General features: G+C 59.1%; 47 protein-coding genes and 1 pseudogene. 30 read left to right on the top strand and 18 right to left on the bottom strand.

The genetic code is table 11. From position 1 onward, the window contains the following. Nucleotides 1-202 precede the first annotated feature (202 nt). The 5 genes from hisB to hisF are packed head-to-tail and all read left to right on the top strand — an operon-like array spanning nt 203 to nt 3255. Nucleotides 203-796 (top strand): imidazoleglycerol-phosphate dehydratase HisB, encoded by a 594-nt coding sequence (hisB, locus tag QZR14_RS25355; protein ID WP_007909204.1) that lies wholly within the window; start codon nt 203-205, stop codon nt 794-796. Then, complete coding sequence (gene hisH, locus QZR14_RS25350; protein ID WP_007909206.1) at nt 796-1434, top strand: imidazole glycerol phosphate synthase subunit HisH; 639 nt, start codon at nt 796-798, stop codon at nt 1432-1434. Before hisB ends, hisH begins: the two co-directional genes overlap by 1 nt. Beyond that, complete coding sequence (locus QZR14_RS25345) at nt 1435-1695, top strand: DUF2164 domain-containing protein (RefSeq protein WP_250602787.1); 261 nt, start codon at nt 1435-1437, stop codon at nt 1693-1695. A 42-nt stretch (nt 1696-1737) separates the two neighbouring features. Then, nucleotides 1738-2475, top strand: a complete 738-nt coding sequence (gene hisA, locus QZR14_RS25340) for a 1-(5-phosphoribosyl)-5-[(5-phosphoribosylamino)methylideneamino]imidazole-4-carboxamide isomerase (RefSeq protein ID WP_007909210.1) — start codon at nt 1738-1740, stop codon at nt 2473-2475. A 9-nt stretch (nt 2476-2484) separates the two neighbouring features. Then, the gene (gene hisF / locus QZR14_RS25335) at nt 2485-3255 is read left to right on the top strand and encodes an imidazole glycerol phosphate synthase subunit HisF (RefSeq protein ID WP_311998039.1); all 771 of its coding nucleotides are present in this window, start codon (nt 2485-2487) and stop codon (nt 3253-3255) included. Between the two features lie 53 nt (nt 3256-3308). Here hisF and QZR14_RS25330 read toward each other — a convergent pair whose 3' ends face one another. Beyond that, nucleotides 3309-4826 (bottom strand): trypsin-like serine peptidase, encoded by a 1518-nt coding sequence (locus tag QZR14_RS25330; RefSeq protein WP_311998038.1) that lies wholly within the window; start codon nt 4824-4826, stop codon nt 3309-3311. 315 nt (nt 4827-5141) lie between these two features. Between QZR14_RS25330 and QZR14_RS25325 the strand changes: the two genes are divergently transcribed. Next, complete coding sequence (locus tag QZR14_RS25325; protein ID WP_093430032.1) at nt 5142-5897, top strand: substrate-binding periplasmic protein; 756 nt, start codon at nt 5142-5144, stop codon at nt 5895-5897. Here QZR14_RS25325 and QZR14_RS25320 read toward each other — a convergent pair. The 5 genes from QZR14_RS25320 to gpmI form a co-directional block, all read right to left on the bottom strand. Continuing rightward, nucleotides 5878-7284, bottom strand: coding sequence for a Vps62-related protein (locus QZR14_RS25320; RefSeq protein WP_311998037.1), 1407 nt, complete (start codon nt 7282-7284; stop codon nt 5878-5880). The genes QZR14_RS25325 and QZR14_RS25320 overlap by 20 nt on opposite strands. Nucleotides 7285-7402: 118 nt before the next feature. Further along, nucleotides 7403-8179, bottom strand: coding sequence for a divergent polysaccharide deacetylase family protein (locus QZR14_RS25315; RefSeq protein ID WP_311998036.1), 777 nt, complete (start codon nt 8177-8179; stop codon nt 7403-7405). 2 nt (nt 8180-8181) lie between these two features. Next, nucleotides 8182-9501, bottom strand: coding sequence for a S41 family peptidase (locus QZR14_RS25310; protein WP_007909222.1), 1320 nt, complete (start codon nt 9499-9501; stop codon nt 8182-8184). A 31-nt stretch (nt 9502-9532) separates the two neighbouring features. Beyond that, nucleotides 9533-10819, bottom strand: a complete 1287-nt coding sequence (locus QZR14_RS25305) for a murein hydrolase activator EnvC family protein (protein WP_311998035.1) — start codon at nt 10817-10819, stop codon at nt 9533-9535. Nucleotides 10820-11071: 252 nt separating this feature from the next. Continuing rightward, nucleotides 11072-12601: a 2,3-bisphosphoglycerate-independent phosphoglycerate mutase gene (gene gpmI, locus QZR14_RS25300; RefSeq protein WP_250602792.1), complete on the bottom strand. Its 1530-nt coding sequence runs from the start codon at nt 12599-12601 to the stop codon at nt 11072-11074. A 153-nt stretch (nt 12602-12754) separates the two neighbouring features. Between gpmI and QZR14_RS25295 the strand changes: the two genes are divergently transcribed. Genes QZR14_RS25295 through secB form a run of 3 tightly spaced genes read left to right on the top strand, consistent with a single transcriptional unit; the run spans nt 12755 to nt 13967 of the window. Next, the gene (locus tag QZR14_RS25295; RefSeq protein WP_016986346.1) at nt 12755-13168 is read left to right on the top strand and encodes a rhodanese-like domain-containing protein; all 414 of its coding nucleotides are present in this window, start codon (nt 12755-12757) and stop codon (nt 13166-13168) included. 1 nt (nt 13169) lies between these two features. Next, nucleotides 13170-13424, top strand: a complete 255-nt coding sequence (gene grxC, locus QZR14_RS25290) for a glutaredoxin 3 (RefSeq protein WP_038359971.1) — start codon at nt 13170-13172, stop codon at nt 13422-13424. Between the two features lie 57 nt (nt 13425-13481). Further along, nucleotides 13482-13967, top strand: a complete 486-nt coding sequence (secB, locus tag QZR14_RS25285; protein ID WP_016772114.1) for a protein-export chaperone SecB — start codon at nt 13482-13484, stop codon at nt 13965-13967. 93 nt (nt 13968-14060) lie between these two features. Here secB and QZR14_RS25280 read toward each other — a convergent pair whose 3' ends face one another. Continuing rightward, entirely contained in the window at nt 14061-14516 is a 456-nt protein-coding gene (locus QZR14_RS25280) for a tRNA (cytidine(34)-2'-O)-methyltransferase (RefSeq protein ID WP_257356843.1), read from the bottom strand. Between QZR14_RS25280 and QZR14_RS25275 the strand changes: the two genes are divergently transcribed. The 3 genes from QZR14_RS25275 (at nt 14515) to QZR14_RS25265 (ending at nt 20538) form a co-directional block, all read left to right on the top strand. Then, nucleotides 14515-14955, top strand: a complete 441-nt coding sequence (locus QZR14_RS25275; RefSeq protein WP_311998034.1) for a hypothetical protein — start codon at nt 14515-14517, stop codon at nt 14953-14955. The two genes, QZR14_RS25280 and QZR14_RS25275, sit on opposite strands and share 2 nt — an antisense overlap. 190 nt (nt 14956-15145) lie before the next feature. Continuing rightward, nucleotides 15146-18430, top strand: coding sequence for a leucine-rich repeat domain-containing protein (locus tag QZR14_RS25270; RefSeq protein WP_311998033.1), 3285 nt, complete (start codon nt 15146-15148; stop codon nt 18428-18430). 110 nt (nt 18431-18540) lie between these two features. Next, nucleotides 18541-20538: a leucine-rich repeat domain-containing protein gene (locus QZR14_RS25265; RefSeq protein ID WP_311998032.1), complete on the top strand. Its 1998-nt coding sequence runs from the start codon at nt 18541-18543 to the stop codon at nt 20536-20538. Between the two features lie 642 nt (nt 20539-21180). Here the strand turns inward: QZR14_RS25265 and ntrC are convergent. The 5 genes from ntrC to glnA form a co-directional block, all read right to left on the bottom strand. Further along, a complete protein-coding gene (gene ntrC / locus QZR14_RS25260; RefSeq protein ID WP_007909238.1) occupies nt 21181-22617 on the bottom strand; it encodes a nitrogen regulation protein NR(I) in 1437 nt (478 codons plus the stop codon). Next, nucleotides 22614-23699 (bottom strand): nitrogen regulation protein NR(II), encoded by a 1086-nt coding sequence (gene glnL, locus QZR14_RS25255; RefSeq protein WP_250602796.1) that lies wholly within the window; start codon nt 23697-23699, stop codon nt 22614-22616. Before glnL ends, ntrC begins: the two co-directional genes overlap by 4 nt. A gap of 231 nt (nt 23700-23930) precedes the next feature. After that, nucleotides 23931-24554, bottom strand: coding sequence for a DUF4124 domain-containing protein (locus QZR14_RS25250; RefSeq protein WP_311998031.1), 624 nt, complete (start codon nt 24552-24554; stop codon nt 23931-23933). Beyond that, nucleotides 24551-25063, bottom strand: coding sequence for a DUF4124 domain-containing protein (locus tag QZR14_RS25245; RefSeq protein ID WP_311998030.1), 513 nt, complete (start codon nt 25061-25063; stop codon nt 24551-24553). Before QZR14_RS25245 ends, QZR14_RS25250 begins: the two co-directional genes overlap by 4 nt. Before the next feature lie 169 nt (nt 25064-25232). Next, nucleotides 25233-26639, bottom strand: coding sequence for a type I glutamate--ammonia ligase (glnA, locus tag QZR14_RS25240; protein WP_186552128.1), 1407 nt, complete (start codon nt 26637-26639; stop codon nt 25233-25235). A gap of 328 nt (nt 26640-26967) precedes the next feature. Here glnA and thiI point away from each other — a divergent pair, with 328 nt between their 5' ends. Together thiI and typA are read left to right on the top strand one after the other, a co-directional pair. Further along, on the top strand, nt 26968-28422 hold the full coding sequence (gene thiI, locus QZR14_RS25235) for a tRNA uracil 4-sulfurtransferase ThiI (RefSeq protein WP_095047172.1): 1455 nt from the start codon (nt 26968-26970) through the stop codon (nt 28420-28422). A 139-nt stretch (nt 28423-28561) separates the two neighbouring features. Next, a complete protein-coding gene (typA, locus tag QZR14_RS25230; RefSeq protein ID WP_003220792.1) occupies nt 28562-30382 on the top strand; it encodes a translational GTPase TypA in 1821 nt (606 codons plus the stop codon). A gap of 298 nt (nt 30383-30680) precedes the next feature. Here typA and QZR14_RS25225 read toward each other — a convergent pair whose 3' ends face one another. After that, nucleotides 30681-31118 (bottom strand): YkgJ family cysteine cluster protein, encoded by a 438-nt coding sequence (locus QZR14_RS25225; protein ID WP_025110918.1) that lies wholly within the window; start codon nt 31116-31118, stop codon nt 30681-30683. Nucleotides 31119-31377: 259 nt separating this feature from the next. Here QZR14_RS25225 and QZR14_RS25220 point away from each other — a divergent pair, with 259 nt between their 5' ends. From QZR14_RS25220 to QZR14_RS25200, 5 genes are all read left to right on the top strand, one after another. Beyond that, nucleotides 31378-33828 carry a glycogen/starch/alpha-glucan phosphorylase gene (locus QZR14_RS25220; protein WP_250602799.1) on the top strand — a complete coding sequence of 817 codons (2451 nt, stop codon included), beginning with the start codon at nt 31378-31380 and terminating at the stop codon, nt 33826-33828. Between the two features lie 167 nt (nt 33829-33995). Then, nucleotides 33996-37580 carry a DUF2339 domain-containing protein gene (locus tag QZR14_RS25215; RefSeq protein WP_311998029.1) on the top strand — a complete coding sequence of 1195 codons (3585 nt, stop codon included), beginning with the start codon at nt 33996-33998 and terminating at the stop codon, nt 37578-37580. Further along, nucleotides 37577-38941, top strand: a complete 1365-nt coding sequence (locus QZR14_RS25210) for a DUF3999 domain-containing protein (protein WP_311998028.1) — start codon at nt 37577-37579, stop codon at nt 38939-38941. Before QZR14_RS25215 ends, QZR14_RS25210 begins: the two co-directional genes overlap by 4 nt. Nucleotides 38942-39280: 339 nt before the next feature. Continuing rightward, on the top strand, nt 39281-40291 hold the full coding sequence (locus QZR14_RS25205) for a class 1 fructose-bisphosphatase (RefSeq protein WP_311998027.1): 1011 nt from the start codon (nt 39281-39283) through the stop codon (nt 40289-40291). A 3-nt stretch (nt 40292-40294) separates the two neighbouring features. Then, nucleotides 40295-40897 carry a DUF924 family protein gene (locus QZR14_RS25200; RefSeq protein ID WP_250602803.1) on the top strand — a complete coding sequence of 201 codons (603 nt, stop codon included), beginning with the start codon at nt 40295-40297 and terminating at the stop codon, nt 40895-40897. A 1-nt stretch (nt 40898) separates the two neighbouring features. Here the strand turns inward: QZR14_RS25200 and QZR14_RS25195 are convergent, their stop codons facing one another. The 4 genes and pseudogenes from QZR14_RS25195 to QZR14_RS28165 form a co-directional block, all read right to left on the bottom strand. Beyond that, nucleotides 40899-41231, bottom strand: coding sequence for a type II toxin-antitoxin system RelE/ParE family toxin (locus QZR14_RS25195; RefSeq protein WP_250602804.1), 333 nt, complete (start codon nt 41229-41231; stop codon nt 40899-40901). Next, on the bottom strand, nt 41228-41500 hold the full coding sequence (locus tag QZR14_RS25190; protein WP_158832480.1) for a type II toxin-antitoxin system Phd/YefM family antitoxin: 273 nt from the start codon (nt 41498-41500) through the stop codon (nt 41228-41230). Before QZR14_RS25190 ends, QZR14_RS25195 begins: the two co-directional genes overlap by 4 nt. A 207-nt stretch (nt 41501-41707) precedes the next feature. Next, nucleotides 41708-42472 carry a methyl-accepting chemotaxis protein gene (locus QZR14_RS28170; protein WP_371260421.1) on the bottom strand — a complete coding sequence of 255 codons (765 nt, stop codon included), beginning with the start codon at nt 42470-42472 and terminating at the stop codon, nt 41708-41710. Between the two features lie 93 nt (nt 42473-42565). Beyond that, a pseudogene (locus QZR14_RS28165) lies at nt 42566-43588 on the bottom strand (HAMP domain-containing protein); the annotation flags it as partial. Between the two features lie 293 nt (nt 43589-43881). Here QZR14_RS28165 and QZR14_RS25180 point away from each other — a divergent pair. Together QZR14_RS25180 and QZR14_RS25175 are read left to right on the top strand one after the other, a co-directional pair. Further along, complete coding sequence (locus tag QZR14_RS25180) at nt 43882-44136, top strand: hypothetical protein (protein ID WP_003220802.1); 255 nt, start codon at nt 43882-43884, stop codon at nt 44134-44136. A gap of 30 nt (nt 44137-44166) precedes the next feature. Then, a complete protein-coding gene (locus QZR14_RS25175) occupies nt 44167-44736 on the top strand; it encodes a lipocalin family protein (RefSeq protein WP_093430049.1) in 570 nt (189 codons plus the stop codon). Between the two features lie 120 nt (nt 44737-44856). Here QZR14_RS25175 and QZR14_RS25170 read toward each other — a convergent pair whose 3' ends face one another. Continuing rightward, entirely contained in the window at nt 44857-46221 is a 1365-nt protein-coding gene (locus QZR14_RS25170; protein ID WP_311998025.1) for a formimidoylglutamate deiminase, read from the bottom strand. 145 nt (nt 46222-46366) lie between these two features. On the opposite strand from QZR14_RS25170, the gene hutC reads away from it, so the two are divergent. The 9 genes from hutC to hutH all read left to right on the top strand — a co-directional run bounded on the left by hutC (nt 46367) and on the right by hutH (nt 57552). Next, nucleotides 46367-47077: a histidine utilization repressor gene (gene hutC / locus QZR14_RS25165; RefSeq protein WP_163013658.1), complete on the top strand. Its 711-nt coding sequence runs from the start codon at nt 46367-46369 to the stop codon at nt 47075-47077. A 9-nt stretch (nt 47078-47086) separates the two neighbouring features. Then, nucleotides 47087-47656 carry a HutD/Ves family protein gene (locus QZR14_RS25160; RefSeq protein WP_311998024.1) on the top strand — a complete coding sequence of 190 codons (570 nt, stop codon included), beginning with the start codon at nt 47087-47089 and terminating at the stop codon, nt 47654-47656. A 464-nt stretch (nt 47657-48120) separates the two neighbouring features. After that, a complete protein-coding gene (gene hutU / locus QZR14_RS25155) occupies nt 48121-49788 on the top strand; it encodes a urocanate hydratase (protein WP_311998050.1) in 1668 nt (555 codons plus the stop codon). Between the two features lie 143 nt (nt 49789-49931). Then, on the top strand, nt 49932-51404 hold the full coding sequence (locus QZR14_RS25150; RefSeq protein WP_311998023.1) for a purine-cytosine permease family protein: 1473 nt from the start codon (nt 49932-49934) through the stop codon (nt 51402-51404). 69 nt (nt 51405-51473) lie between these two features. Next, nucleotides 51474-52442 carry an ABC transporter substrate-binding protein gene (locus QZR14_RS25145; RefSeq protein ID WP_311998022.1) on the top strand — a complete coding sequence of 323 codons (969 nt, stop codon included), beginning with the start codon at nt 51474-51476 and terminating at the stop codon, nt 52440-52442. A gap of 70 nt (nt 52443-52512) precedes the next feature. Further along, nucleotides 52513-53364: an ABC transporter permease gene (locus QZR14_RS25140; protein WP_007949591.1), complete on the top strand. Its 852-nt coding sequence runs from the start codon at nt 52513-52515 to the stop codon at nt 53362-53364. After that, nucleotides 53361-54191: a quaternary amine ABC transporter ATP-binding protein gene (locus QZR14_RS25135; protein ID WP_123449374.1), complete on the top strand. Its 831-nt coding sequence runs from the start codon at nt 53361-53363 to the stop codon at nt 54189-54191. The genes QZR14_RS25140 and QZR14_RS25135 overlap by 4 nt, the downstream gene beginning before the upstream one ends. A gap of 188 nt (nt 54192-54379) precedes the next feature. Continuing rightward, the gene (locus tag QZR14_RS25130; protein WP_311998021.1) at nt 54380-55903 is read left to right on the top strand and encodes an HAL/PAL/TAL family ammonia-lyase; all 1524 of its coding nucleotides are present in this window, start codon (nt 54380-54382) and stop codon (nt 55901-55903) included. 116 nt (nt 55904-56019) lie between these two features. Continuing rightward, nucleotides 56020-57552, top strand: a complete 1533-nt coding sequence (gene hutH, locus QZR14_RS25125; RefSeq protein WP_134178407.1) for a histidine ammonia-lyase — start codon at nt 56020-56022, stop codon at nt 57550-57552. Nucleotides 57553-57671 lie beyond the last annotated feature (119 nt).

Genomic DNA, 57671 nt, shown 5'->3' with positions numbered 1-57671 from the left:
GAAGCGGACGCAGAGCGTCCGGGGGCTGCACTCCCACGCAGAGCGTGGGAGCGATCATCGCCCTTTATGGCTTGTATGGACATGTCTACCCGCGACAGCCGGGCGTTCTATCCGTCAGCCATCTCACCTCTCGTGTTTCTGTTTGCTTCCTGCGTGCCTATAATGGCTGCCTTTTTCGCCCAATGATTTTGCGGAGCTGGTGATGGCCGAACGTAAGGCGTCTGTCGAGCGCGACACTCTGGAAACCCAGATCAAAGCCTCGATCAACCTTGATGGCACCGGAAAGGCCCGATTTGATATCGGTGTTCCTTTTCTTGAGCACATGCTGGATCAGATTGCCCGTCACGGGTTGATCGACCTGGATATCGAATGCAAGGGCGATCTGCATATCGACGACCACCATACGGTGGAAGACGTCGGTATCACCCTCGGCCAGGCGTTTGCCAAAGCCATTGGCGACAAAAAAGGCATCCGTCGCTACGGCCATGCCTACGTGCCGCTCGATGAAGCGCTGTCGCGCGTGGTGATCGACTTCTCCGGTCGCCCGGGCCTGCAGATGCACGTGCCGTACACCCGCGCCACCGTGGGCGGCTTCGACGTTGACCTGTTCCAGGAATTCTTCCAGGGCTTCGTCAACCACGCACTGGTCAGCCTGCACATCGATAACCTCCGTGGCACCAACACCCACCACCAGATCGAAACCGTGTTCAAGGCTTTCGGCCGCGCCCTGCGCATGGCCGTCGAGCTGGACGAGCGCATGGCCGGGCAAATGCCATCGACCAAAGGCGTTCTGTAATGCAGACGGTTGCAGTTATCGATTACGGCATGGGCAATTTGCACTCGGTGGCCAAGGCCCTTGAGCACGTCGGCGCCGGTAAAGTGCTGATCACCAGCGATGCGGCGGTGATCCGCGAAGCTGACCGCGTGGTGTTCCCAGGTGTTGGCGCGATCCGCGACTGCATGGCGGAGATCCGTCGCCTAGGTTTCGATTCGCTGGTGCGTGAAGTCAGTCAGGATCGTCCGTTTCTCGGCATCTGTGTCGGCATGCAGGCCTTGCTCGACACCAGCGAAGAGAACGATGGCGTCGACTGCATCGGCCTGTTTCCGGGCGCGGTGAAGTTCTTCGGCAAAGACCTGCATGAAGACGGCGAGCACCTGAAAGTCCCGCACATGGGCTGGAACGAAGTGAAGCAGAAGGTCAGCCACCCGCTGTGGCATGACATTCCGGACATGGCGCGTTTCTACTTCGTGCACAGCTACTACATTGCCGCCGCCAATGCGCGACAGGTGGTCGGTGGCGGTCATTACGGTGTCGATTTCGCTGCAGCGCTGGCCGACGGCTCGCGTTTCGCCGTGCAGTTCCACCCGGAGAAAAGCCATACCCATGGCCTGCAATTGCTGCAGAACTTCGCCGCGTGGGACGGTCGCTGGTAAATGGCTGCCAAGAAGTCCAGACCGCCGATTCTGACCCTCACTCCCGAACAGGAGAACGAGGCCAATCGCAAGATTCAGCGGTTCATGGAGGACCGTTTCGAGCTGGACCTGGGTTCGTTCGAAGCGGGGGAAATTCTTGAGCTGTTTACCCGCGAAATTGCTCCGCACTATTACAACAGGGCGATTTTCGATGTGCAGACCCACCTCAAAGAGCGGTTTGAAAGCATCGAAAGCGACCTGTGGGCGCTCGAGAAAAACTGATTTCCGAGCCAAGCTGAACATTCAAATTTGAAGGTTTGCCAGATGCTGATTATTCCCGCTATCGATCTTAAAGACGGTGCCTGCGTACGTCTGCGCCAGGGCCGCATGGAAGATTCCACAGTGTTCTCCGATGACCCGGTGAGCATGGCTGCCAAGTGGGTGGAGGGCGGTTGCCGCCGTCTGCATCTGGTCGATCTGAACGGCGCGTTCGAAGGCCAGCCAGTCAACGGCGAAGTGGTCACCGCAATTGCCAAGCGCTATCCGACTTTGCCGATCCAGATCGGCGGCGGCATCCGTTCGCTGGAAACCATCGAGCACTACGTCAAGGCTGGTGTGAGCTACGTAATCATCGGCACCAAAGCCGTTAAAGATCCGGCGTTCGTCGCTGAAGCGTGCCGTGCGTTCCCGGGCAAGATCATCGTCGGTCTGGATGCCAAAGACGGTTTCGTCGCCACCGATGGCTGGGCTGAAATCAGCACCGTGCAGGTCATTGATCTGGCCAAGCAGTTTGAAGCGGACGGCGTGTCCTCGATCGTTTATACCGACATCGCCAAAGACGGCATGATGCAGGGTTGCAACGTACCGTTTACCGCTGCGCTGGCTGCCGCCACCAAGATTCCGGTGATCGCATCCGGCGGCATCCACAATCTGGGTGACATCAAGTCGCTGCTCGACGCCAAGGCGCCGGGCATCATCGGCGCCATCACGGGCCGCGCGATTTACGAAGGCACCCTCGACGTCGCGGAAGCGCAAGCTTTCTGCGATTCGTACAAAGGCTGAGGACTGACCATGGCGCTGGCCAAACGCATCATCCCTTGCCTGGACGTGGACAACGGCCGGGTCGTCAAAGGTGTGAAGTTCGAAAACATCCGCGACGCCGGTGACCCGGTGGAAATCGCCCGTCGCTACGACGAGCAGGGTGCCGACGAGATTACTTTTCTCGATATCACCGCCAGCGTCGATGGCCGCGACACCACGCTCCATACCGTTGAGCGCATGGCCAGCCAGGTGTTCATTCCGCTGACCGTTGGCGGTGGCGTGCGTACCGTGCAGGACATTCGCAACCTGCTCAATGCCGGTGCGGACAAGGTGTCGATCAACACCGCTGCCGTGTTCAACCCGGAGTTCGTCGGTGAAGCGGCGCAGCATTTCGGCTCGCAGTGCATCGTTGTCGCCATCGACGCGAAGAAAGTCTCCGGCCCGGGCGAAACCCCGCGCTGGGAAATTTTCACCCACGGCGGGCGCAAGTCAACCGGCCTCGACGCGGTCGAGTGGGCAAAGAAGATGGAAGGCCTCGGTGCCGGTGAGATCCTGCTGACCAGCATGGATCAAGACGGCATGAAGAACGGTTTCGACCTCGGCGTGACCCGCGCGATCAGCGATGCGCTGGGCATTCCGGTGATCGCTTCCGGCGGTGTTGGCAACCTGCAGCACTTGGCTGACGGCATTCTCGAAGGCCACGCCAGCGCAGTACTGGCAGCGAGTATTTTCCACTTCGGCGAATACACCGTGCAGGAAGCCAAGGCGTATATGGCCCATCGCGGGATCGTGATGCGCTAGATTGCCGTCGGCGCTGTGGCGGGTTTCGCGTCTAGCGAAACCCGCCATATGGCTCATTCTGTTATCCGGGATTGCGTAGGCCGCAACTGATCAGCCCTGACCTCTGAGACACTCAGGTTTCGATCCATCGTATAACTGCATAGCGTCAATGGCAGTGCCTGGATGGGGATGTAAAACCCGTCGTCGACTTTGCTGTAGCGCTCGGGATTGATTTGCGCGCAATGGGTTGTTTCTGCGGGCCCCGTGTAGATCCGGGTCCAGAGATTGCGATCCGCCTCTTCACGGTATTTGATAAAGAGGTAATCGCCGTCAGGCTCGACTGTGAGCGTCGGTGCTGGTAATTGCACCGGAACCGGCGTGACGACTCTGGCGGCGAGAATCTGGGCGTTTCCAAGCAGTCCGCTATCGGATTGTTGATCGGTTGAGTTCACACCTATCAAACATAAATAATACAGGCCGGCTTCCTGGCCAATCTCTGATTGCAGGTTCGCATCGACTGTACTGATTGGGTCGTTGTATTGGTCAGGCGAATAACAAGCCTGTGCATGACGAACAGTCTTGAACCGGTAGAACCCGGTACTCATCGAAAAAGAAATATCCCACTTCGGTATTTGTTGTGCGGCACTGGCCGGTGCTTTGTGCAGTCCGATATCTGTAATTGCTCTTGAATTCAGTCTGAGCTTGAAGTTTGAGTTTGGGCTGACTGCGCAGGTTTCTTTGTCGAGGCTGAAGTTGCCATTGGTGAAACAAGTGGTCAGATAGTCGACAGGAAAACTCTGGCTCGCTTGATGCGGCAGCAAGGATTTGTTTAGGTTATCGCTACACAGTCCATGCCAGAAACACAAGTCGTCCGAGGATATGCCATAAGTGGTGCCGGATAATATGCCGGTGACTTCTCCTGTTGTCATATCGATCACCGGAGCACCTGAGGAACCAGGTTCAATACCTTTGCAGTTTTGTTTCTGGTAGTCGGTGTGAACGTTAAGATACTTGATCAGGGTGGTATGGGTCGGTTCTTGCGTACAAGTCGAAAGCCTAAGGCCCGGCGCAGAGGCTGGCGCGCCTACCAGGTTTACCTGACTGACGTTGCGCGGCGCTGCTGCCGCGAGTTTGAGCGGGGTTATTCCGTCTTTTAGCAGGCTGTCCAGTGAGGTGCGTAACTGCAATATTGAGATATCCGTACTGGCGAAGCTGGCCCAGTTGACCTTGTCGATGTCATAGCGTCTGGCGCCTGCGAGCGTGTCATGGAAAAAGTTGAATTGCATCTGACCTTGGTAGGCAACATCAGCTGTTGTGCCGACTTTTATAGACGTGCAATGCGCGTTGGTCATTATGTAAGCAGGCCCGGTTGCTTCTTTGCCCCTTTCGCGAGTGTCGATCAGGAACGCACTGCAGTAAGCTCTGTCACCTTTGAAAATCTTGCCAATACCATTCCAGTGATTAAATTCGCCATTCGCGTTACTTAACAGGATTGCCTCCGGTGCTTCATTCGGGAAACGCGCGCAGGAAATCAGAGGAAGTGTCACTGCTATAGCTGAACACGCAAAAAGTATTCTGGCTTTGTTAATCATGATCAATCCTTGATCGTGTTAGAAAAGTTAATGGAGTGGTTTTGAGTTTAATGTGTTCTGTGGCTAGGTGTTCGTTGGCTTATACGACTTGTTGTTAGTGCTGTCGTCTTCCAGTTTGTTATTTCATGTTGGTGGCTTCTGCAGGATTGTTTGATTCGCCAAAAAACTGCTCTTTCGCATGCGCTCTTTCTTCTTTGGTTTTCCAGCGCGTGCGGGTGCTTTTTCAGGAGTCAGGGTCGAAAACCATACAGGCCAGTGGACACCATGGCGCACCCAAGGCACTCTTGGGCACGCCATGGATTCCGGTAGCCCGACATGATCAAACGCCTGCTTCTTGTTCTCGCCAGCGCCTCGATGTTGCTCATCAACACGGCCCGCGCCGAAAACAGTCCCGACACCGATCTGGTGCTTCTCACCGAAAACTTCCCGCCGTACAACATGGCGAAGAACGGCAAGAATTTCGCCCAAGGCGAGAACATCAATGGCATCGCCACCGACATCGTGCGTGAAGTGTTCCAGCGTGCCGGTATCACCTACAGCCTGACCCTGCGTTTCCCTTGGGAGCGCGTGTACAAACTGGCACTGGAGAATCCCGGATACGGCGCCTTTGTGATGGCGCGTTTGCCGGACCGCGAAAAACTCTTCAAATGGGTCGGCCCGATCGGTCCGGATGACTGGATCATGTTGGCCAAGGCCGACAGCAAGATCACCCTCGAAACCCTCAATGACGCACGCAAGTACAAGATCGGTGCCTACAAAGGCGATGCGATTGCCGAGACACTGACCAAACAAGGTCTGAAACCGATAGTGGTGCTGCGCGATCAGGACAACGCGAAGAAACTGGTCAATGGTCAGATCGACCTGTGGGCCACGGGTGATCCTGCCGGGCGTTATCTCGCGCGGCAGGATGGCGTCACCGGTCTCAAGACCGTACTGCGCTTCAACAGCGCAGAGTTGTATCTGGCGCTGAACAAGGATGTCTCCGACGAAGTCGTCGCCAAGCTTCAGGCCGCGCTGGATCAATTGCGCAAAGAAGGTGTGGTGGACGAGATCATGGGGCGGTATCTGTAGCGGCTGGCAGCTCTGGCAACTCTGGCACTACTGGCGCTGCGCTGACTTCGTCGTCTGCCAAAGGCGCCTGCGCAATCAGCTCCACAACTGGCTCCGGCGCAGCAACGACAACTGGCTCAGGCGCAGGAAGGATAACGGCCTCAGGCTCCGTCGGCGCGTGCTGGCTGATGTGCAAGCTGCTGCCATCGGTGTAGCTGAAAGTATTGGTCACGGATGTGCCATCTGCGCGCAGCAGTCGGTATTCGCTCTGCATCAGATAAGCTGCCACGGACCTGTTTTTGTCCACGACGGCGACCACTTCAATCGCCGCTGCGTTGAGCCATTCGTTCGAGTGTATTTCACATTGGGTGAAGTCATGGTCCAGCCGCGCCGAAAACAGCAGTGGGTCTTGCAGGTTGGTCTGCCATTGCGCTCCGAACTCGACAGAAGTGGTTTGGGTGAATGCCTGCAGGCTTCCCGCTTGCTGCGCGCGTGGCGCTGTCCATCTGCAAATCCGGCTCTGGTTCTCGGTGTTGTTGGCGTAGCCGACGAGCAAGTACTGATCCGTGCGTTCCAGAAGGTAGAAGGGCGAGCGGCTGAGTTGCTCGAGACGGGAGAAGCGCGGATCCCTGATCGTGAACCAGGGCAGGATGGCGATGTAAGAAGGATTGTCCGGCGAAACCACAGGTGCCGGCGTTTCTGCGCAAAGCAAGGGTGCCATCGGGCGCGGGTTGACCTGAAGCCCTATCTTCAGGCGCAAGCAGTAGACCGGGAAATTTGCCGGTTTGTTGTAGTCGCTCAATCCGACAAAGCTGCCGGATGCCAGGTGGATTTCACCCGGTGCGGCGACGGGAGGAACGGCACTCCAGGTACTGACGCGCCGGCGAGCGCCACTACCCTTGTCGTCCCAGGCCAAGTCGCTGGTATTGGAGGCGATGACCAAGTCCTCCCGGACGCACCTGACAGCATTGAACGAGGGTTTTTCGTGGTCGCTCGAACACACCGATCCCAAGGCTATATAGCCTTCGGGGGGAATCGGTCGCCAGATCGACAGGTCTCTTTTCGAGCCTGAGCCAGAATCCTTCCAGATCAACTCGTAATCGTCCGGGCGGCGCAGTGCCTTGCCTTTAGTGGGGTCAGAGCTTGCAGTATCAGCTTCGCAAACGACTGCTACCACTCTGTTGCCGTTGATATTGCCGTGGCCTCTTGCAACGACGTCGCCCAAGGGGAAATAGCCTGGCAGCGCATCGGGAGCAGGGGTGGGGTGCCAAAAGGACGCCGGTTTTGCCCGTAAGCCGTCGGTGTCCCAGATTCGGAGATATTCTGTTGTGAAGCTGATCAGCAGGTTGTCGATTCTGATCGGTTCGATTCGCCCGGCAGGCGGGCTGATCGGGGTATTGGTTGTCATGGTTACTCCTGATAGTGAGAAGACGACTCGAGGCAGTCGTGACCTGTTGCAGGTCTCACTATCCGGAAAGCGGGCAGGTGTCTGGCGGTAACTATGTATTGAGCAACGTTACCGGGTATTACCGATAAACCCCGTCTTTACCATGACCGACCATGGCGCGATTGCTGCGCACGCTGATCATTTGCTTGATATCGATCCACTCGATGCCCTGAGCCTTAAGCTTCGGCAGTTCGCGCTCAAGCACCGCCAGTGTTTGCGGATACGGATGGCCGATCATCACCGCCGAACCCTGCTTGCGCGCCAAATCGATCGCGGTCTGCAACTGCGTGTAGATCGCCGCTTCGGTGCGTTCGTCATCAAGGAACACGTCCCGCGAGACACTGGCCAGATCGATCTTCTGCGCCTGCTGTGCGGCCACGGTCTGGGCGCTGGTGCGGCTGTCGACGAAGAACTTGTGCCGGCGCTGCAACTCACCCATCAGCCACGCCATGGCCACAGGTTGCGCGGTCATGCGGCTGCCCATGTGGTTATTGATGCCGGCGGTGTACGGGACCATTTTGAATGCGGCATTGAGGCGTCTTTCCAGCTCTTCGATGGGCAGTTCGGGGTGCCATGCATAGGGTCCGGTGGCCGGGTCCATCGGCATGTGCAGGATGACGATCTTGCCGGCGCGATGGGCCTCGCGGGCAAATTCGGTGGCGTGCGGAGTATCCGGCATGATCGCCGTGGTCACTGGGCCGGGCAGGGCCAGCACACGGCGATCCCGGGGCAGGTTCTGCCCCAGGTCGTCGATGATCAGTGTCAGGTAGGCGTTGTGTGGCTTTGGGCTGGCGGGCTCTGCGTGAGCAGCACCCGCCAGACAGCACAACAGAACGAAGACGAAACGCAGCGACATCCTCAACGGCCGGACGTGATGCTCAGCCCTTTAAGCAGGCTCAGGGCCTGGGCCAATTGGTAATCGTCATCCTGCGGCATGGCCTTGGCCTTGCCGCCGGAACCGCTCGGCTTGTCTGCGCCGCCGTTGCCGTTGCCCAGGTGACCTTGCAGATCGGCTTCCTTGAAGTAATCGCCATCGGCCTCGCTGGTGATCTTGGCCTTGCGCACTTCGATGTCCGGAACGATGCCTTGCGCCTGAATGGAACGGCCATTCGGCGTGAAGTACAGCGCCGTGGTGATTTTCAGTGCGCGGTCGTTGTTCAGCGGCAGCACGGTTTGTACCGAGCCTTTGCCGAAACTGGTGGTGCCCATGACTACCGCACGTTTCTGATCCTGCAGAGCGCCGGCGACGATTTCCGACGCCGAGGCGCTGCCACCGTTGATCAGCACGACCATCGGCACCGCTTCGCTTTCGTCTTTGCCGGTGGCCGAGAAGCGCAGTTCGGAGTTGGCGATGCGGCCTTTGGTGTAGACGATCAGGCCTTTGGTGATGAAGTGGTCGACCACCTCCACCGCGGCCTGCAACACGCCGCCCGGGTTGTTGCGCAGGTCGAGAATGATGCCGTTGAGCTTCTTGCCGTTGTCCTTGCGCAGCTTGGCCAGGGCCTTGGAGACCTCTTCGCCGGTCTTGACCTGAAACTGGGTGATGCGGATATACGCATAGCCGGTTTCCAGCAATTGCGCCTTGACGCTCTTCACCTGAATCACTGCGCGCGCCAGGGTCACATCGAACGGCGTGCCGCCGTCGCGGACCAGGGTCAGAGTGATTTTCTGGCCGATCTTGCCGCGCATCTTGTCCACGGCTTCGGTCATGGTCTGGCCGCGCGTTGGCTGGCCGTTGATCTTGACGATGAAGTCACCGGCCTGAATGCCGGCCTTCGACGCTGGAGTGTCGTCGATAGGCGAGACAACTTTGATGAAGCCGTCTTCCGCGCCGACTTCGATGCCCAGGCCGCCGAACTCACCGCTGGTGCTTTCCTGCAGCTCGGTGAAATCTTCAGGGCCAAGATAAGCCGAGTGCGGATCAAGGTTGCTGAGCATGCCCTTGATCGCGTTTTCCAGCAGGGTCTTGTCATCCACCGGCTCGACGTAGGCGGCTTTGATCCGGTCCATGACCTCGGCAAAGGTGCGCAACTCTTCCAGCGGCAATGGCGCCTTGGAAGTCGCGGCAGTGCCTGCCGGAGCGACGGCCGGGGCCGGTTGAGCGGCGAACGCCAGAGGCGCGCCGATCACCAGGGCGATCGTCAGGGCCAGCGAGGTAAGGCGGGACAAATGCAGCATGTCGAACGAACTCCTTAATTAGGCGGTGCGCTTATCCTTGCGCACGACACCATTGCGCCGGATCACTCGGGTGACCCTGCTGACGAATTGCGAAATACAGCGCTGGTGTGTCCTGGCCGCCACTGTTTCCGACAGTGGAGATGGACTCACCGGCTTTAACCACGTCACCGGCCGACTTGAGCAGCGTCTGGTTGTGACCATAAAGACTCAGAAAACCGTTGCCGTGATCGAGGATCACCAGCAGCCCGGCACCGCGCAGCCAGTCGGCGAACACCACGCGACCACCGTGTACGGCGTGCACCTGGCTGCCGGCGGAGGCGCTGATCATCACGCCGTCCCACTTGGTGCGGGCGTCGTCGCCACGGCTTTCGCCGAAGCGTGCCAATAATCGACCATCAACCGGCCACGGAAGTTTTCCCCGGGTTGCAGCAAAAGGGCCACCGAAGGTCTCGCCGCTGCTGGAAACCAGTGCGCCGGGAGTGGATCTGGCGGGCTTTCGTGGGGCGTCGCTGTTTTCAGCCTGCGCCTCACGCAAACGCTTTTTTTCTGCTTCCTGCTGGGCGATCAGCGCTTTCTGCCGCGCTTCTTCTGCCTCACGGGCCTGGCGGGCCAGGGTTTCTTCAATGGTTTTAAGGACTTTAGACAGGTCTGCCTGATCCTGCTCGCGGGCGGCGAGTTTCTGGTCGCGGGCCTTCACGTCATCGTTGAGTCTGGCGAGCACCTGCTGGCGTTCCTTGCGGACTTTTTCCAGTTCGTCGCGCTGGGTATCGAGGCTGCTTTTCTGCACCAGCAATTGCGCCTGCTGGGCGGCAATGTCTTTTTCGACATTGGCCAGTTGGCGCAGGGTTTCGTTGAAGTTCTTCAGCTGTTCCAGGCGGGCCTGGCTCAGGTAATCGTAATAGGTGAGGGTGCGGGCGAATTTCTCGGGATTCTGCTGGTTGAGCAGCAGCTTGAGGTATTCCTGACGACCGTTCTGATAGGCCGCTCGGGCCTGAATGGCGATCAGTCGCTGTTGTTCAGTGCGCGCGCTCTGGAGTTTTTTTTTCTCTGCATCGAGTCGTTGCAGCTCGGATTCGCTTTTCTGCAGTTCTTTCTGCAGCGCGTCGACCTGCTTCTGCAGCTTGCCCAGCTCGGTTTCAGTGCCCTTGAGTTCTTTCTGCACGCCGGACTTTTCTTCCTGGACTTTGCTCAGCAGCTTTTTCAGCTCGGCAATGTCCTGACGCGTGGCGTCCAACTGTTGTTGGGTTTGCGTGCGCTCGTCAGCGAAAGCCGGTTGGAGCAGGCAGGTCAGAACAAGGGCGATCAGGACGCGAAGCATAGGGGCGGGCGGCACCAGGGTAAGGGACGGCCTAGTATGCCCGCCCGAGGCTGCAAAAAAAACGCCCAATTGGGGCTGTGTGATAACTGGCTGTAGATACAGCCAAAAATAATCTCTGAAACGACCAAAAACCATTGTGGGAGCTGGCTGGCCAGCGATAGCGTCTGCTCATTCAACATAGTCGTTGGCTGTCAGATTGCTATCGCTGGCAAGCCAGCTCCCACAGGTTTTTGCGGTGTTTGATCTAGCGAATTACACCAGAATCGAAGTGCCGGTCATTTCCGCCGGTTTTTCCAGACCCAGCAGCATCAGCATGGTCGGTGCCACGTCCGCCAGTACACCGCCTTCACGCACTTTCAGGTCACGCTTGCCGACATAAATGAACGGCACCGGCTCGGTGGTGTGCGCGGTGTGTGCCTGGCCAGTGGCTTCATCGGCCATTTGCTCGACGTTGCCGTGGTCTGCGGTGATCAGCGCTTCGCCACCTACCTTCTCCAGCGCTTCGACAATGCGACCGACGCAGGTGTCGAGGCATTCCACAGCCTTCACTGCGGCGTCGAACACGCCGCTGTGGCCGACCATGTCGCCGTTGGCGTAGTTGACCACGATCACGTCGTAACGCTGGTTTTCAATGGCGTCGACAATGCGGTCGGTGACCTCGGGTGCGCTCATTTCCGGCTGCAGGTCGTAGGTGGCAACTTTCGGCGATGGAATCAGGATGCGCTCTTCGCCGGGGAACGGTTCTTCGCGACCACCGGAGAAGAAGAAGGTCACGTGGGCGTATTTCTCGGTTTCAGCGATGCGCAGCTGAGTTTTGCCGTTCTTCGCCAGATAGTCGCCGAGAACGTTCTCCAGGCTGCCCGCCGCGAACGCCGAGGGTGCAGGAATGCTCGCTGCGTATTGGGTCAGCATGACGAAACCAGCCAGTTTTGGCTGGCGTGCGCGTTCGAAGTCCTTGAAATCGTCTTCGACGAACACGCGAGTCAGTTCGCGGGCACGGTCGGCGCGGAAGTTCATGAACACCACGGCGTCGCCGTCTTCGACTTTTACCGGCTCACCGATGGTCGTGGCTTTGACGAATTCGTCGCTCTCACCGCGCGCATAAGCCGCCTCCAGACCTTCCTGGGCCGTGGCGGCGTGGAATTCGCTGTTGCCGTCGACGATCAGGTTGTAGGCCTGGGCGACGCGGTCCCAGCGGTTGTCACGGTCCATGGCGAAGTAGCGGCCGATGATGCTGGCGATGCGGCCCTTGCCGAGTGCCTGGAACGTTGCGTCAAGCAACTCGATCGACGACGCAGCGCTTTTTGGCGGCGTGTCACGGCCATCGAGGAAGGCGTGCAGGTAGATTTTTTCGGCGCCGCGCTTGAAGGCCAGTTCGGCCATGGCGATCAGGTGGTCCTGGTGGCTGTGCACGCCGCCATCGGACAGCAGGCCCATGAAGTGCACGGCTTTGCCGGCGGCCACGGCTTTATCCACGGCGGCGCAGATGGTCGGGTTCTCGAAGAACTCGCCGTCGCGGATCGCTTTGGTCACGCGGGTGAAGTCCTGATACACCACGCGGCCGGCGCCAAGGTTCATGTGGCCGACCTCGGAGTTGCCCATCTGGCCGTCCGGCAGGCCGACGTCCATGCCGCTGCCCGAGATCAAGCCGTTCGGCACGGTGGCCCACAGGCGATCGAGAACAGGCTTCTTCGCCGCAAAAACGGCGTTGGATTCGGGGCTGTCGCTGTGACCGAAGCCGTCGAGAATCATCAGGACCAAAGGTTTAGGCGTGGTAGTCATGGAATCCACTCGTGGCTAATAAAGAAGAGGGCGATGGAAAAGGGAGTTGGAGTTTAAAGCTAAGTTCCGACCGCGTCACCGCCGGACGGGGTTTGGCCGACCATAGTGGCTGTGTATACTGGCCGACATTTTAACGCCCTGGAACCTCCTTCGATGGTTGCTCACCTGATTGAATTTGCCACTAACCACTACATTCTTGTCGGTATCTTCGTCGTACTGCTGGCTCTGTTGCTGGCGCACACGATGCAGGGCGGCGGTAAAAGCCTGAGCACCGGCGAGCTGACCGCACTGGTCAATAAAGATGCAGGCGTGGTGGTGGACATCCGTCCGGCCAAGGATTTTGCTGCTGGCCACATCGTTGGCGCGGTGAACATTCCCCAGGACAAACTGGCGGCACGCGTTGCCGAGCTGGAAAAACACAAGGCCAAGACCATCATTCTGGTCGACGCCCTGGGCCAGACCGCCGGTACCCACGCCCGCGAACTGATGAAATCCGGCTTCACCGCCGCCAAGCTGTCCGGCGGGATTTCCAGCTGGAAAGGCGACAACCTGCCGTTGGTGAAGTGATATGAGCGAAGTCATCGTCTACTCCAGCGATTACTGCCCTTATTGCTCGCGAGCCAAGTACCTGCTCGAGAACAAAGGCGTGGCCTTCAAAGAGATCAAGGTCGATGGCAAGCCGCAGGTGCGCGCTGAAATGACCCAGAAAGCCGGACGTACGTCCGTGCCGCAGATCTGGATCGGCAGCAAGCACATCGGCGGTTGTGACGATTTGTATGCTTTGGAGCGCGCCGGCAAGCTCGACGCGCTGCTCAAGGCCTGAACGGCTGCACCTACGTACAGCACTCCCTAAAAGACCCAAGATCGATAAGGATCTGAGATGACTGACCAACAGAACACTGCAGCCAGCGAAGAAGAAACCGCACCGCAATTCTCCTTGCAGCGCATCTACGTACGCGACCTGTCCTTCGAAGCCCCGAAAAGCCCGGCGATCTTCCGCCAGCAGTGGGACCCGGCGGTCGGCCTGGATCTGAACACTCGCCAGAAAGCGCTGGAAGGTGATTTCTACGAAGTCGTGCTGACCCTGTCCGTCACCGTGAAAAACGGTGAAGAAGTCGCCTTCATCGCTGAAGTGCAACAGGCCGGTATCTTCCTGATCAAGAACCTGGACGCGGCTTCGATGAGCCACACCTTGGGTGCGTTCTGCCCGAACATCCTGTTCCCGTACGCGCGCGAAACCCTGGACAGCCTGGTAACCCGTGGTTCGTTCCCGGCCCTGATGCTGGCCCCGGTGAACTTCGACGCTCTGTACGCGCAAGAACTGCAGCGCATGCAGGAAAGCGGCGAGACGCCAACCGTTCAATAAACGGTCTGAGCTACAACGAAAAAAGCGCCGCAACAGGCGCTTTTTTCTTGGCTGATCGTTCCCACGCACAGCGTGGAACGATCAGGTGTGTAGTTATTTGAAGTCGTTCTGGCGCCAGGCTTCATATACAGCGACGGCCACGGTGTTGGACAGGTTCAGGCTGCGGCAGCCTTCACGCATTGGCAGGCGCAGGCGCTGTTCCGGCGGCAGCGCGTCGAGCACTTCCGGCGGCAGGCCACGGCTTTCCGGGCCAAAGATGAATGCATCGCCAGGGACGAACGCGGCATCATGAAACGGCCGTGAGCCTTTGGTGGTGAATGCAAACAATCGCGGGTTGCCCAGGCTTTCCAGGCAACTGGCCAGGTTCGCGTGACGTTGCAGCGTGGCATATTCGTGGTAGTCGAGACCGGCGCGGCGCAAGCGCTTGTCGTCCATCTCGAAGCCCAGCGGTTCGATCAAATGCAGGTGGCAGCCGCTGTTGGCGCACAGCCTGATAACGTTGCCGGTATTCGGCGGAATTTCTGGTTGAAAAAGGATGACGTGAAACATGCACGGCTCCGAAGGTAAAGATGAGCGGCATTCTACGCCGCCTGTGGACAACCGTTCGAAACTATTCCCGCGAGTCATCGGTTCGCTGGCGATTGTCGGCCTGATGATCGGTTTGATGATCGGCCGCCTGACCACGCCGGATCCGACTGTGATGCAGCAGATCGAAGTCACGGACGCCGGGCTGGTGGTGTGGTTCAACAACGAGCCCAAGCTGCACGGCGAGATCATCGACGGTACGGTGGCGCTGCTGTTCCAGGCTGAGGGCCGAGCGCAGAAGGGCCAGCTCAAGCTCGATGGCAAGGACGTCAACTGGCGTACGCGAGCGAGTGATGGCGGGCTGTTGCTGACCGTGCTGGCAGCACGGCCGCTGCAGGGTAAGTGGGTCGGCAGTCAGGTCGATGACCGCTGGCGGCTGGAGATTAGCTTGCAAACGAACTGATCGTAATCCTGCCGTCCTTCTCGAGTACACCTACGCTTCTTGACGTCGTTTCCCACTACGCCTGTCTGCCTTTCCACTCTCCTTGCATGCTCGTGCACGCTATCGTGCGCTCTTCTTTTAAATCGGCAGGATGCCGACACCTTCGTCCCCTGCACGAATGCCAGGGGCGACTTTTTCAAGGATGAAAAACATGCCAATAAAACCACCTGCCGGTGGCAGCACTCACGTGAAAGTGGATGCTTCGACCAGCCCGACCCGACCGGCCGACGTGGACATTCCGCTCCCCGGCCCATTGAGCCGCAGCGGTTTCGATTCAGTGATCTCCCGCGATGATTCGCAGCCGCGAGCCGGATCGTCCAGGGCTGTCGAGGCAGATGCCACTCGTGCGACTCCGGCGATCATTATTCACGCGGCCCCCGTCGAAACGCGTTTGCTTGCACCTCAACCGACACTGGACGATTACGTCATCAATGCCCGGTCGTTACTTCCAGAAGCCGACGGCGAAGGCTTAAGGGTTTTTAACAATCGTACCTACGCGGAGGTGGCCGATGGCGCTTTCGTTCTTGTCGCCGTAGATCCGGCGACTGGATTGCATCGTGCCCGACGGCCAAGCGAACTGCTTCCAGGGCCGGTGATGCTGCGTAACGTCGAGAGCGGTTTTTGGTATCAGCGTACGCTCGTCAAGTCAGCCACTCGAGCGCAGGTCCGAAGTTACCTGCCGGAGACGACCGACCTGGACGCTGATGCCTTCATCGCCCGGTTTGGCGACAAGGATGTGGCAGAGGTGGAGCTGAGGCGGATCGAGCGTGCGCGCCCTGAACTGGAGCGTGAGCACGTGGGTATCAGCGAGGAAATGGTGAGCAGGATACGCAGGCTTTACACGTGGCAGGGCGAGCCCGGTGAGCGTGTCTATCGCGGAGACCGACTGCTGGGTTTCAAGCTGGATCTCGACTTCGGTTCTCGTTCACACGCTTTTACTTACTTGGAAAGAATCAACTCTGTTGTCGCGCTGACCCTCAGAGCGAGTGGAGATCTTTACTCGTACCGGTTATCTGAGCAATTTCCCAACATTGAAAGTCTGACGGTGATTGGCTCGCCATCCATTCTCCCTGACGTTAGCTCTGCATCAAAGCTCAAGATCGAGCCAGGGTTTGTTCACGAACTGGCAAAGCTTCCCCATTTGCGCGAGCTGAACCTGCAAAACTGCGATTTGCCTGCCAGGTTCCAGCTGACGGGCCTGACCGAACTGCGAGCTCTGGCACTTGGCAACATCCAGGGGGTGACGGATCTGAATGGCGTAGTGAATGGCCTGCCAGGGCGATTGAACTTGCAGGTGCTGGATCTGAACCATAATGCATTCTTGAAAGTGGCCCCCGACGTGACGGGGATGACCGAATTGCGTGTATTGGATCTGACGCAGACCGGTATACAACAGCTCCCACTCGGGCTTGATGCTGACAACGGGCCGTTACGGCTGGAGGTATTGAAGCTCGGCGACAATCCGCTTTCTGAAATGCCTTCCCTGAAAGTAAGGACTGTGCTGCAGGAGTTGGACCTTTCCAATACCGGTCTGGACAGGTTTCCGGAGGGCATCACGTCCGATATGCCCGGCAAAGTGCTGAATCTTTCGAATAACCGTATTACATCGATCCCTGAGTCCGTTGAAATCAGAGCGGGCTTCAATCTCATGGGCAATCCCATCACGGATCTGGCGACTCTCCGGCGGCTGAGGGATGCCCGTAAAAAAACAGGCACTGACATTTGGTTGGGCAAACAAAGTATTGATCACTCGCCAAATGCCTGGCTACGACACTCGCCGCTAGAGGCGCTGGCTGAAAATTTGAAACTTTGGGACAGTGTTGACGTTGACTCACATTGGTTCAGTGCGAAGAAAATCGTCTGGGATCTGGCTCGTACGCCCGAGTTTCACGTTGAGCGCCCGCTTTTGCAGCAACGGGTCTGGCGGTTTTTCGACAGCTACCGTAAGGCTGAACGTGGCGTTAAGTTCAGGCTCAAGGACATTATGGAGAACGAACCCAGTCCCCTGAAAACGCTGCAAAGGCTGGAGGCAGAAACCGGGCTGTCGAGCGAATCACTGCCGGCGGGTTCGGCACTGCGCAGTGATACCGGCAGCGACGTTGGGCACTTGCTCGACGCCGCTGAGCCAACTACCCGAGCGCAGGTCCGAAATTACTTCCCGGAAGCGACCGATCAGCAAGCCGATCACTTTCGCGTGCATTTCGGTGACAAGGATGCGGCAGAGGTGGAACTCAAACGACTCCAGGTTGGACTTGTTCAACTGGACCGGGAAATCAGCTCCGGGTTCTACGGAAACGATCTGGGTCCCACGTTGCGCCGTTTGTACACGTGGCAAGGGGAGCCTGACGAGCTGGTCTTTCACGATAAGCGGCCGGTGGGTTTCAAGCTGTCTTCGCGTTTTTCGGGATGGCCCACTCATCGGCCACTCCCTACACAATTCAAATCCATCGTTTCCCTTGAGCTAACAGGGTTAGGCGCGCCTCTTCCGGAAGGTTTTTTTTCAGTTTTCCCCAATCTTGAAAGTCTGAATGTGGTTTTCGGATATGCAATGTCTTCAGCCAATCCCGGCCTGAGGCTCACCGTGGAGCCGGGCAATGTTGAAGGATTGGCAAGGCTTGCGCGGTTACGAGAGTTGAAGCTGCAAAGGGCAAACCTGTCGCCTGATTTTTCGGTGGCCGGCATGACCGGGTTGCGGGTACTGGATCTGGAGCAGAACGGAATACACCATCTACGAGGACTCGATGCGGATAACGGGCCGTTGCGATTGGAAGTATTGAAACTCAGCCAGAACCCGCTCTCCGTTGTGCCTTCAGTCGAAGGAATGACCGCGCTGCAGGTGCTGGAGCTTTCCTATGCAGGGCTAGACAGATTTCCCGAAGGCATCACCAACGAGATTCCCGGGAAAGTGCTGGGACTGACGAACAACCGAATCACATCGATTCCCGAATCCATTGAAATCAGAGCTGGCTTCAAGCTCAGTGGCAACCCTATAACCGATCCGTCTTCCCTTCGACGTCTGATCCATGCACGTATCGCAACGGGTACCGATATCTGGCTGGGAGATGCAAGTCATGACCGCTCGGCGAACCTTTGGCTGCGAAATGTGCCGCAGGGAAAGGAGTTAACCGAAAAGCTGAAGCTCTGGGACAGCTTCGGTTCTCACTCGGATCTGATGCGCTCGATCTGGCAACTGAGTCGAACGCCAGAATTTCATGTCGAGTATCCGCTTTTGCAGCGGCGGGTCTGGTGGTTCCTCAAGATCTACAGTGAGCGTGGCCCTGACGAGCAGGCGCGGCTCAACCACATCGCTCTCACAGAGTGGAGTCCCGGAAAAATGCTGGACAGGCTGGAAGCCGAGATCCGGGAATATGACTCGGGACAGCAAAATCAGCCCCTTCATCATTTACCCAAGCGTCCCAAGCTTGATCCGAAGTAAACATCTCGGCGAACCCTACAAACGCGCAGCGCTCCGTTGATGCCGACAGGATGCCGACACCCTAAGCCCTGGCGCGAATGCCAGGGCGACTTTTTCAAGGATGAAAAAACATGCCAATAAAACCACCTGCCGGTGGCAGTACCCACGTGAAAGTGGATGCTTCGACCAGCCCGACCCGACCGGTCGACGTGGATGTTCCACTCCTCGGCCCATCGGGCCGTAGAGGTTCCGGTTCAGGACTCTTCGTCGGTGATCCACAGCCGCGAGCCGGGTCGTCCAGTGCTGTCGACGCAGATGCCACTGGTGCGACTCCGGCAGTCATTATTCACGCAGCCGCTGTTGAAGCTCGTTTGCCTGCGCCTCAATCGACGCTGGACCACTTCGTCATCAGCGCTCGGGCAATTCTTCCCGAAATCAACAGCGAAGGTTTAAGGATTTTCAAGAAGCGCGCCTATGCTGAAGTGGCCGAGGGTGATTTTGTGCTTGTCGCCGTGGATCCGTCGACTGGATTGCATCGTGCCCGACGGCTGAGCGAGTTGCTTCCAGGTCCTGTCATGTTGCGTGATGCCGATAGCGGCTTTTGGTATCCGCGTACGGTCGTTGAGCCAACTACCCGAACCCAGGTCCAAAGATACCTTCCGGAAACGACCGATCTCGACGCCGACGCCTTCATCGCCAGGTTCGATGACAAGGACGTGGCAGAGCTTGAACTCAAGCGTATTGAGCTTGGGCTTCCTCAGTTGGACAGCAAACACATCAGCATCCCGAACCATCAAAATCGCGTTGCACAGTCCCATGAGGTCAGTGAGGCGTTTGCCATGTGGGGCAGGCTAAGCCAGGTATACAAGTGGCAAGGTCAGTCTGATCAGCGGGTCTATCGAGATGGGCAGTTAGCGGGGTTCAGACTGGATATCAATCTCACGCTATGGCCAGTCGACAAGCTGCTTTCATTGAAATTCAACTCAGTCGTTGCTTTGACTTTGAGAGGTTATGCACCGCTGAACCCTGACGTGTTTTTTGCGCAATTTCCAAACATTGAAAGTCTGACGGTCACAAGCCAGTTAATCACCAGAAGCCCCTTCCATGGCGCTATGGATGAGCGTGCTTACTCAAGATTCAATATGGATTCGCGCTTTACCGGGCTACTGGCGAGGCTTCCCCGTCTACGAGAACTGAACCTGCAGGATTGTGACTTACAGGCTGATTTTTCGGTGAGGGACATGACCAGACTGCAAGTGCTGAGGCTTGGTAGCACACAAGGGGCAGCGGTGAATGATTTGCCCGGCCCGTTGCGCTTTCGGGTGCCCGTTCAACACCGGAACGATTTTTTGCGAACGGATCCTGACATTTCCGGGATGACCGAGTTGCGTGTGCTGGATCTGACAGGCGCCGGATTACGACAAATCCCTTTCGGGCTCAATGCCGAAAACGGGCCGTCAAGACTGGAAGTATTGAGACTTGGTGACAATGAGCTTTCTGTCGCACCTTCACTTAAAGCAATGACTGCGTTACAGGAGCTGGATCTTTCCAATACCGGGTTAGACAGATTTCCGGAGGGCATCACCAATGAGATTCCCGGGAAAGTATTGAATCTGGCGAACAATCGAATTACATCGATTCCAGAATCCATTGAGCTCAGAGCAGGCTGCAATCTTATCGGCAACCCAATAACGGATCCGGCCTCCCTCCGGCGGCTGATACAGGCACGTATCAGAACAGGCGCCGATATCTGGCTGGGAGAACAGAGTAATGACCAATCGGCCAATCTTTGGCTGCGAAATGTGCCGCAAGAGCAGGCAACCGAGAAACTGGAGTTATGGAACAGCGTCAGTCATCCCGCGAGTTCCTTGAAGATCGGGATTCTGAAACTCAGTCGTACACCGGAATTTCACGTCGAGTATCCGCTTTTGCAGCGGCGGGTCTGGTGGTTTCTAAAGATCTACAGCGAGCGTGGCCCTGACGAGCGGGCACGCCTCAACGATATTTTGATCAATGAACCCAGCCCCGGGAAAATGCTGGACAGGCTGGAAGCCGAGATTCGGGAATATGACTCGGGACGGCAAAATCAGCCCCTGCATCATTTACCCAAACGGCCCCGGTTCGATTGACGCCGGACTCGATGTCGCGGCGAGCGATGTAAAAGCGGGAATCCCTGACCTGCCTGTATCAGGGTTCCCAAAAGGATGGACTTCGCTGTTGGCGGCGGTCCGGTGTAAAGAGGGAACCCCCGGCCTGCCTGTACCAAGGATCCCAAAAGGGTGGGCTCGTCGCGTTGCGGTGTGAGCCCGGTGTAAAGAGGGGAATCCCCGGCCTGCCTGTACCAAGGTCCCCGAAACGGGTGGTGAATCGAATCACCTGTGAGAGGTATTGCAGGGGGCGTGCCAGGTTTTCATCTGCTGAAACAAAAGAGCTGTTCAGAAACGCGAAAGCCCCGTAATTCGGGGCTTTCGCATTTGTGAAAAAGGATTCATCAGTGTTTTCAGGGTTGAGTTGTGGCGATGCGGCTGTGCGCGATCGCGGGTCATTGTGCATTGATGCGGTGCACGGTGGCCCCTCACCCTCACCCTCTCCCAGAGGGAGAGGGTGAGGGGCCCGGTCTGTTACGCCGACCTGAGATACCGAGCCGAACTCAAGCCTCGAAACCACCCGAGATCGGCTCCCTTTCCCCTCTCCCACTTGGGGGCGGTCCGACGTTTCGGGAGGGCTGGGGTGAGGGGGATCGATCCTGAGTACACGACAATCCTTAAGCGTTAACCCTCATCCCCCTCATCATCATCCCCGCCATCGACCTTCATCCCCAATTCCTTGATCTTGCGCGTCAGGGTATTGCGCCCCCAACCCAGCAACACCGCCGCATCACGCCGACGCCCGGCAGTGTGCTTCAACGCCGTCTCGATCATGATCCGCTCGAACGCTGGCACCGCGCTGTCGAGCAGGCTCGACTGGCCACGCGCCAACGCCTGATCGGCCCACTGACGCAGTGCCTGCTCCCAGTTGGTCACCGGCGCTGAATCCTGCGGCAGGTTCAGCAGCTCCGGTGGCAGGTCGCTGATGTGCACCTCGCGCCCGGACGCCATCACGGTGATCCAGCGGCAAGTGTTCTCCAGCTGCCGCACGTTGCCGCCCCACGGCAGGTTCTTCAGGTATTCCTCGGTCTCGCTCTTCAGCAGTTTCGGCTCGACCGCCAGTTCCTGTGCGGCGCGGCTGAGGAAGTGCTTGGCCAGGGTCGGGATGTCTTCACGACGATCCGACAGGCGCGGGATGTGGATGCGGATCACGTTGAGGCGGTGGAACAAGTCCTCGCGGAACTTGCCAGCGTGTACCAGGGTTTCCAGATTCTGGTGCGTCGCGGCGATGATGCGCACGTCGACCTTGACCGGCACATGCCCGCCCACGCGATAGAACTCGCCATCCGCCAGAACCCGCAGCAGACGGGTTTGTGTGTCCGCCGGCATGTCGCCGATTTCGTCGAGGAACAGCGTGCCGCCGTCCGCCTGCTCAAAGCGACCGCGACGCAGATTCGCCGCGCCGGTGAACGCGCCTTTCTCATGGCCGAACAACTCGGATTCCATCAGATCCTTTGGAATCGCCGCCATGTTCAGCGCGATGAACGGCGAGGCCGCGCGTGGGCTGTGGCGGTGCAGGGCGTGGGCGACCAGTTCTTTACCGGTGCCGGATTCGCCGTTGATCAGCACGGTGATGTTGGAGTGGCTCAGGCGGCCAATGGCGCGAAACACTTCCTGCATCGCCGGCGCTTCGCCGATGATTTCCGGGGTGCGCGTCAGTGCCGGCACGACTTCCAGGCCCTGCTGTTCTTGTGCGTGCTGATTGGCGCGCTTGACCAGCGATACCGCTTCATCAACGTCGAACGGTTTCGGCAGGTATTCGAAAGCGCCACCCTGATACGAGGCGACAGCGCTGTCCAGATCGGAGTGAGCGGTCATGATGATGACCGGCAACCGTGGGTGTTGCTCGCGAATCCGCGCCAGCAGATCCAGACCGCTGGCACCCGGCATGCGGATGTCGGAAATGATCACGTCCGGCTGCTGACGGGCCAGGCGACTCATCACGCCATCGGCGCTGTCGAAGCTCTGGGTGGTCATGCCTTCCTGTTGCAAGGCCTTTTCCAGAACCCAACGGATAGAACGGTCGTCATCGACGATCCACACGGTTTCACTACGGCTCATGTCGATGTGGCTCCTTGTTCCAGTGGCAGAAAGATCGAGAAGGTGGTGTGGCCTGGATGGCTGTCACACTCGATCAGGCCCTGGTGCTGGCTGATGATGTTCTGGGTAATGGCCAGGCCCAGCCCGGTACCGTCCGGGCGACCGCTGACCATGGGAAAGAAAATGGTTTCCTGTAGTTCCGCCGGGATCCCGGGGCCGTTGTCGATGATCTCGATCTTGGTCACCAGGCGATGGCGGACGTGGCCAATGGTGAACTGGCGCATGGTCCGGGTGCGCAGACTGATGCGGCCCAGGCGCAGTTCGTTCTGGCTGCTGATCGCCTGCATCGCATTGCGCACGATGTTCAGCACAGCCTGAATCATTTGCTCGCGGTCGATCAGCACGTCGGGAATGCTTGGGTCGTAGTCACGCACCAAGGTGATGCAGCCCTGGCTTTCGGCTTCGACCAGGTGGCAGACGCGTTCGAGCACTTCATGGACGTTGCACATCGCCAGCGATGGCAGCTTGTTCGAGCCGAGCATGCGGTCGACCAGATTGCGCAGGCGGTCAGCCTCTTCAATGATCACGTTGGTGTAATCGCGCAAACTTTCTTCCGGCAGCTCGCGGGCCAGCAGTTGGGCGGCGCCACGGATGCCGCCGAGCGGATTCTTGATCTCATGGGCGAGACCGCGCACCAGCATCTTGCTGGTTTCCTGTTTGGACAGCTGCGCTTCTTCCTTGGTGATCCGCAGCAAGCGGTCACGCGGATGAACCTCCAGCAGGAGCATGGTCGCGCCGTTGCTGAGGATCGGCGTCACCGCGTAATCCACGGTCAACGTCTGGCCGGTGAGGGCGGTGAGCATCGCTTCGCGCTTGGTAAACGGATGCGCCTGCTCCACCGCCTGACGCAGGGAATTCAGCGCCTCGGTGGACTCGGTGAACAGCTCGCTGATGAACTGCCCATGGCTGCGCTGCCCACTGATAGCGAGCAGCATCTCCGCCGCCGGGTTCATGTACTCAAGGCGCAATTCGGCGTCGAGCAGAATGGTGGCGGTGGTCAGGTTGTCGAGCAGCAAACGGTGGATTGCGTCGCTAATGGTCATCGGAGCCTCTTTTGGGGGCGGAGCGTGCGCAACAAGCAAGCGTCGGTGAACGGAAAATGCAAAAACCAAACCAAGGCTCCGAAAAGAAGCGTTTAGCCCGTGAAACAGGCGTTTGACGCTCGTTTGCGTGGCACAGGGTCAGCTCTCACGGGTAGTTTCGAACCAAAATGGGTTGCGATATGGGTACGGTGCAGCCTGCTGCACCAATATAGTGCGCAAAGCTGAATAGCGTTAGAAGAAACGCAGGAAGGGGTTTTTCGGCTCGGGCGGTTTGTCTTTCAAGGGACATTCCGGGCGGACGCCGTAATCGGAGGTGGTGCAGGGTTTGACCTGGCGTTTCTGTGCGAGGGAGATGCGCAGCATGTGGAAGGGCTGGTTGGCGGTGCGTTCGACGGTACGGCCTTCGGCGTCGAGGATTTCCACTGAAAGATTGTGGCTGCCACGGTCGATGTTGCTCAGCGGGAAGACCGGGCTCAGGCCCGGTTCGCCGGTGGCTTGGCCATCCAGCAGCAGCCGGTAGCGATGACCTTTTTGCAGGCCCGGCTCGCTGGTGACGCTGACGATGATTTCGCCGGCGCTGCTGCGAATCGTGGCATCGGGTTCGGGCACCAGGATGCGTAACATGTCGTAGTGGAACGGTGGTTGTTCCGGGGATTTTTTTGCCGTGGTAACTGGCGTGTTGGCCGTTGGGTTTGCGGACATGCGATTGCTGGTCGCGATAGGTACGCGCTTGGCGTTGCTGCGGGGCTGATCGGTAAATACACGATTGCCTTGGGCGTCGGTGTAGGTGAAGACCTCTGCCGAAGCTTGCAGCGTCATCAGTGCCGACAGGACGAACAACCACGCGCGGATCATGGCTTGTGCACCCGCTGCACGCTGAGGGCTACTGGCGGACTTTGCTGGATGACCGTTTGCCCATCAATCACCTGCACCGCCAGACGATGCTCGCCGCGATCTATGTCTACCAGTTGCAGGATCGGCACGTTGCTCGGCTGGCCGTAAGGCTCATCGTCCAATACCAGCCTTAATTGATGCGGCGCTTGCAGGCGCGGCTTGATCAGCACATTGACAGTGAACGTGCCGTTGTTGGCGCGCAGGGCTTCTTCGGTCGGCAGGCCGGCGAGTTCGAGAATGTCGTAGGCATTGCGCGCAGGTTGACGGTTGTCGACATCCGCCGCAGGTGGCGCACTTGGCGCTTGTGGCTCGACACGGTTGAGCGGCGGCAAATCCACCGGTTGCGCCTGTACGCCGTCCGGCGAGTGATCGCTGTAGACCGTGTTGCCGTTGGCATCGGTGTACTTGTAGATCTGCGCGGCGGCGGGGAGGGCGATCAGCAGCAGTATGTAGAGAAAGGTGCGACCCATGAAATCGACCGGGATTGAAAACGATGGGTGCAGCATAGGACAGTCGCGGCAGTTGGCCCAACCCGGCTCACATCCGGAGATCATTCAGACGCCACAAATCGCAGGCAATAAAAAAGGCCTCCCGAAGGAGGCCTCTTTTTGTCACGCCGCATAGCGCGGCGCTACCGGATCAGCAGCTGTAGTACAGCTCATATTCCAGTGGATGTACGAAGGTGCGAACCTTGATTTCTTCTTCCGATTTCAGTGCGATGTAAGCGTCGATGAAGTCGTCGGAGAATACGCCGCCCTTGGTCAGGAACGCGCGGCCCTTGTCCAGCTCTTCCAGGGCTTCTTTCAGGCTGCCGCAAACTTGCGGGATCTCTTTCGCCTCTTCAGGCGGCAGGTCGTACAGGTTTTTGTCAGCAGCGTCGCCTGGGTGGATCTTGTTCTGGATACCGTCCAGACCGGCCATCAGCAGTGCTGCGAAGGCCAGGTACGGGTTGGCAGCCGGATCCGGGAAGCGTGCTTCGATACGGCGGGCTTTCGGGCTCGACACGTAAGGAATACGGATCGAAGCGGAACGGTTGCGGGCCGAGTAGGCCAGCATTACCGGCGCTTCGAAGCCTGGCACCAGACGCTTGTAGGAGTTGGTCGCCGGGTTGGTGAAGCCGTTCAGGGCCTTACCGTGTTTGATGATGCCGCCGATGAAGTACAGAGCGGTATCGGACAGGCCGGCATAGCCTTCACCAGCGAAGGTGTTCTTGCCGTCTTTCCAGATCGACATGTGGACGTGCATGCCCGAACCGTTGTCGCCGTACAGTGGCTTCGGCATGAAGGTCGCGGTGCGGCCGTAAGCGTCAGCAACGTTGTGGACAACGTACTTCAGGGTTTGGGTTTCGTCGGCTTTCTTCACCAGGGTGTTGAACTTGACGCCGATTTCGTTCTGGCCGGCAGTTGCCACTTCGTGGTGGTGAACTTCGACGGTCAGGCCCATTTCTTCCAGTGCGTTGCACATGGAGGTACGGATTTCGTGGTCGTGGTCGAACGGCGGAACCGGGAAGTAGCCGCCTTTGACGCCTGGACGGTGACCTTTGTTGCCACCTTCGACGTCCTGGTCGGACATCCACGAACCTTGCTCGGAGTAGATCTTGAACATCGAGCCGGAGATGTCCGACTTGAATTTCACCGAGTCAAAGATGAAGAACTCAGGCTCTGGACCGGCGAACACGGTGTCACCGATGCCGGTGGCTTTCAGGTGTTCTTCGGCACGCTTGGCGATCGCACGTGGGTCGCGGTCGTAGCCTTGCATGCTCGAAGGTTCGATGATGTCGCACACCAGGATCAGGGTGGCGTCTTCGGTGAACGGGTCGAGAACGGCAGTTTCGTCAACCGGCATCAGGATCATGTCGGAGGCTTCGATGCCTTTCCAGCCAGCAATGGAGGAACCGTCGAACATTTTGCCGACTTCGAAGAAGTCTTCGTCCAAAGCATCGCGAGCCGGCATGGTCACGTGGTGCTGAGTGCCTTTGGTGTCCGTGAAGCGCAGATCAATCCACTTGACGTCATGATCTTTGATGAGTTGAACCGTCTTCGACATACTGTCCTCCGGGTGGCTTAGGGCTAGTAGTGGATGCCCTTAAAGTTGGGTGATGCCGGCGCAGATACTCTGCCAAGGCAACCTGCCTCACAAGGGAGCAAATTGCATGCCAGTGCCCCAGCATGGGTTTTTTGCCCCAAATTCACGCTTATAAAGGTGCAAAGCACCTGAATGCAGAAAATCTCGCCCTTTAATGTAGCGTGACAAATCGAAAACGACCTGTTTTGGTGCACACAAAACCTTCTGCACATTAACTGGTTAAACCTTGAGCAATTTCCGCTATAATCCGCGCCCCCCTTTTTCGGCTGGCCGTTCGCGCGCTGTTTTCATGAAACTAATCGTAAAAGTCTTCCCCGAGATCACCATCAAAAGCCGACCTGTCCGGACGAAGTTCATCCGCCAGTTGGCCAAGAACATCCGCACCGTGCTCCGTGACCTGGACCCGGCCGTGGTGGTGAACGGCGTGTGGGACAATCTCGAGCTGGAAACCCGCGTTACCGACCCCAAAGCCTTGAAAGAGATGGGTGAGCGCCTGACCTGCATGCCGGGCATCGCGCACTTTCTGCAGATCGACGAGTATCCGCTGGGCGACTTCGACGACATCACCGAGAAGTGCAAACAGCATTACGGCGATGCACTGGCGGGGAAGATTTTTTCGGTGCGTTGCAAGCGCGCGGGCAAACACACGTTCAGCTCGATGGACGTCGAAAAATACGTCGGCAGCAAGCTGCGCCGTGAGTGCGGTGCTGCCGGTATCGACCTGAAAGCGCCGGAAATCGAAGTCCGCATCGAAGTTCGCGACAAACGGTTGTTCGTCATCCACAGCCAGCACAACGGCATCGGCGGTTACCCGCTCGGCGCTCTGGAGCAGACGCTGGTATTGATGTCCGGCGGCTTTGACTCGACGGTTGCGGCTTACCAGATCATTCGTCGCGGCCTGATGACGCACTTCTGCTTCTTCAATCTGGGCGGTCGTGCCCACGAATTGGGCGTGATGGAAGTCGCGCATTTCATCTGGAAGAAGTACGGCAGCTCGCAACGCGTGCTATTTGTCAGTGTTCCGTTCGAAGAAGTGCTGGGCGAAATTCTCGGCAAAGTCGATAACAGTCATATGGGCGTCGTATTGAAGCGTATGATGTTGCGCGCGGCTTCCAACATCGCCGATCGCCTGCACATCGAAGCGCTGGTTACCGGCGAGGCGATCTCCCAGGTGTCGAGCCAGACCCTGCCGAACCTCTCGGTGATCGACTGCGTGACTGACAAGCTGGTCCTGCGTCCGCTGATCGTGGCGCACAAGCAGGACATCATCGACACGGCCAACGAGATCGGCACCGCCGATTTTGCCCGGCACATGCCGGAATACTGCGGGGTCATTTCGGTTAATCCGAAGACAGCCGCCAAACGCGGTCGCGTTGAGCACGAAGAGAAAGAATTCGACATGGCGGTGCTCGAGCGTGCGCTCGAAAACGCCAAACTGGTGCCGATCGATCGAGTGATCGACGAATTGGGCCAGGACGTACAGATTGAAGAAGTCAGCGAAGCACTGGCCGGCCAGATCGTGATCGACATCCGTCACCCGGATGCCGCCGAGGATGAGCCGCTGGAACTTGCTGGCGTAGAAGTACAGACGATGCCGTTCTACGCAGTGAACGCTCGTTTCAAGGAGCTGGATCCGACTCGCCAGTACCTGCTGTATTGCGACAAAGGCGTGATGAGTCGCCTGCATGCTCACCATTTGCTCAGTGAGGGGCATGCCAATGTGCGCGTTTATCGACCGAGCTAAGTGCCCGGGGCTGTTTGCCTGTGGCCTGCGTCACCGGCCCCCCGACACCGCCGTCAAGCTGTAACGGCCATGCCGGACACTACTGTTAATCGCTGCCAAGACTTGTCAGCAAACCGAATCCTCTGATCGAGATACACAAGTGATCGAAAATCTACGTAACATCGCCATCATTGCCCACGTTGACCATGGTAAGACCACCCTGGTAGACAAACTCCTGCGTCAATCCGGCACCCTGGAGCGCAACGAGCTCAACGACGAGCGCGTGATGGACTCCAACGACCAGGAAAAAGAGCGCGGTATTACCATTCTGGCGAAAAACACCGCCATCAACTGGAACGGCTACCACATCAACATCGTGGACACCCCGGGCCACGCCGACTTCGGCGGCGAAGTTGAACGCGTAATGTCGATGGTCGACTCCGTTCTGCTGCTGGTTGACGCTCAAGACGGCCCTATGCCGCAAACCCGTTTCGTGACCAAGAAGGCTTTCGAAGCCGGCCTGCGTCCGATCGTGGTAATCAACAAGGTTGACCGTCCAGGCGCGCGTCCGGACTGGGTTCTGGACCAGATCTTCGACCTGTTCGACAACCTCGGTGCAACCGAAGAACAACTGGACTTCCAGGTTGTTTACGCCTCGGCCCTGAACGGCATTGCCGGTCTGGATCACACCGCCATGGCTGAAGACATGACTCCGCTGTACCAAGCGGTCGTCGACCACGTTCCGCCTCCGGCCGTTGACCGTGACGGTCCGTTCCAGATGCAGATCTCCGCTCTGGACTACAACAGCTTCCTGGGTGTTATCGGTGTTGGCCGTATCGCTCGTGGTCGCGTCAAGCCGAACACCCCGGTTGTCGCTATCAGCGCCGACGGCAAGCGCCGCAACGGTCGTATCCTGAAGCTGATGGGTCACCACGGTCTGCACCGCATTGACGTTGAAGAAGCAGCAGCCGGCGACATCGTCTGCATCAGCGGCTTCGACGAGCTGTTCATCTCCGACACTCTGTGCGATATCAACACCGTCGAGGCGATGAAGCCGCTGACCGTTGACGAGCCAACCGTTTCCATGACCTTCCAGGTAAACGACTCACCATTCTGCGGTAAAGAAGGCAAGTTCGTGACCTCCCGTAACATCAAGGATCGTCTGGACAAAGAGCTGCTGTACAACGTTGCACTGCGCGTTGAAGAAGGCGACTCGGCTGACAAGTTCAAGGTTTCCGGCCGTGGTGAGCTGCACCTCTCGGTACTGATCGAAACCATGCGTCGCGAAGGCTTCGAGCTGGCCCTGGGCCGTCCTGAAGTGATCATCCGTGAAGTTGACGGCGTGAAGCAGGAACCGTTCGAAAACGTAACCATCGACATCCCTGAAGAATCGCAGGGCAAGGTCATGGAAGAGATGGGTCTGCGTAAGGGCGACCTGAGCAACATGGTGCCGGATGGCAAGGGCCGTGTTCGTCTGGAATACAACATCCCTGCTCGCGGTCTGATCGGTTTCCGTAACCAGTTCCTGACCCTGACCAACGGTGCTGGCATCCTGACCTCGATCTTCGACCGTTACGCTCCAGTGAAGTCGGGCCACATGTCCGGTCGTCAGAACGGCGTTCTGGTTTCGGTTGAAACCGGTAAGGCACTGACCTACTCGCTGGAAACCCTGCAGGCTCGTGGCAAGCTGTTCGTAGAACACGGCCAGGAGATCTACAACGGTCAGATCGTTGGTCAGAACAGCCGCGATAACGACCTGGGTGTAAACCCAACCAAAGGCAAGAAGCTCGACAACATGCGTGCTTCGGGTAAAGACGAAACCATCGCTCTGGTACCACCTGTTCGCTTCACTCTGGAACAGGCTCTGGAATACATCCAGGAAGACGAGCTGTGCGAAGTCACGCCTAAGTCCATCCGTCTTCGCAAGAAGATCCTGGACGAAAGCGAGCGTACCCGCGCTGCCAAGAAAGCCAAGGCGTAATCTAGCCCTGGAATAAAAAACGCCCCCGGTCGCGAGACCGGGGGCGTTTTTGTTTGTCTGGGGGAAGTGTGTTGAAGCTGAAAAGCCCCTCACCCTAGCCCTCTCCCAGAGGGAGAGGGAACTGATCGGGGGATGCTCAGGAAATGCATCGACCTGAGTGAATTCTGCCGAATCCAGAATCGATTTGGCGGGCTGTCCCGAATCCATAATCGACTGGGTGTTTCAGGTCGATGTATGGCGCCATACACCTCGGTCGGCTCCCTCTCCCTCCGGGAGAGGGCTGGGGGAGGGTTGGCTTTTAGAACTTCTCGATCGCGCGGAAATTCTGCACGCGCTCAACTTCCTTCGGCTTATAAGCGCAATACCCAGGACGCGGGCCGATCTTCGGGTGATTGCGGCAGGTGTCCGGACGCTTGTCATAAATGGTGCACAGGCGGCTCTTACGATCCAGGTAGTAGCAATCGTTGTTGCTCATGCGCTGCAGGGTGAAAATCCCCGACTTCTGATTGAAGCGCTCGACCAGGCCTTCCTTCTGCAAACGCTTGGCGATGTTCTTTGGCGGGTCGCCCAGTTCGAACTCGTCGACCACGCCGATGCGCACCAGATCCTTGATCTTCACTTCGACCGGCAGCGTGCAGCAGCTGGACATGCAAGAGCCGCACATCGGGGCCGAATATTTCGCCCACGTATCGAGACGATCGATCTCGGCGGCGGCAATCAGGTTGGGCTTCATCATCGGGAGTTACCAGGCGTGTGTGCATCAGGGCGCGCGATCATACCGGGACTGGTGGATTTTTGAACAACCTTTCGCCAGATTTTTTCTCGATGCAGGCACTTTGCCGGAAAATTCGGCACGGCCCCTGCATTCATTAGCCCATCCGCCAAGGTTATGCCGGGCCAGCTCACAGTCTCAGGAAATACTGCCGAACCAGCGCCTCGACCGTCGGTCAGACCGTCTAGGCTCAGACAATTCCCGCTCGCTCGAGGTCCTATTGATGACTCAAGAACCACTAGTTCGCGAAGCAGAGGTGGCCGCATTCCGCGATGCCGTCCTGACCAAGCTCACCTACGCGGTGGGCAAAGACCCCGACCACGCCTTCGACCATGACTGGTTCGAAGCCATCGCATTGGCGGCGCGTGATCACATGGTCGAGCACTGGATGGACCACACCCGGCAGATCTACCGCAAAGGTCAGAAGCGGGTGTACTACCTCTCGCTGGAATTCCTTATCGGTCGCTTGCTCTACGACAGCCTGAGCAACCTTGGCCTGCTCGATGTCGCCCGTGAAGCGTTGACCGAGCTCGGTGTCGACCTGGAACGTATCCGTTTGCTGGAGCCTGATGCAGCGCTCGGCAATGGTGGCCTCGGGCGTCTGGCCGCGTGCTTCATGGAAAGCATGTCGACCCTCGGCATCGCCGGTCACGGTTATGGCATTCGTTATGAACACGGCTTGTTCCGCCAGGCCATCGTCGACGGCTGGCAGCAGGAGCAGACCGAGCACTGGCTGGACTTCGGCAACCCGTGGGAGTTTGAACGGCCAGAGGTCGTCTACACCATCGGCTTCGGTGGCAGCGTCGAAACCGTCACTGACGCTTCCGGCAAATCCAGACAAGTCTGGTCGCCGGCCGAAACCGTCCGCGCGATTGCTTACGACACGCCAGTGGTGGGCTGGCGCGGGGCAAGCGTCAACACCTTGCGTCTGTGGCGTGCGCGGGCCATGGAAGATTTGCACCTGGAACGTTTCAACGCCGGTGACCATTTGGGCGCGGTGGCCGAAGTGGCCCGGGCGGAAAGTATCTCCCGCGTGCTCTACCCAGCGGACAGCACCGAAGCCGGGCAGGAACTGCGCCTGCGTCAGGAATACTTCTTTGTCGCCGCTTCGCTTCAGGATCTGCTGCGTCGCCATCGCAACATGCACACTTCGGTGCTGACCCTGGGCGATCATGCAGCGATTCAGCTCAACGACACGCACCCGTCAATTGCCGTGGCCGAACTGATGCGCCAACTGGTCGACGTCTACGATGTGGCCTGGGATGCGGCGTGGCAAGTGACGGTCGACACACTGTCGTACACCAACCACACGCTGCTCCCGGAAGCGCTGGAGACCTGGCCGGTCGGCCTGATGGAACGCATGCTGCCGCGACACATGCAGATCATTTACCTGATCAACGCTCAGCACATCGACTCGCTGCGGGCCAAAGGCATTCACGATTTCGACGTGCTGCGCGCGGTGTCGCTGATCGAAGAAGACAATGGTCGCCGCGTGCGCATGGGCAACCTCGCGTTCCTTGGTTCGCACAGTGTTAACGGTGTGTCCGGGCTGCACACGCAGCTGATGCGCAGCACGGTATTTTCCGAGCTGCACAAGTTGTATCCGGAGCGGATCAACAACAAAACCAACGGCATTACCTTCCGCCGCTGGCTGTTCCAGGCCAACTCCGAATTGACCTCAATGCTGGTCGACTCACTGGGCCCGGAGGTGCTGGATAACCCCGAAGAGCGCCTGCTCGATCTCGAGCCGTTCGCCGAGAAAACCGCGTTCCGCAAAGCCTTCGCCGAGCAACGGCTGCACAGCAAGAAAGCCCTGGCCTATCTGATTCATGAACGGCTGGGCATCGCGGTCAATCCGGCGGCGATGTTCGATGTGCAGGTCAAACGCATCCACGAATACAAACGCCAGTTGCTCAACCTGATGCACACCGTGGCGCTGTATCAGGCGATTCGCGCCGAGCCGGAAGTCGACTGGGTGCCGCGAGTGAAGATCTTCGCCGGTAAGGCAGCGGCGAGTTATCACCAGGCCAAACTGATCATCAAGCTGACCAACGATATCGCCCGCGTGGTCAACAACGATCCGACTGTGCGCGGTCTGCTGAAAGTGGTGTTCCTGCCCAACTACAACGTCAGTCTGGCGGAGAGCATCATTCCCGCAGCGGACCTGTCCGAGCAGATTTCCACCGCCGGTTTCGAGGCCTCGGGCACCAGTAACATGAAGTTCGGCCTCAACGGCGCGCTGACCATCGGCACGCTGGACGGCGCCAACGTGGAAATGTGCGAGCGCATCGGTGCCGAACACATGTTCATCTTCGGCCTCAGCGCGCAGCAGGTTGAAGCGCGCAAACAGAACCACGAGTTCAGCGCGGTGCCGGACATCGCTGCGTCCCATCGTCTGAACGATGTGCTGCAAGCGATCCGTAGCGGGGTGTTCTCGCCGGATGACACCTCGCGTTATACCGGGCTGATCGATTCGCTGGTGGATTACGACCGTTTCCTGGTTTGCGCCGACTTCGATTCCTACTGGGAAGCGCAGAAACGCGTTGAAGCGCATTGGCACGACTCCAATAACTGGTGGCGGTCGGCAGTGCTCAATACGGCGCGGATGGGCTGGTTCTCGTCAGACCGGACGATTCGTGAGTACGCCACGGATATCTGGAAAGCGTTGGAGTAACTTTCCGTTCGGCTCGATATAATCCCGCGCCGGAAAAGATCGCAGCCTTCGGCAGCCCCTACACAGGTGTTCGCATAACCCTGTAGGAGCTGTCGAAGGCTGCGATCTTTTTGGGTCAGGCTGCGCTAATCTTCCCGGATTGGCCTTTGCGCTTAGGGATATCGACCATGCAATGGATGTTCATGTTGATCGGGCTGGTGCTCGGCTGGCTGCTCGACGAGTCGTTCAGTGATGCGCTGTTGGGCGCGTTGCTGGGGCTGGTGATCGGGCAGACGATCCGCATCGCGCGGCTAGGCTCGCAGGCGACGGAGCAGCAGCGTCAACTTGAGCAGGCGAAGGTCGCTTTGCAGGGAGTCGAACAGCGTCTGTTTCTGCTCGAAGGCGCACCGGTTCGCGGCGCGTCGCCACCGAGTGCGGCGCCCGTTTCCGAACCCGTTGTAGAACCCGTCAAAACAGCCGAAGAATCCCCGGCGCCCGAGCTGATCTGGGAGCTGCCGCCTGAGCTCGAACCGATTTCCGCCGTTGCCAGCGAAACCAGTCAAGCCCTGCCCGCCGATGTCTGGCGCCTCAACGACGTTACCCCCGAACCGCCAGCGCCCGTCGAACCCCGTGGCCCGAACCTGATCGAACGCGGCATCAGCGCCGCGCGCAATTGGTTGTTTGGCGGCAACACGGTGCTGCGGGTCGGCGTGGTGTTGTTGTTCTTCGGGCTGGCGTTCCTGCTGCGCTACGCCACTGAAGGCATGGTCGTGCCGATCGAATTGCGTTACGCCGGTGTCGCGGCGGCAGCGTTGGGTCTGCTCGCGCTGGGTTGGTGGCTGCGGCGGCGCAACAGCAATTACGCCTTGATGCTGCAAGGCACCGGGATTGCGGTGCTGTATCTGACGGTGTTTGCGGCGATGCGTCTGCACCCGTTGCTCGATCCATCCGCTGCGCTCGGCCTGCTGGTGGCGGTCACGGTTTTCTCGGCGATTCTCGCCATTACCCAGGATGCTTTGGGACTTGCCGCAGCGGCTGCGCTGGGCGGGTTTGCCGCGCCGATCCTGACCTCGACCGGCGCTGGCAACCACGTCGCGCTGTTCAGTTATTTCGCGCTGCTCAACGCCGGCATTCTCGCCATCGCCTGGTTCAAGGCCTGGCGCCTGCTCAACCTGATTGGTTTCGTCGGCACCTTCGGCATCGGTTTCGCCTGGGGTTTGCGTTCGTATGCGCCGGAGCTGTTGTGGAGCACCGAGCCGTTCCTGATTCTGTTCTTCCTGATGTACCTCGCCATCGGCCTGCTGTTCGCCCGACGCAAATTGCTCGACATGCCCGATGCCCCGGCGGAGGACGACCGCGAGGCGCTGCTGCACTGGTCTGCGCGCAAGGGCGATTACGTCGACGGCACGATGCTGTTTGGCCCGCCGATCATTGGCTTTGGGTTGCAGTTCGCGTTGATCCAGCACCTGGAATTCGCGGCGGCATTCAGTGCGCTGGCGCTGGGCATGATTTACATGGCACTGGCCAAGGTGTTGATGGGTGGCCGTGCGGTTTTGCTGGGCGAAACCTGTCTGGCGCTCGGAGTGATTTTTGCCAGCCTGGCGATCCCGCTGGGGCTGGATGCGCGCTGGACTTCAGCCGCATGGGCGGTGGAAGGTGCAGGGATTTTCTGGCTCGGTCTGCGTCAGCATCGGCCGTTCGCCCGGGCCTTTGCCTTGCTGCTGCAACTGGGTTCGGCGCTGGCGTTTCTCAGTCAGTTACGCGTCGGCGAAAGCAGTCTGCTCGACGGTGCACCGCTGGGCGCGTTGATGCTCGGGATTGCGTTGCTGTTCAGCTTCTATCAACTGCGCAAGGCCTCGCCGGAACAGGCCTCACCTTGGGAGCGTCAAGGCTTGCCGGTATTGGCGTGCCTGGGGCTGACCTTCCTCTACCTGCTGGCGCCGCTGTTCTTTTTCGTTCAGGCCACGGCGATCAGTTGGGCGCTGGCCGGGTTGGCGACTTTGTTTGTCGGTCTGCGCATCCATTCGCGTACCTTCCTGTTCTGCGCGTTTGCCGTGCAGTTGCTTGGCGGCGCGTTGTTCCTGCTGCGTCTGCAAGGCGCGGGCGAGGGGTCGGCGGCAGTGTTCAGCGCCGGCTGGAGCGGTTTGCTCAGCGCGTCGTTGATCGGTCTGGCGTTGATCGCCGGCATGCTGTTGGCGGCTCGCGATGAAATGGTGCGCGGCGATGTGCGTCTGCTGCGCGGTCTGTCGGTAGTGCTGCTGGCCGGTCTGGTGTTGATCAATCTGGCAGTGCTGTTCGTGCTGCCGTGGCAAACGGCGAGTGCGGTGTGGGCCGCGAGTGGTTTGCTGATCATCTGGCTGAGTCTGTACCTCAAGCAGCGTGTCAGTTTCGTTTTCGGCTTGTTGTTGCAGGTGATTGGTGGCGCGGCGTTTTTGCTGGCCGGCCCCGAGTTGCTCGGGCCAATGTCCAGCGAAGGCCTGAAACCGTTGGCCCATGGCGGATTCTGGACGCCGCTGGTACTGGGCCTGGCGGCGATGATCGGTGCCTGGCGCCTGCAACTGGGCAACCACGCATCAGCATTCGATGCGCTGAGTCTGCAGCGCTTGTCCGAAGTACTGCTGGTGTGGGGCGCCGGTTGGTGGGCGTTGGCGTGGATCAGTGAGGTGCTGCGGTTTGCTTCGCCGACTCTGCAAGGCACGTTGTTGCTGTTGGTCGCGGCGCTCAGTGTGGCGCTGTGGACGCTACTGTCGCTGCGGTTGAAATGGCCGGCGCTGGGCTTGCTCTGCACTTTGCTGATTCCGGCTGCGGCACTGGTATTGCTCGCCGCTTGGCATTCGCGTTATCACCCGGCGGCCGACTTTGGCTGGCTGGCATGGACGGCGGTGTTCGCCGTGCACTTCGTCAGTCTGCGACGTCTGGCGCCGATGCTGCCGGCGCGCGCCTTGAGCGCGGCGCATGTGCTCGGCTGCTGGCTGCTGATCGGCGTGCTGGCGCTGGAGTTGCGCTACGGTCTGCTGCTGTTGTCCGAGCAATACAACGCCTGGCGCTGGCTGGGCTGGGCGATTCTGCCGAGCGTTTATCTGTTGCTGGCGGCGGCACCGCGCAGCTGGCCGTGGCCGGTGACGGCTTTTGCCCGCGAGTATCGCTTGTACGCTGCGGCGCCGCTGGCGGTGCTGATGCTGGCGTGGTTCTGGCTGGCCAATGGCGTCAGTGATGGCAACGCCGAACCGCTGCCTTATGTGCCGCTGCTCAACCCGTTGGAATTGGGGCTGCTGTTCGCGCTGTTTGGTGTTTATGTGTGGTCGCGCAGTGCGGTTTCGCAGCTGTCGATTCGCCAGGACTATGCCGAATACGCGACGCAACTGGTCGCCGGGGTTTCGCTGTTCGCTTTCTGCACTGCGCTGGTGACCCGCGCGGCACACCATTGGGCGGGAATCCCGTTCGAGTTGGACACGCTGCTCGCCTCTATGCTGGTGCAGGCCGGGTTGTCGATCGTCTGGACGCTGATGGCGCTGGGGTTGATGATTGGCGGCCATCTGCGCCATCGCCGCGAAGTGTGGCTGATCGGCGCGGCGCTGATTGCACTGGTGGTGGCCAAACTGATTTTTGTCGAATTGAGCAACCGTGGCGGTCTCGCCCGGATCGTCTCGTTTATCGGTGTCGGCGTGTTGCTGCTGGTGGTCGGCTATTTTGCGCCGCTGCCGCCCAAACGCGTCGACGCTGAACCGGCGGCTGACAAACCGGCCCCGGACACCGAAGGAGTTTCATCTTGAGTCGCATGCGAAATCTGGGTTGGTTGGCGTTGGGCGTGGTGATGGCGGCCGGAGCTCAGGAAAAACCGGCGGACTTCGCCACGCAGGTGCCGCTGGCGGTAAGCGGCAACGGTCCGTGGTATCGCCTCGAATTGCCGTTGAGCGTGCAATTGCAGGCGCGCCAGACTGATCTCAGTGACTTGCGGGTGTTCAATGCTGCTGGGGAAGCGCAGGCCTACGCCTTGGCGCGCGAGTCTGCGCAGACCCGCGACGAGGGCCAGTTGCATGAGGTGAAATGGTTCCCGCTGTACAACGCCGCCGACGCCAGCGAACGCGCGCCGAACGTGCGTGTGCAATCGACCACCAACGGCACGCTGGTCGAGGTGCAGCCGTCCAGCCAGTTGGAGGCGGGTGAAGAGGTGCTGCGTGGCTGGCTGCTGGATGCCAGTGCGATCAAGGCGCCGTTGCAGCAGTTGATCCTCGATTGGACCAGCGAGCGTGACGGCTTCCAGCGCTTCAGCATCGAAGCCAGCGACGACCTGCAGCATTGGCAAGCGTGGGGCGAAGGGCAGGTGGCACGGCTGACCTTTTCCGATGAGCGCATCGAGCAGCACGAAGTGACACTGCCGAGGCAATCGGCGCGTTATGTGCGGTTGCTGTGGGAGTCGCCGAATTCGGCGCCGATCCTGACGGCGGCACAACTCAAAAGCAGTGATCCGCGCAATGTGCCGCTGCCGTTGGTCTGGTCGCCGGCATTGGCCGGCAGCAGCACCAAGGCTGGGGAATACACCTGGCAGCTGCCGATGGGGTTGAACATCGAGCGCGTACAGGTTGAGTTGAAACAGCCGAACAGCCTGGCGCCGGTGACGCTGGCCGGCCGTCGCGAAAGCAGCTTGCCGTGGCAGACGTTGGGCAATGGCTTGCTGTATCGCCTGACCCAGAATGGCCAGGATGTGGTGCAGAACGAATTGCAGCTCTACGGGCAGACCGTGCAGCAGTTGAAGCTGAGCGTGGATGAGCGTGGCGGTGGTCTGGGCGAGCAGGCGCCGAGTCTGAAATATGCGGTGCGGGCGACGCAGGTGATTTTCCTCGCGCGCGGGGAGGGGCCGTACAGTCTGGCGTTGGGTAATCCGAGCGTGAGGACGGCGAATCTGCCGTTGGCGACGCTGATTCCGGATTTCAAACCGGAGAAACTGGCGGCGTTGGGTAAGGCTGCGGTTCAGGGGGAGGCGGTTGTCGCGCAAACTTCGACTGCTTCAGCGGCGGCGGTGGCTGAGACCAATTGGAAGAAGATCGGTCTGTGGGCGGTGTTGTTGTTGAGTGTGGTTTTTCTTGGGGCGATGGCGTTCAGCTTGTTGCGCAAGCCGCCGACCAACACCTGAGAATGGCTGGCGCTGCGCGCCATTCGCTGGCAAGCCAGCTCCCACAGGTTATTGGGTGTACACGAAATAGGTGAACGACCGAAGTCCTTGTGGGAGCTGGCTTGCCAGCGATGACGGCCGATCAATCATCAAAAATCCTCAAACTGCCGCTATCACTCAACCACCATCCGTCCCGAACCGGACTACGCTAAACCCGCTACCTGAACTCTCCACCGACAATCACGTCTCATACAGGCAATTACACCCCAACGCACGTTACCGGGCGTCTTCGCTCGCTACGTTTTCAGACTCCCTGTAAACTGCGCGGGTTTTTAGCCCCCCATTCCACCGGAGCCGTCCATGTCCCGCGTTACCCTGAGTCGCTATTTGATTGAGCAGACCCGCAGCAATAACACTCCTGCCGATCTGCGCTTCCTGATCGAAGTGGTGGCGCGTGCCTGCAAAGAGATCAGCCACGCCGTGTCCAAAGGCGCCCTGGGTGGTGTGCTGGGCAGCATGGGCACTGAAAACGTCCAAGGCGAAGTGCAGAAGAAGCTCGACGTGATCTCCAACGAGATCCTGCTCGAAGCCAACGAATGGGGCGGTCACCTGGCCGGCATGGCGTCCGAAGAAATGGACAATGCCTACCAGATCCCGGGCAAATACCCGAAAGGCGCCTACCTGCTGGTATTCGACCCACTGGACGGTTCGTCGAACATCGACATCAACGCCCCGGTCGGCACCATCTTCTCGGTACTGCGTTGCCCGAACGAATACCTGAGCCAGAACGAGCCGCTGAACGAAAAAGCGTTCCTGCAGCCAGGTACCCAGCAGGTTGCCGCCGGTTACGCGATCTACGGCCCGCAAACCATGCTGGTGCTGACCCTCGGTGACGGCGTCAAAGGCTTCACCCTGGACCGCGAAATGGGCAGCTTCGTCCTGACCCACGAAGACATCACCATTCCTGAAACCACCCAGGAATTCGCCATCAACATGTCCAACCAGCGTCACTGGGAAGCCCCGGTACAGCGCTATGTTGGCGAGCTGCTGGCCGGTGAAGAAGGTCCGCTGAAAAAGAACTACAACATGCGTTGGGTCGCGGCGATGGTTGCCGACGTACACCGCATCCTGACTCGTGGCGGTCTGTTCATGTACCCGCGCGACAGCCGTGAGCCATCCAAGCCAGGCAAACTGCGTCTGATGTACGAAGCCAACCCGATGTCGTTCCTGGTGGAACAAGCGGGCGGCGCGTCCACCGACGGTCATCAGCGCATCCTCGACATCAAGCCGGACGGCCTGCACCAGCGTGTAGCGGTGTTCCTCGGTTCGAAAGAAGAAGTCGCCCGCGCGACGGCCTACCACAAGGAATAAACCATGATCGCGCCCTGGCAGCCGTTGCTCGATTGGTGGTTCGGACACGCCGAATCCCCCGACGAGATCTCGGCTGACAAGGGCAAGTTGTGGTTCGGCAAGCGAGACAGCCAAGACCTCGAAGCGCAGACGCGTTTCGGGGTCTTTGTCGATCAGGCTTTAGCTGGTGAATTGACCGAGTGGACGCAATGTCCCGAAGGTTGGCTGGCGGTGGTGTTACTACTCGATCAACTGCCGCGAATGATCTTTCGCGACAGCCCCAAAGCCTTTTCCGGTGATCTGCGTGCGCAGAAACTCGTTGCCCAAGGCATTGCGGCGGATTTCGATCGGCAGTTGAAACCGATCCAGCGTGTATTCATTTATCTGGTGTTCGAACACTGCGAGAACCTCGCGGTGCAGAATGAGGCGGTTTCCAGGTTTATCGAGCTGGTGACTGAACAGCCAGAGACGCAGCGAGCGGTGTTTGCCGATAATCTGGATTATGCCGAGCGGCATCGGAAAGTGATTGCGCGGTTTGGCCGGTTTCCGCATCGCAATGCGGTGTTGGGGCGGGAGTCTACGGCTGAGGAACTGGTATTTCTCGATCAGCCTGGATCACGGTTCTAAATCAAGGATTGCCTCGTAGAAGCCGTTTCATCAACAGTGCCGGTAGGCTTTTTCGCGTATCGACAATGATATGGATGAAAACCGTTTTTTCTCGCACCTCATAAATAATCCGGTTCCTTCCCAAAACAATCTGGCGGTATTGGCCGAGATTGAGTTTCTCGATTTCTTCGGGGATTGATCCTGAATAAGGCAGATCTGCGAGGCCGAGAATCGCAGTCTTGAGATCGGCATAAGTGCTTTGCCAAATTTGGAATGAAAACTGTTTGACGAGGTAGGAGCGAAGTTCTTTGAGATCTGTTTGTGCGGACTGGAGAATGACGACCTTTAAACTCATTGATGATCGGCCTTGTCCAATTCGGCAAAAACATCTTCAGCATCACTGAACTTGCCTTCCTCAATCTCCCGATTCCCCATCGCCAACAGTTTCAACAAGGCCATCGTGCCTTCTTGCTCTTCAAAGCTTTTCACATCCATCACCACTAGCTTGGCTTCACCGTTTTGAGTGATTACCAGCGGCTCGCGGCTTTCTGTGATTGATTTGACGATTTCGGCCGTGTGACTTTTCAGGTAACTGATGGGTTTGATTTGCGATGAAAGCTTCATGGTTGAGCCCCGCTAAATTGAATGGGACTGAGTTTAGTCTTAATTCAGTCGAGTGTCAGTTCGAGCAGACGAGCGTGTTTCAATTCCAAATTCTTTCGTCTCTGATGCCGCCATCGCGGGCAAGTTCGCTCCTACTGGATATCTGTGAACCATACAGAACCATTGTAGGGCCGAGCTTGCTCGCGAAGGCGCCAAAAGCAGCGCCGCTTAAATGCGGAAACTACCCACCAACTGCTTCAACCGCGCCGCCTGCTGCTCCAGATCCGAGCACGCCCGCAACGTCGCCTGCAAGTTCTCCACGCCTTCCTGATTCAGCGTGTTGATCTCGTTGATATCGACATTGATCGACTCGACCACAGCGGTCTGCTCTTCGGTCGCGGTGGCCACCGATTGGTTCATACCGTCGATCTCACCGATACGCTGGGTCACGCTGCCCAGACGCTCACCGGCCTGGTTGGCGATGCCGACGCTGCTTTCGCTCTCGCGCTGGCTCTCGGTCATGATGCTGACTGCCTGACGCGCGCCGACTTGCAGCTCTTCGATCATCTTTTGCACTTGCTGCGCCGAATCCTGAGTGCGGTGCGCCAGATTACGCACTTCATCGGCGACCACGGCAAAACCACGACCCGCTTCCCCGGCCCGCGCCGCTTCGATCGCGGCGTTGAGTGCGAGCAGGTTGGTCTGCTGCGAAATGCTGGTGATCACCTCGAGAATCTGGCCGATGTTCACCGTGTTGCTGTTCAGGGTTTCGATGTTGCCGCACGAATCGCTGATCTTCGCCGACAGCTGCTGCATGGCGTGGATGGTTTTATCCACAACCTGCTGGCCGTCGACCGCGAGGCTGCGCGCATCGCTGGAGTGCTGCGAGGCGAGGGCGGCGTTCTGGGCGATTTCCTGCGCGGCAGCGCCGAGCTGATTGATTGCGGCAGCGACGCTATTGGTGCGGGAGGCTTGCTGGTCGGAGTTGTACATCGACGAGTTCGATGCCGCGACCACGCGCAGAGCGACTTCGTTGACCTGGCCGGTGGCCGAGGACACTTCGCGGATCGAGGTGTGAATGCGCTCGACGAAGCGGTTGAACGAGGTGCCCAGTGCGCCGAATTCGTCGTTGCCGTGAATGATTAGACGTTTGGTCAAATCGCCTTCACCTTCGGCGATGTCGTGCATGGCGCGGCCCATGGTCAGCAGCGGTTGCATCAGCACGCGGATCAGCATGCCGAGCAGGGCGATGATGATGACCACGGCAATGACCATGGCGATCAGCGCCGAGGTGCGGAACTCGCTGAGCATCGAGAACGCGGTGTCTTTGTCCAGCACCAGCGCCACGTACCAGTCGGCCGATGGCACGCCGTTGACGTGGGTGAAGGAGATCAGTTGGGTTTTGCCGTCGAACTCGACTTCTTTCAGGCCCGGGCTGACTTTCGGTGCGCCGTTCGGGTAGGCCTCGGCGAGGGTCTTGAGCACCAGTTTGTTGTCCGGGTGGATCAGGATCTTGCCGTCGGCACTGACGATGAACGCGTGGCCGTGGCCGCCGAAGTTCAGCGAGTTGATGATCGCGCTGACGCTGGTCAGGTCGATGTCGGCACCGGCGACACCGAGCATCTGCCCCTGGCGCTGCACGGGCGTAGCTACGGTGATCACCAGTTTGCCCGAGGACGCGGCGATGTACGGCTCGGTGACGATGGTTTGCTGGGCGCTGTTGGCCGCTTTGTACCAGCCGCGAGCGCGCGGATCGTAATCCGGCGCGCGATTGCCGGCCGGCACCGAGAACATCACGCCGTCAGCACCGCCGAAATAGCTGAGCTGGAAATTGCCGGTGTAGGCGGGCAGGTCGATGATGCGCTTCAGGCTGGCGGGGGCATTACCGTCGATGGCCACTTGCTGCGACAGCGATTGCAGCAATTGAATGCGGCTTTCCAGCCAGGTCTGGATGTTGCTGGTGGTCAGGCTGCCCAGTTCCTGCATCGAGGCTTCGGTGCTGCTGCTCAGCGCTTGGCGCTGTCGATAGTCGTTGAACAAAATGAAACAGGCGAACGCAATAGCCACCACGAGGGCGGCAGCCAGCAAGATCTTGTGGCTGAATTTCATGTTTCTGGTCATCGAATGAACTACCGCGAAGGGACTGGTCAAGAAAGGGCGGCAATTTGCCACACTCGGGGGCTTTGCGCTGCTTTTATGTCGACTGCGGTGCGCCAAAGATTAGGCGTCTTTGGCGAAATGCGACGAAATGCTCAATAGCGTTACAAAGTGTCTGATTTATCGGTAAATGCCAGACGAGCGGGCTAATAAATAGCCGACCCGCCACGGAACCAGATGAGGGTTTTCTCTTCTAAGCTTCTGGTTGGCACCATGCCATCCCCCCTCGTTCCAGGAGTTACACCATGTCGCTGCGATCTATCGCCCTTCTGACGTTTTGCGTGCTGTTGGCCGCATGCAGCAAGGTCAATCAGGAAAACTATTCGAAGCTCTCGGCCGGTATGGCCAAGGCCGAAGTCGAGACTCTGCTCGGCAAGCCCACCGATTGCTCGGGCGCGCTCGGCATGTCCAGTTGCACCTGGGGCGACAAGAACAGCTTTATCAGCGTGCAGTACGCCGGTGACAAAGTGCTGATGTTTTCCGGCCAAGGCCTGAAGTAAACCGGGGCTTCGCGCCCACGGAGAAGAAAAATGAAGCGGTTATTGCTGATCCTTTTTGCCGGCCTGGTACTGGCCGGCTGCGCCACTTCCGGCGTCGACCCGTTGGCGCCGAAGACCGTCAACAGCGTCAATCTCAAGCGCTATCAGGGCACCTGGTATGAACTGGCGCGCTTGCCGATGTACTTCCAGCGCAACTGCGCGCAATCCGAAGCCCATTACACCCTCAAGCCTGACGGCAATGTCGCGGTGCTCAATCGCTGCCTGACTCCGGACTGGCAATGGGAAGAGGCCAAGGGCACCGCTTATCCACAGGTGCCGGGCAAGACCGACAAGCTCTGGGTCGAATTCGATACCTGGTTCTCGCGCCTGATTCCGGGTGTGGCGAAAGGTGAATACTGGGTGTTGTACGTCAGCGATGACTACAAGACCGCCATCGTCGGCGACCCGAGTCGCAAGTACATGTGGTTGCTGTCGCGCACGCCGACCGTCAATGGTGTGGTGCGTGAGGAGCTGCTGAGCAAGGCACGTCAGCAGGGCTATGACACCACGCGCCTGATCTGGCGCGCGTCGGATCGGCAGATGGCCAAGACCTCGAACTAAAGACCACCACAAATCAAATGTGGGAGCGAGCCTGCTCGCGAAGAGGGCGTGTCAGTTAACGAAAATGTTGCTGATATACCGCTTTCGCGAGCAGGCTCGCTCCCACATTTTTGTTTTGTGTCAGCCTAAAAGGTCACGCAAGACCTGGGTGAACGCGCGAGCGCTGTCCTCTTCCCCGGCATGGCGGCCATCACGCACGACCCACTGGCCGTTGACCAGCACATCGCGCACCTGGCGATCGCCGCCGGCAAACAACCAGCGATTCAAAATCCCGTCCCCCGTGGCCGTCGCTAGATATGGATCATTGCCATCGAGCACAATCCAGTCGGCACGCTTGCCAACCTCCAGAGCGCCAATCGGCTGCCCCAACGCCTGCGCACCGCCATCCAGTGCCGCGTCATACAGCGTGCGCCCGACCATCGGCTGATCCGCGCCGTACAGGCGATTGCGCCGCTGATCGCGCAGGCGCTGGCCGTATTCCAGCCAACGCAACTCTTCCACCACGCTCAGTGACACATGGCTGTCGGAACCGATGCCCATGCGCCCGCCCTGGGCGAGGAAGTCCACCGCCGGAAAAATCCCGTCACCCAGATTCGCTTCGGTGGTCAGGCACAGACCGGCGATGGCGCGACTCTTGGCCATCAGCGTGACTTCTTCCGGGTTGGCGTGGGTCGCGTGAACAAGGCACCAGCGCTGATCGACTTGGGTATTTTCGTAGAGCCATTGCAGCGGGCGACGGCCGCTCCAGCTCAAGCAGTCATCGACTTCTTTCTGTTGCTCGGCGATGTGGATGTGCACCGGGCATAGTTTATCGCTTGCCGCCAATACTTCGCTGATCTGCTGCGGCGTGACCGCACGCAACGAGTGGAAGCACAGCCCCAGTGACTGCGCCTTTTGCTGCGCCAGTAACGGTTGCAGGCGCGATTGCAGATTCAGGTAGTTTTCGGTGCTGTTGATAAAGCGGCGCTGGCCGTCATTCGGCGTCTGGCCGCCAAAACCGGAATGGCTGTAGAGCACCGGCAACAGGGTCAGGCCGATGCCGCTTTCACTCGCGGCCTGGCTGATGCGCAAGGCCAGCTCAGCCGGGTCCGCGTAAGGCTGACCATTGCTGTCGTGATGCACGTAATGAAATTCAGCGACGGAGGTGTAACCAGCCTTGAGCATTTCGATGTACAGCTGACGGGCAATCACGCCGAGTTGATCCGGGCTGATTTTTCCGACGAGGCGATACATCAGATCGCGCCACGTCCAGAAACTGTCGTTGGGGTTGCCGGCCACTTCGGCCAGTCCCGCCATCGCTCGCTGGAAGGCGTGGGAGTGCAGATTCGGCATGCCCGGCAGCAATGGGCCGCTCAGCCGTTCGGCGCCATCTGCGGTGGAATCGGCCTGAATTTGGGTCAGCAGGCCCTCGGCGCTGACCTCAAAACGTACATTGTTGGCCCATCCGTTAGGCAGCAGCGCGCGTTCGGCAAAGAAGGCGGACATAGTTCAGCACCCCATCGTGTGTTATTTGTATATACATATACAGACGTTTGCCTGCCCGGTAAACTCCGGCAAGCTAGCCACTTTCACCAATGAACAGGGATCAACCGTGCCGACTCCGCCTCCAGTCTCCCCGTTGGCCGCGAACATGGGCGACAGTCCGGCGCCCTTGTACGCCCGCGTCAAACAGATGATCACCCAGCAGATCGACAGCGGAAACTGGCCGCCGCACTACCGCGTGCCGTCCGAGAGCGAGCTGGTCAATCAACTCGGTTTCAGCCGCATGACCATCAACCGCGCCCTGCGCGAGATGACCGCTGATGGTTTACTGGTGCGCATGCAAGGCGTCGGTACGTTTGTCGCCGAACCGAAGAGCCAGTCCGCGTTGTTCGAAGTGCACAACATCGCCGACGAAATCGCTTCGCGCGGCCATCGCCACACCTGCCAGGTGATCACGCTTGAAGAAGAGGCCGCCGGTTCCGAACGAGCCTTGGCACTGGACATGCGCGAAGGGCAGAAGGTCTTTCATTCGTTGATCGTGCATTACGAAAACGATATTCCGGTGCAAATCGAAGACCGTTTCGTCAACGCACTGGTCGCCCCGGAATACCTCAAGCAGGACTTCACCCTGCAAACGCCTTATGCCTATCTCAACCAGGTCGCGCCGCTGACCGAGGGCGAACACGTGGTCGAGGCAATCCTCGCCGAGCCGTCCGAGTGCAAGTTGCTGCAGATCGAAAAAGGTGAGCCGTGCCTGCTGATCCGTCGTCGCACGTGGTCGGGGCGTCAGCCGGTGACTGCAGCTCGTCTGATTCACCCGGGTTCCCGTCATCGTCTGGAAGGTCGGTTCCATAAATAGAGAGCATAAATGAGTGCACTTAAGGTTTTGCGCGCCGAAGGCTACCCACGCATGCCGTGGAAAAACGGCGGCGGCAGCACGGAAGAAATCACCCGTGACGCGGGCGCCGGTCTGGATGGTTTCGGCTGGCGCCTGTCGATCGCCGACATTGCCGAGTCGGGCGGTTTTTCGACATTCGCTGGCTATCAGCGAGTGATTACGGTGTTGCAGGGTGACGGCATGACCCTGTGCGTTGATGGCGACGATACTCGGCCGCTGTTACCGCTCGACCCCTTCGCCTTCAGCGGCGAAAGCCAGGTGTCGTGCACGCTGCTCGGCGGCGCAATTCGCGACTTCAATCTGATCTACGCGCCGCAGCGTTACAGCGCACGGTTGCAATGGCTTGATGGCGAACAGCGGTTTTTCAGTTCGGCTTCGACTGTTTTAGTGTTCAGTGTCGCTGAGCTGCTGGAAGTGGCGGTCGGTGAAAAGACCGCACAACTTGGCCGTCATGATTGCCTGCAATTGGACGGAAACAGCGGGCTGGTTGAAGTCGCCTTGAATGCCTCGTGCTGCGTGATCGAACTGACTGCGGGCTGATTCAAATAACGTCAAAAGATCGCAGCCTTCGGCAGCTCCTACAGTGGGATTGATGTACACCCTGTAGGAGCTGCCGAAGGCTGCGATCTTTTGCTTTTGGGGTGTTTCCAACCACGCACCAACTTGTTACCGAACGCCCCAGCGTGGCGCAAAACCACGCTCACGTAACAAAGTCCCATCGCCCTAAATCATCCCCACGAAAAATTTCATCCACGCCCGAACCCTTGATTCAGGCGCTCTCCAGCACTGCGCGCAATTTTTCTTGAATGCCCCTCCAACAAGTTGGCCGCTTGATTGCATATGCTTGTATGTACAAGTAAAGACGTATGCGTATGAGTCGCTCGAGACTCTCCGCAGCGTCCACTGATTCGCTTGTCGCGCATTGATGCACGCAGGCTGCTTGCCCACTGCCAGGGTTGGTTTGAATTGATCGCTGAGGAGTCTCTTTCGTGACTGACAACAAAATGACTAAGTTTCGCGACGTCGAAATCCGTGCATCGCGCGGCAACAAGCTGACCGCCAAAAGCTGGCTGACCGAAGCGCCGCTGCGCATGCTGATGAACAACCTCGACCCGGAAGTCGCCGAGAACCCGAAAGAGCTGGTGGTCTACGGTGGCATTGGTCGTGCCGCGCGTAACTGGGAGTGCTACGACAAGATCGTCGAGAGCCTGACCAACCTGAACGACGACGAGACCCTGCTGGTGCAATCGGGCAAGCCGGTCGGCGTGTTCAAGACTCACAGCAACGCCCCGCGTGTGTTGATCGCCAACTCCAACCTTGTCCCGCACTGGGCCAGTTGGGAACACTTCAACGAACTCGACGCCAAAGGCCTGGCCATGTACGGCCAGATGACCGCCGGCAGCTGGATCTACATCGGCAGCCAAGGCATCGTTCAAGGCACCTACGAAACCTTTGTTGAGGCCGGTCGCCAGCACTACAACGACAACCTCAGAGGCAAGTGGGTCCTGACCGCAGGTCTCGGCGGCATGGGCGGCGCACAACCGCTGGCTGCAACTTTGGCCGGCGCGTGCTCGCTGAACATCGAATGCCAACAGGTCAGCATCGATTTCCGCCTGAAAAGCCGTTACGTCGACGAGCAGGCCAAAGACCTCGACGACGCTCTGGCACGCATCGACAAGTACACCAAAGAAGGCAAAGCGATCTCCATCGCTCTGCTCGGTAACGCCGCAGAAATCCTCCCGGAACTGGTCAAGCGCGGCGTGCGCCCGGACATGGTCACCGACCAGACCAGCGCCCACGACCCGCTCAACGGCTACCTGCCGGCGGGCTGGACCTGGGACGAATACCGCGCCCGCGCCAAGACCGAACCGGCCGCTGTGATCAAAGCCGCCAAGCAGTCGATGGCGGTACACGTCAAAGCCATGCTGGAATTCCAGAAACAAGGCATCCCGACCTTCGACTACGGCAACAACATTCGTCAGATGGCGCAGGAAGAAGGCGTCGAAAACGCGTTCGACTTCCCGGGTTTCGTACCGGCTTACATCCGTCCGCTGTTTTGCCGTGGCATCGGCCCGTTCCGTTGGGCTGCACTGTCGGGCGATCCGCAAGACATCTACAAAACCGACGCCAAGGTCAAAGAGCTGATCCCGGACGACGCCCACCTGCACAACTGGCTGGACATGGCCCGCGAGCGCATCAGCTTCCAGGGTCTGCCGGCACGTATCTGCTGGGTCGGCCTGGGCCTGCGCGCCAAGCTCGGTCTGGCGTTCAACGAAATGGTGCGCAGCGGCGAGCTGTCGGCGCCGATTGTGATCGGTCGCGACCACCTCGACTCCGGCTCGGTGGCCAGCCCGAACCGTGAAACCGAATCGATGCAGGACGGTTCCGACGCTGTGTCCGACTGGCCACTGCTCAACGCTCTGTTGAACACCGCGAGCGGCGCGACCTGGGTTTCCCTGCACCACGGCGGCGGCGTCGGCATGGGCTTCTCGCAGCACTCGGGCATGGTGATTGTTTGCGACGGTACGGACGAAGCGGCCGAGCGTATTGCGCGCGTGCTGCACAACGACCCGGCCACTGGCGTCATGCGTCACGCCGATGCCGGTTACCAGATCGCCATCGACTGTGCCAAGGAGCAGGGGCTGAACCTGCCGATGATTACCGGTAAATAACGCACAACCCCTGTAGGAGCTGCCGAAGGCTGCGATCTTTTGATGTTGATTTTTTAAGATCAAGAGATCGCAGCCTCGTTTCACTCGACAGCTCCTACAGGCGTACGAACCAACCCAGAATAACAATCCACAGAGGTTGAATCATGGCTGTAACCACCGATCGTGCAGGCACCAAACCGTTGATCGAGAGGCGTTCGATCGACTACATCCCGGAAGCGGAAAGGCACGGTCGTCTGTTCAGTCAGTTCACTCTGTGGATGGGGGCCAACCTGCAAATCACCGCGATTGTCACCGGGGCGCTGGCCGTGGTGCTGGGTGGTGATGTGTTCTGGTCGCTGATCGGTCTGTTGATCGGTCAACTGCTCGGCGGCGGGGTGATGGCGTTGCATGCCGCGCAAGGACCGAAGCTGGGCCTGCCGCAGATGATTTCCAGCCGTGTGCAGTTTGGCGTTTATGGCGCGGCGATCCCAATCGTGCTGGTGTGCCTGATGTACCTGGGCTTCACCGCCACCGGTACTGTGTTGTCCGGCCAGGCGCTGGGCCAGCTGTTTGGCGTCAGCGACACCGTCGGCATCCTGCTGTTCGCCAGTGTCATCGTGGTGGTCACGGTGCTCGGTTATCGGGTGATCCACTGGATCGGCCGGGTTGCCAGCGTAATTGGCGTGATCGCTTTCGTTTATCTGTTCAGCCGTCTGATCAGTCAGGTTGATGTGGGTGCGCTCCTGCAAATCCGTCATTTCAGCTGGAGCAGCTTCCTGCTCGCGGTATCGCTTGCCGCGTCCTGGCAGATCGCGTTCGGCCCGTATGTGGCGGACTATTCGCGCTACCTGCCGAGCAAGATTTCCTCGGTGAAAACCTTCTTTGCCGCTGGCGCCGGTTCGGTCATCGGCGCGCAGGTCGCGATGGTGCTTGGCGTGTTCGCCGCGGCTTCGGCCAACGGCCAGTTCGCCGGGCATGAAGTGGCCTACATCGTCGGTCTGGGCGGCACCGGTGCGACTGCAGCGCTGTTGTACTTCAGCATCGCGTTCGGCAAGGTGACGATCTCGACGCTGAACTCTTACGGCAGCTTCATGTGCATCGCCACCATCATCAGTGGTTTCAAGGGGCAGCTGACGGTTACCCGGATGCAGCGTCTGGTGTTTGTGCTGGTCATTGTCGGTGCGGCAACCCTGATCGCTTTGCTCGGCCAGCACTCGTTCCTCGGTGCGTTCAAGTCTTTCATCCTGTTCCTGCTCGCGTTCTTCACACCCTGGAGCGCGATCAACCTGGTGGATTACTACTGCATCACCCGTGAGCGCTATGACGTTCCGGCCCTGGCCGATCCGAATGGTCGCTACGGTCGCTGGAACCTGCTCGGTATCAGCATCTATGTGTTCGGCGTGCTGGTGCAGCTGCCGTTCATCTCTACCAAGTTCTATACCGGTCCGCTGGTGGCTGCCCTCGGTGACGTGGATATTTCCTGGATCATCGGCCTGGTGCTGCCTGCTGCCCTTTACTACGTGTGCGCAAAAAAATGGCACGGCTCGGTGCCCGATCAACTGATTCTGCCGGTCGAGCAGAACAGCGTTGTACCACCTGTAAAAAGTGGGGCCGGGCGCGCTGCGGCGCAGGCCTGATTGGACGTGGACAGGGCTGGATGCCTCTTGACTGCCGTAAGCCAATTCATGATTAGGAGCGTCGAAACAATGAAATCGAACAAGACCCTGCTCACCACACTGCTGTCCATGGGCCTGTTGGCCAGTGCCGGTGCGACCCACGCCGCCGGCTGGTGCGAATCGGGCAAACCGGTGAAATTCGCCGGTCTGAACTGGGAAAGCGGCATGCTGCTGACCGACGTGCTGCAAGTGGTGCTGGAAAAAGGTTACGACTGCAAGACCGACAGCCTGCCGGGCAACTCCATCACCATGGAGAACGCCCTGAGCAGCAACGATATTCAAGTGTTCGCCGAAGAATGGGTCGGCCGTAGCGAGGTCTGGAACAAGGCCGAGAAGGCCGGCAAGGTCGTCGGTGTCGGTGCGCCGATCGTCGGCGCCGTGGAAGGCTGGTACGTGCCGCGTTACGTGATCGAAGGCGACGCCAAACGCAAGCTTGAGCCGAAAGCGCCGGACCTGAAAAACATCGCTGACCTGGGCAAATACGCGGCGATCTTCAAGGACGCCGAAGAGCCGTCCAAGGGCCGTTTCTACAACTGCCCGGCCGGCTGGACTTGCGAGCTCGATAACAGCGAAATGCTGAAAAACTACGGTCTCGAAAACAGCTACACCAACTTCCGCCCGGGCACTGGCCCGGCGCTGGACGCGGCGGTGCTGTCGAGCTACAAGCGTGGCGAACCGATCCTGTTCTACTACTGGTCGCCAACCCCGCTGATGGGCCAGATCGACGCGGTGAAACTGGAAGAGAAACCGGGCGTCGACAAGACCGTGAGCATCAAGGTCGGCCTGTCGAAAACCTTTCACGACGAAGCCCCGGAACTGGTCGCCGTGCTGGAAAAGGTCAACCTGCCGATCGACCTGCTGAACCAGAATCTGGGACGCATGGCCAAGGAACGTATCGAGTCGCCAAAACTGGCGAAAATCTTCCTCAAGGAACATCCTGAGGTCTGGCATGCGTGGGTGAGCGACGACGCAGCCAAGAAAATCGACGCGGCCTTGTAGGTTGAGTTTATCCGGCTGCCGGTAACGGCAGTCGGACGCTTGATCGCAACCCCTTGATTGAGAGTCTCTTATGTTTCCCGAAAGCTTTACCTTTTCCATCGCCGACTGGGTCAACGGTTGGGTCGATTCGCTGGTCACCAACTACGGTGATGTATTCCGCCACATCTCCGACACCCTGCTGTGGGCCATCGTCAATCTCGAAGGTTTGCTGCGTGCGGCGCCGTGGTGGTTGATGCTGGCGATCGTCGGTGTGGTCGCCTGGCATGCCACGCGCAAAGTCGTGACCACGGCGGTCATCGTCGGTCTGCTGTTCCTCGTCGGCGCCGTCGGCCTGTGGGACAAGCTGATGCAGACGCTGGCGCTGATGATGGTCGCGACGATCATTTCGGTGCTGATCGGCATTCCGCTGGGGATTCTCTCGGCGCGCAGCAATCGCCTGCGTTCGGTGCTGATGCCGCTGCTCGACATCATGCAAACCATGCCGAGTTTCGTTTACCTGATCCCGGTGCTGATGCTGTTCGGTCTGGGCAAGGTCCCGGCGATTTTCGCCACGGTGATCTACGCCGCGCCGCCGCTGATTCGCCTGACCGATCTGGGCATTCGCCAGGTCGACGGCGAAGTTATGGAAGCGATCAACGCCTTCGGCGCCAACCGCTGGCAGCAGCTGTTCGGTGTGCAACTGCCGCTGGCCCTGCCGAGCATCATGGCCGGGATCAACCAGACCACCATGATGGCCCTGTCGATGGTGGTGATTGCCTCGATGATCGGTGCCCGTGGCCTCGGTGAAGACGTATTGGTCGGGATTCAGACCCTCAACGTCGGACGCGGCCTCGAAGCCGGTCTGGCGATCGTGATTCTCGCAGTGGTCATCGACCGCATTACTCAGGCGTACGGTCGGCCACGGCATGAGGTGAGCAAATGAGCAACGCAACCGTGAGCAAGATCGAAGTCAAAAACGTCTTCAAGATTTTCGGCAACCGCGCCAAAGATGCACTGGCCATGGTCGGCCAGGGCAAGACCAAGGATCAAGTGCTGAACGAAACCGGTTGCGTGGTCGGGGTCAACGACCTGTCACTGAGCATCGGTACCGGCGAGATCTTCGTGATCATGGGCCTGTCCGGTTCCGGCAAATCGACGCTGGTGCGCCACTTCAATCGTCTGATCGACCCGACCAGCGGCGCGATCCTGGTCGACGGCGTGGACATCCTGCAATACGACATGGACGCCCTGCGCGAATTTCGCCGACACAAGATCAGCATGGTGTTCCAGAGCTTCGGCCTGCTGCCGCACAAGTCCGTACTCGACAACGTCGCTTACGGCCTGAAAGTGCGTGGCGAGAGCAAGCAAATGTGCTCGGAACGCGCGCTGCACTGGATCAACACCGTGGGCCTAAAAGGCTACGAAAACAAATACCCGCACCAGCTCTCCGGCGGCATGCGTCAGCGTGTCGGCCTGGCCCGCGCCTTGGCAGCGGACACCGACATCATCCTGATGGACGAAGCGTTCAGTGCGCTGGATCCGCTGATCCGCGCCGAAATGCAGGACCAGTTGCTGGAGCTGCAAAAGACCCTGCACAAGACCATCGTCTTCATTACCCACGACCTCGACGAGGCCGTGCGCATCGGCAACCGCATCGCGATCCTCAAGGATGGGCGGCTGATTCAGGTCGGCACGCCAAGAGAGATCCTGCATTCGCCGGCGGATGAGTATGTCGACCGGTTCGTGCAGCGGCGGGCGGCGGTGGTTTGATCTGAATTATGCAGTGCACTGACTGGCCCTATCGCTGGCAAGCCAGCTCCCACAGGGGTTGTGTGAACAATGAGGGCTCGCAGGCCCAGTTCCTACAGAGATTGTGTGAACACTGGAGATCCTGTGGGAGCTGGCTTGCCAGCGATGAGGCCGGTAAAGCTGCATCAATATTACGGTTGAGGTTTTAGATGTCCCAGGCTGAAAAAATCGTTATCACCGGCGCCCCTCTGCGTTGGCAGGATGTGGTTGCTGTCGCCCGGCACGGCGCTCAACTGGAGCTGTCCAGCGACACCTGGGCGCGCATCGAAAACGCCCAAGGTATCGTCCAGCACATCGTCGCCAGTGGCGAACGGGCTTATGGCGTCAACACCGGTCTGGGCGGCTTGTCCAACGTCTCGCTTAAAGACGAACAACTCAGCCAACTCTCGCGCAACACCCTGCTCAGTCACGCTTGCGGCTTGGGCCCGGTACTCGCCGACGAGCAGACTCGCGCGATCATCTGCGCGGCGATCCACAACTACAGCCACGGCAAATCCGGGATCCACCGCCGGGTCGTCGAGGCGCTCCTGGAACTGCTCAATTGCGGCATCACCCCGCAAGTGCCATCGCAAGGTTCGGTGGGCTACCTGACGCACATGGCGCATATCGGCATCGCGCTGATCGGCGTCGGTAATGTCAGCCATCGCGGCCAGATTACCTCGGCGCAACAGGCATTGGTCGAAGAAGGTCTGCAGCCGGTGCAACTGGGTGCGAAGGACGGCTTGTGCCTGGTCAACGGCACGCCGTGCATGACCGGCCTCAGCTGTCTGGCGATTGCTGACGCGACGCGTCTGGTGCAGTGGGCCGACGTCATCGGCGCAATGAGTTTCGAAGCCCAGCGCGGTCAGATCGATGCGTTCGATGCCGAGATCATCGCGTTGAAACCGCACCCGGGCATGCAGCAGGTCGGCGTCAATTTACGTGCGTTGCTCGATGGCAGTGACGTGATCGCCTCAAGCAAAGGCATTCGTACTCAGGACGCCTTGAGCATCCGTTCGATCCCGCAGGTGCACGGCGCCGCGCGCGATCAACTGGAACACGCGATCAGACAGGTCGAAGCCGAACTCAATGGCTGCACCGACAACCCGCTGTTGCTCGGCACGCCGGACAACTTCCGGGTGATGTCGCAAGCCAACCCGCATGGGCAATCGGTGGCGATGGCGGCGGATCTGCTGGCGATTGCGATGGCCGAAATCGGCTCGATTGCCGAGCGTCGCCTCGATCGTCTGGTCAACCCGCACGTCAGCGGTCTGCCGGCGTTTCTGGTGGCCAATCCGGGGGTGAATTCCGGGATGATGATCGTGCAATACGTCGCCGCATCGCTGTGTGCGGAAAACCGTCAATTGGCGCAACCGGCGGTGCTCGATAACTACATCACCTCGGGCCTGCAGGAAGACCATTTGAGCATGGGCACCAACGCCGCGCTGAAGCTGCACCGCGCGCTGGAAAACTGCACGCAGATCCTCGCCATCGAGTACCTGCTGGCGGCGCAGGCGTTTGAATTTCTCAAGGAACAGCGCTTTGGCGTGGGCACTGACCGCGCGTGGCGACTGCTGCGCGAAACGGTCCCGGCCTACGATCAGGATCGCTGGCTGGCGCCGGACATCGCTGCCGCTGCGAGCGTTTTGAAAAACACGAATCTGCCGCACAACGTTTTACCGAATTTGCACTGACCAATACCCACGCCAGCGTGCCAAGGCGCGACTCCCCAAAAGGCGAGACGCGACGGACAACGGACATCTCCGGAGCGTCTGGCGAGTTAATAACAAACTCTCAAAAGGAGCACAAAATGACTGCGCTGAACCTGATTCCCGGCCAACTGAGCCTGGCCCAACTGCGTGATGTCTACCAGAACCCGGTCAAGCTGACGCTCGACAACAGCGCCTCCGCGCAGATCGAAGCCAGCGTCGCCTGCGTCGAGCAGATCCTCGCCGAGAACCGCACTGCGTACGGCATCAATACCGGTTTTGGCCTGCTGGCCTCGACGCGCATCGCCAGCGAAGACCTGGAAAACCTCCAGCGCTCGTTGGTGTTGTCCCACGCTGCGGGTGTCGGTCAGCCGATCAGCGATGAGCTGGTGCGGCTGATCATGGTGCTCAAGGTCAACAGCCTCAGCCGTGGGTTCTCCGGCATCCGCCGTGTAGTGATCGATGCGCTGATCGCGCTGATCAACGCCGAGGTCTATCCGCACATTCCGCTGAAAGGTTCGGTCGGTGCTTCGGGTGATTTGGCGCCGTTGGCACACATGTCGCTGGTGCTGCTGGGCGAGGGCAAGGCGCGCTACAAGGGCGAGTGGATGGAAGCCACTGAAGCGCTGAAAGTGGCTGGTCTGACGCCGCTGACCCTGGCCGCGAAAGAAGGTCTGGCGCTGCTCAACGGCACTCAGGTTTCCACCGCGTTCGCACTGCGCGGCTTGTTTGAAGGTGAAGACTTGTTCGCTGGCGCGCTCGCGCTGGGCGGTCTGACGGTTGAAGCGGTATTGGGTTCGCGCTCGCCATTTGACGCACGCATCCACGCCGCACGTGGCCAGAAAGGCCAGATCGACGCCGCCGCTGCCTATCGCGATCTGCTCGGTGAGCGCAGCGAAGTCTCCGACTCGCACCAGAACTGCGAAAAGGTTCAAGACCCGTACTCGCTACGCTGCCAGCCGCAAGTCATGGGCGCGTGTCTGACGCAGTTCCGTCAAGCCGCTGAAGTGTTGGCCGTCGAAGCCAACGCGGTTTCCGATAACCCATTGGTCTTCGCCGCTGAAGGTGACGTGATTTCCGGCGGTAACTTCCATGCCGAACCGGTGGCCATGGCCGCTGACAACATGGCGCTGGCCATCGCCGAGATCGGCTCGCTGAGCGAACGCCGCATCTCGCTGATGATGGACAAGCACATGTCGCAACTGCCGCCGTTCCTCGTCGCTAACGGTGGTGTGAACTCCGGCTTCATGATCGCGCAAGTAACTGCGGCAGCACTGGCCAGCGAAAACAAGGCGCTGTCCCATCCGCATTCGGTCGACAGCCTGCCGACCTCGGCCAACCAGGAAGACCACGTGTCGATGGCTCCGGCCGCCGGCAAGCGTCTGTGGGAAATGGCCGAGAACACTCGCGGGATTCTCGCGGTGGAATGGCTGGCGGCGGTGCAGGGCCTGGATCTGCGTAACGGCCTGAAGACCTCGGCGAAGCTGGAACAGGCGCGGGCGATTTTGCGTAAGGAAGTGCCGTTTTATGAGAAGGACCGGTTCTTTGCGCCGGACATCAATGCGGCGACTGAATTGTTGGCTTCGCGGTGTTTGACTGAGCTGGTTTCGGCGAAATTGCTGCCTAGTTTGTAAGTGTGTTTTCAGGGGGAGTTTTGTTGTTAGTGAAATCGATCCCCCTCACCCCAGCCCTCTCCTCCAGGGGGGAGAGGGGGAAGGGAGCCGATCTTCATGGTTTTCAAAGCCTGAGTTCG

Source organism: Pseudomonas sp. rhizo66, assembly GCF_031931925.1.
Classification (GTDB): Bacteria; Pseudomonadota; Gammaproteobacteria; order Pseudomonadales; family Pseudomonadaceae; genus Aquipseudomonas.
Note: the sequence above shows the minus strand (reverse complement) of the source record. Positions and strands in the feature narration are given on the sequence as shown.

Coding starts and splice junctions, on each gene's coding strand:
- hisH (WP_007909206.1), top strand. CDS start 796: ATGCAGACGGTTGCAGTTATCGATTACGGCATGGGCAATTTGCACTCG.
- QZR14_RS25215 (WP_311998029.1), top strand. CDS start 33,996: ATGCAATGGATGTTCATGTTGATCGGGCTGGTGCTCGGCTGGCTGCTC.
- QZR14_RS25295 (WP_016986346.1), top strand. CDS start 12,755: ATGGTTGCTCACCTGATTGAATTTGCCACTAACCACTACATTCTTGTC.
- QZR14_RS25195 (WP_250602804.1), bottom strand. CDS start 41,231: ATGAGTTTAAAGGTCGTCATTCTCCAGTCCGCACAAACAGATCTCAAA.
- QZR14_RS25265 (WP_311998032.1), top strand. CDS start 18,541: ATGCCAATAAAACCACCTGCCGGTGGCAGTACCCACGTGAAAGTGGAT.
- QZR14_RS25220 (WP_250602799.1), top strand. CDS start 31,378: ATGACTCAAGAACCACTAGTTCGCGAAGCAGAGGTGGCCGCATTCCGC.
- QZR14_RS25275 (WP_311998034.1), top strand. CDS start 14,515: ATGCACGGCTCCGAAGGTAAAGATGAGCGGCATTCTACGCCGCCTGTG.
- QZR14_RS25140 (WP_007949591.1), top strand. CDS start 52,513: ATGTTTCCCGAAAGCTTTACCTTTTCCATCGCCGACTGGGTCAACGGT.
- QZR14_RS25180 (WP_003220802.1), top strand. CDS start 43,882: ATGTCGCTGCGATCTATCGCCCTTCTGACGTTTTGCGTGCTGTTGGCC.
- QZR14_RS25160 (WP_311998024.1), top strand. CDS start 47,087: ATGAGTGCACTTAAGGTTTTGCGCGCCGAAGGCTACCCACGCATGCCG.
- QZR14_RS25200 (WP_250602803.1), top strand. CDS start 40,295: ATGATCGCGCCCTGGCAGCCGTTGCTCGATTGGTGGTTCGGACACGCC.
- QZR14_RS25250 (WP_311998031.1), bottom strand. CDS start 24,554: ATGATCCGCGCGTGGTTGTTCGTCCTGTCGGCACTGATGACGCTGCAA.
- QZR14_RS25145 (WP_311998022.1), top strand. CDS start 51,474: ATGAAATCGAACAAGACCCTGCTCACCACACTGCTGTCCATGGGCCTG.
- hutH (WP_134178407.1), top strand. CDS start 56,020: ATGACTGCGCTGAACCTGATTCCCGGCCAACTGAGCCTGGCCCAACTG.
- glnA (WP_186552128.1), bottom strand. CDS start 26,639: ATGTCGAAGACGGTTCAACTCATCAAAGATCATGACGTCAAGTGGATT.
- QZR14_RS25190 (WP_158832480.1), bottom strand. CDS start 41,500: ATGAAGCTTTCATCGCAAATCAAACCCATCAGTTACCTGAAAAGTCAC.
- QZR14_RS25320 (WP_311998037.1), bottom strand. CDS start 7,284: ATGACAACCAATACCCCGATCAGCCCGCCTGCCGGGCGAATCGAACCG.
- QZR14_RS25135 (WP_123449374.1), top strand. CDS start 53,361: ATGAGCAACGCAACCGTGAGCAAGATCGAAGTCAAAAACGTCTTCAAG.
- QZR14_RS25310 (WP_007909222.1), bottom strand. CDS start 9,501: ATGCTGCATTTGTCCCGCCTTACCTCGCTGGCCCTGACGATCGCCCTG.
- thiI (WP_095047172.1), top strand. CDS start 26,968: ATGAAACTAATCGTAAAAGTCTTCCCCGAGATCACCATCAAAAGCCGA.
- QZR14_RS25325 (WP_093430032.1), top strand. CDS start 5,142: ATGATCAAACGCCTGCTTCTTGTTCTCGCCAGCGCCTCGATGTTGCTC.
- QZR14_RS25315 (WP_311998036.1), bottom strand. CDS start 8,179: ATGTCGCTGCGTTTCGTCTTCGTTCTGTTGTGCTGTCTGGCGGGTGCT.
- QZR14_RS25130 (WP_311998021.1), top strand. CDS start 54,380: ATGTCCCAGGCTGAAAAAATCGTTATCACCGGCGCCCCTCTGCGTTGG.
- QZR14_RS28170 (WP_371260421.1), bottom strand. CDS start 42,472: ATGTACAACTCCGACCAGCAAGCCTCCCGCACCAATAGCGTCGCTGCC.
- QZR14_RS25245 (WP_311998030.1), bottom strand. CDS start 25,063: ATGGGTCGCACCTTTCTCTACATACTGCTGCTGATCGCCCTCCCCGCC.
- QZR14_RS25150 (WP_311998023.1), top strand. CDS start 49,932: ATGGCTGTAACCACCGATCGTGCAGGCACCAAACCGTTGATCGAGAGG.
- glnL (WP_250602796.1), bottom strand. CDS start 23,699: ATGACCATTAGCGACGCAATCCACCGTTTGCTGCTCGACAACCTGACC.
- QZR14_RS25225 (WP_025110918.1), bottom strand. CDS start 31,118: ATGATGAAGCCCAACCTGATTGCCGCCGCCGAGATCGATCGTCTCGAT.
- gpmI (WP_250602792.1), bottom strand. CDS start 12,601: ATGACTACCACGCCTAAACCTTTGGTCCTGATGATTCTCGACGGCTTC.
- QZR14_RS25270 (WP_311998033.1), top strand. CDS start 15,146: ATGCCAATAAAACCACCTGCCGGTGGCAGCACTCACGTGAAAGTGGAT.
- hutU (WP_311998050.1), top strand. CDS start 48,121: ATGACTAAGTTTCGCGACGTCGAAATCCGTGCATCGCGCGGCAACAAG.
- hisF (WP_311998039.1), top strand. CDS start 2,485: ATGGCGCTGGCCAAACGCATCATCCCTTGCCTGGACGTGGACAACGGC.
- QZR14_RS25170 (WP_311998025.1), bottom strand. CDS start 46,221: ATGTCCGCCTTCTTTGCCGAACGCGCGCTGCTGCCTAACGGATGGGCC.
- secB (WP_016772114.1), top strand. CDS start 13,482: ATGACTGACCAACAGAACACTGCAGCCAGCGAAGAAGAAACCGCACCG.
- QZR14_RS25175 (WP_093430049.1), top strand. CDS start 44,167: ATGAAGCGGTTATTGCTGATCCTTTTTGCCGGCCTGGTACTGGCCGGC.
- hisA (WP_007909210.1), top strand. CDS start 1,738: ATGCTGATTATTCCCGCTATCGATCTTAAAGACGGTGCCTGCGTACGT.
- grxC (WP_038359971.1), top strand. CDS start 13,170: ATGAGCGAAGTCATCGTCTACTCCAGCGATTACTGCCCTTATTGCTCG.
- hutC (WP_163013658.1), top strand. CDS start 46,367: ATGGGCGACAGTCCGGCGCCCTTGTACGCCCGCGTCAAACAGATGATC.
- QZR14_RS25305 (WP_311998035.1), bottom strand. CDS start 10,819: ATGCTTCGCGTCCTGATCGCCCTTGTTCTGACCTGCCTGCTCCAACCG.
- QZR14_RS25330 (WP_311998038.1), bottom strand. CDS start 4,826: ATGATTAACAAAGCCAGAATACTTTTTGCGTGTTCAGCTATAGCAGTG.
- ntrC (WP_007909238.1), bottom strand. CDS start 22,617: ATGAGCCGTAGTGAAACCGTGTGGATCGTCGATGACGACCGTTCTATC.
- QZR14_RS25205 (WP_311998027.1), top strand. CDS start 39,281: ATGTCCCGCGTTACCCTGAGTCGCTATTTGATTGAGCAGACCCGCAGC.
- QZR14_RS25345 (WP_250602787.1), top strand. CDS start 1,435: ATGGCTGCCAAGAAGTCCAGACCGCCGATTCTGACCCTCACTCCCGAA.
- hisB (WP_007909204.1), top strand. CDS start 203: ATGGCCGAACGTAAGGCGTCTGTCGAGCGCGACACTCTGGAAACCCAG.
- QZR14_RS25280 (WP_257356843.1), bottom strand. CDS start 14,516: ATGTTTCACGTCATCCTTTTTCAACCAGAAATTCCGCCGAATACCGGC.